Genomic DNA, 44,243 nt, shown 5'->3' with positions numbered 1-44,243 from the left:
GGGCAGGGGGCGGGGCGGGCGTGGGGCGCCGTCGGACGGTGGGGGGGGGGGGGGCGGGGGCCTCCCGGCGGCTCCGGGCGGGGCGCCCGGTCGCCGCTACCCGAGGTCGTCCAGGGTGACGAGTTCGGTGATGCCGCGGGCGGCCAGGTGGGTGCGGTCCGCGGTGCGGGCCGCCAGGACCACGGCCGGGCGGGCGCCGTCCGCGGCCAGGCGCATGAAGGCCTCGAACCAGCGGCCTCCGGGGGCGCACTCCGAGCGCTTGGTTCCGTCCTCCGGGAGGTCGAGGACCAGTGCCGTCGTCCGGTGCGGTGCGGGAGAGTACGTGGCGCGGGCCTCGGCGACCGCCTCGCCCAGCGCCCGTCCGGTCGGCTTGGTCCGGCCGTCGGTGGTCAACAGGCCGAGGCTGTATTCGAGTTCGGGGAAGTCGGCGAGCGCGCGGTCGACGTCGTGGGAGCACCACCACGTGATACCCCACAGATCGGGGCAGTCGAGCGCGGCGGCGACGGTCGTCCGGGTGAATCCGGCCGCGCGCTCGGGCGGCACGTGCGGGGCGGGGGCGCCCACCTCCTGGAGCCAGACGGGGCGGCGGGCGTCCTCGGCCCAGGCCTTGGAGAGCTCGACGAGATAGGCGGCGTGCTGTCCGGCGGCGAAGGAGTCGCCGCCGTAGCGCTGTGCGGTGCCGTTGAAGACCCAGGAGTGGACGGCGGTGGCGCCGCCGACGCGGGCGGCGTGCGCGGGGGTGAAGGGGTGGTCGTCCAGGTACCAGGCGGCGTCGTACGCGGCGTGCAGGTGGAGCCGGCCGGGTGCGCCGTCCTCGCAGGCGGCGAGCATGCGGCGCAGCCAGCTCTCGGCCTGGTCGGGGGTGATGCGGTCGGGGTCGGGGTGGGGGTCCCCGGAGAACTGGTTGATCTCGTTGCCGAGGGTCATGCCGAGGAAGTTGGGCCGGTCGGCGAGGGCGGCGGCGAGGGTGCGCAGATAGGCGGTCTGGCCGTCGAGGACCTCGGGGTCGGTGAAGAGGTTGCGCCGGTGCCAGGTCTGGGTCCAGGACGGCAGGAAGTCGAAGCTGGAGAGGTGGCCCTGGAGGCCGTCCACCGCGACGTCGAGCCCGCGCTCGGCCGCGGCGTCGACGACCGCGCCCAGCTGCTCGACGGCCCGCGGGCGGATCAGGGTGCGGTTGGGCTGGAAGAGGGGCCAGAGCGGGAAGGCGCGGATGTGGTCGAGGCCCAGGGCGGCGACGGAGTCCAGGTCGGCGCGGACCGCGTCGAGGTCGAAGTCGAGCCAGTGGTGGAACCAGCCCTGGCTGGGGGTGTAGTTGACGCCGAAGCGCGGACCGGTGGTGTTCCGGGGGTTCGTCATGCGAGGTGTGGTTCCTTCGCGATGGAGGGTGGGGAGACGGCCGGGTCAGCCCTTGATCGCGCCTTCCTCGACTCCCTTGAAGAAGAAGCGCTGGAGTGCCGCGAACACCGCCACGATCGGCAGGAAGGCGATCATGGTGCCGGCGGCGACCAGGCGGGGATTGGCGGAGAAGGTGCCGTCGAGGTACTGGAGGCCGACCGTGAGGGTGTAGCGGCCGGGGTCGTTGAGGACGATCAGCGGCCACAGGAAGTCGTCCCAGGCGGCGATGAACGTGAAGATCACCACGACGCTCAGCATGCCCCGGACGTTGGGCAGGCCCACGTGCACGAGCCGCTGCCACACGCTCGCGCCGTCGACCAGCGCGGCGGCGTCGAGCTCGGACGGCACGGCGCGGAAGGCGGTGTACATGAGCAGCACGTTGAGCATGCCGATCGCGCCGGGCAGGGCGACGCCGAGGAGGGTGTCGGTGAGGCCGAGGCTGCGGACCGTCACGTACTGGGAGACGATCGTGACCTCGCCGGGCAGCACCAGGGTGGCCGCGAAGAGGCCGAACGCGAGGCGGGCGCCCCTGAACCGCAGCCGGGCGAGCGCGAAGCCGGCGAGGGTGGCGCCGACGACGTTGCCGGCGACGGCGATGCCCGCGACGACCAGCGAGTTGGCGGCGTAGGTCCAGACCGGGATGGTGTCGGCGACCTGCGCGTAGTTGGCGAGCGTGGGATCGTCCGGCAGGAACGAGGGGGTTCGGGACCACACGTCCTCCCCGGGTCCCTTGAGCGAGGTGGACAGCTGCCAGAGGAAGGGGCCGATGGTGAGGAGCAGGACGAGGAGCAGCAGCAGGTAGCGCACCGCCCGCTCGGTGGCGCGCGGGGCGCGGCCCGGGGTGGTCATGCGTCAGGCCGCCTTCCGGTTGAGCCGGGCCAGGACGAGCATCGGGCCGACGGTGAGGACGAAGAGCAGGATGCTGAGGGCGGAGGCGTAGCCGATGTGTCCGGTGAAGCCGCGGCTGTACATCTGGATGAGCATGACCACCGACATGTCGCGCCCGCCGGGTCCGCCGGTGCCGTGGGACAGGACGTACAGCTCGGAGAAGATCCGCAGCGCGGAGACCGAGACGAGGACCGAGATCAGCAGCATCGCGGGGCGGACGCCGGGCAGGGTGACGTGCCAGAACCTGCGGGTGGCGGAGGCGCCGTCGACGGCCGCGGCCTCGTGGAGTTCGCGGCCGACGTTCCCGAGCGCGGACAGGTAGATGACCATGTAGTACCCGAGCCCCTTCCACACCGTGAGGGCGATGGCGCTGAAGAGCAGCAGCCAGCGGTCGGTGAGGAAGGAGACGGGCCGGTCCGCGAGGCCGAGCTGGTGGAGCATGCCGTTGAGCAGTCCCCGGTCGTCGAGCACCCAGCCCCAGACGAGACCGACGACGACCGCGGAGGCGACGACCGGGGTGTAGAACGCGGTGCGGAAGAACGTGATGCCGGGCAGCTTCTTCTCCACGAGGAGCGCGAGCAGCAGTGGCAGCAGGGTGAGCAGGGGCAGGCAGACGAGGAGGTAGATGACGCTGTTGACCAGCGCGTCGGTCAACTGCTCGTCGTCGAGGGCGCGTCGGTAGTTCTCCAGTCCGGTGAAGTGTCCGCCGCCGAGCGGCCGGGCGTTGGTGAAGGACAGGATCACCGTGTTGACCGCGGGCCACAGGTTGAAGACGGCGAGCCAGACCAGTGCGGGACCGGCGAGCAGCCAGGGCGTGAACCAGCGCCGGTGGGTCATGGGAAGCCTTCCGTTCAGTCCTTCAGCAGCTGGTTGGCGCGGGCGACGGCCGTGTCGAGGGCCTCTTTGGAGCCGCTCTGGCCGCTGACGGCGAGGGCGATCTGCTGGTTGATCAGGGTCTTGATCGCCTCGTTGGCCTGGACGGGTTCGAGGACGCGAGCGGAGGCGAGCGAGCGGAAGGCGGTGACCTTGGCGTCGCCGGCGTTGCTGCCGTCGCTCCTGCTGAAGAAGGGGTCGGCCGCGGAGGCGGTGGTGGAGGGGAAGATGCTGGTCTCGCGGGCGAAGGCGGCCTGGTTCTCGGCGTTCGTCACCCAGCGGGCGAGGGCGAGGGCCGCGGCCGGGTTCCTGGTGTTCTTGGGGACGGACAGGCCCTGGACGTACAGCGGCGGGGTGCCCATGGCGGGAGAGGAGACCACCTTGGGGGCCAGGGTCGGGTTGTCGACGGCGAGGCTGGTGATGTAGTTCGCGCCGGCGGTGGTCCAGGCGGCGGTGCCGGAGCTGAACAGCTTGGTGTTGCCCGCGTAGGTCTCGGTGAGCACGTCCTTGGGCAGCAGGCCCTCCTTGAAGGCCTCGCGGTAGGTGTCGAGGACGGCGGCGGCCTCGGGGGTGTTGAAGGTGAAGGTCCTGCCGTCGGCGGACATGATCGGCACACCGGCGTTGGCGAGGTCGATGAGGTTGGGCTTGCGGCTCATCAGATACGTCTGGCCGCCGGACTTCTCCTTGACGGTACGGGCGGCCCTGACCAGCTCGTCGAGCGTGGCCGGCGGCTTCTTCGGGTCGAGGCCGAACCTGGTGAACAGCTCGCCGTTCCAGTAGTTGACGTCGGTGTTCAGGTACCAGGGGTAGCCGTAGGTGCCGTCGTGGCCGGGGAAGCGGTAGGCGTCGAGGCCGCCCTTGACGTAGTCGGCGGCCGCCGCGGAGTCGGCCCCTCCGATGTCGAGCAGCAGGTTCTGCTTCACCAGGGGCAGGGCGAAGTCCGGCGGCAGGTTGACGACGTCGGGGAGGGTGCCGCCGGCGGACTGGCTGAGGACCTTCTCGGAGTAGCCCTCGCCCGGCTGGTCGAGCCACTCGACCTCGACGCCCGGGTACTTCTTCTCGAAGCCGGAGATCACGCCCTCCATGTAGGCGGTGAACTTCGGCTTGAGCGCCCAGGTCTGGAGCGAGACCTTGCCCCTGACCTCGCCGCCCGTGCCGGCCGGACCCGGCGTGCCGGAGTCATCTGCGCCGCCGAGGCCGCAGCCGGCGAGGGTCACGGCGGCTACGGCGGCGGCGGTCCACCGGGCCCACAGGCTCCTTCGAATGTGTCGCACGAGGGTGTCTCCTTGCTCGGGTCGTCGCGGGGGAACTGCGCGGACCTTGCTCGGCTTGCTTGACTAAACCGCTCTAGCGATGCGGGACTATCCTCCCGGCTAAACTCCGGTGTCAAGAGAGCGTGCGGAAACGCGCAGGACGAGGGAGCGCCCGATGGCCCGACCGACCATCGCCGACATCGCCAGGGAGGCGGGCGTCTCCAAGGGCGCCGTCTCCTTCGCGCTCAACGGCCGTCCGGGCGTCAGCGAGGCGACCCGGGAGCGCATCCTGCGGGTGGCCGAGCGGATGAACTGGCGCCCGCACAGCGCCGCTCGCGCCCTCGGCGGGGCGCGGGCCGGCGCCGTCGGCCTGGTGCTCGCCCGGCCGGCCCGCACGATCGGGCTCGAACCCTTCTTCGGCCAGCTCCTTTCGGGGCTGCAGGCCCCGCTCTCCGTCCGCGGCACGGCCCTCCAGCTGCTCGTCGTCGAGGACACGGCCGCGGAGACCGAGGTCTACCGGCGGTGGACCTCCGAGCACCGGGTCGACGGTTTCGTCCTGGTCGACCTCCAGGTGCGCGACCCGCGCATCCCCGTCCTCGAGGAACTCGGCGTGCCGACCGTCGTCCTCGGCGGGCCCGGCAGGCACGGGCGGCTGCCCGCCGTCTGGGCCGACGACCGCGAGGCGATGACCTCGATCGTCGAGTACCTGGCGGCCCTCGGGCACCGCCGGATCGCCCATCTCGCCGGTCTGCCCTCCTTCCAGCACACTCAGCGCCGGATCCGGGCGGTGCGGGACGCGGCGCGCCGGCTCGGGCTCGACGAGGCGGTCTCGGTGCCGACGGACTTCAGCGACGCGGAGGGCGCGGCGGCCACCCGGGCGCTGCTCGCCCGGCCGGGGCCACGGCGGCCGACGGCGATCGTGTACGACAGCGACGTGATGGCCGTGGCGGGCCTCGGGGTCGCCGCGGAGATGGGGGTCGCGGTGCCCGGCGAGGTGTCGGTGGTGTCGTTCGACGACTCGGCGCTCGCCCGGATCGTCCACCCTTCGCTCACCGCGCTCTCCCGGGACACCTTCGCCCTCGGCGAGCAGGTGGCCACGGCCCTGCTCGCCGTGATCGACGACCCGTCGTCGGCGCAGGACGTCAGGAACCCGACGCCGCGGCTCACGGTGCGCGAGAGCACGGCGGCCCCCCGTGAGGGCCGGTCGCACGGGTGACGCCCTCTTGACCGTGCTCGCTAAATCCCTTTAGCCTCCGCACCGGACCCGGGCCCGTCGGGACGCGTTCCGCCTGACGGGCCGTCACCCGCCTGACCGGCGTCCTCCGCCCGGCAGGTCCCGATCCCGCACCATCGCGCCACCGGCACCACCAGCCCCTTCCCCCTCTGCTGGACCGGAGCTCCGATGAGAAGACCCCTGCACCTCCTGCTGGCCGCGGCCCTGTCCGCGGCCGCGCTCGGCCTGGCCCCCACGCCGAGCGCGTCGGCGACGGCGTCACCCGCCGCGCCCGACAACGTTGTCGCGACTGCGGGCAACCAGCCGTACGCCTCCTACTGGTATCCGAACACCATCCTGGACTGGGACCCGGCCACCGACCCCGACGCCCGCTTCAACCGCTCGCGGGTGCCGCTCGGACCGCGCGTCTCCGACCCCGCCCTGAAGGCGAACGCCGGCGCGCGCGCCGGCGAGGGCGAGGTCGTGTCGCTGGTCTCCTTCGCGCCCACCTCGAACAACCCCTCCCAGGGCTCGTCCGATCCGCGCTACTACGCCTTCGGGCACTGGCAGTACGTCGACAAGCTGGTGTTCTGGGGCGGTTCGGCCGGCGAGGGGCTGATCCTCGCGCCGAACCCGACCGTGATCGACGCCGCCCACCGCAACGGCGTGAAGGTGTACGGCACGGTGTTCTTCCCGCCCACCGCGTACGGCGGCCAGATCCAGTGGGTGCGCGACTTCGTCCAGAAGTCCGGCACCCGCTATCCCGTCGCCGAGAAGCTCGCCCAGGTCGCCCGGCACTACGGCTTCGACGGCTGGTTCGTCAACCAGGAGACGGCCGGCGGCGACACCGCCCTCGCCACCGAGATGCGCAACACCCTGCGCTACGCCCGCTCGCTCGGCCCGGTCGAGTTCATGTGGTACGACGCGATGACGGAGTCCGGCTCGGTCAGCTGGCAGGACGCCCTCACCAGCGCCAACGACGCGTTCCTCCAGGAGGGTTCGCTGCGCACCAGCGACTCGATGTTCCTCGACTTCGGCTGGGGCGCCTCCGCGCTGGACTCCTCGCGGACCCTCGCCCGGAGCCTCGGCCGCAGCGAGTACGAGCTGTTCGCCGGCGTGGACACCGAGGCGAACGGCTACAACACGGCCGTCCCGTGGAGCGCGGTCTTCCCGGACGGCCGGCCGCACACCACCTCGCTCGGCCTCTACCGCCCCGAGTGGACCCACAACTCCTCGACGGACCGGGCCGATTCGTACGCCCGTGAGGCGCGGTTCTGGGACGGCGCCAACGGCGACCCGTCCGACACCACGACCACGTCCTCCTGGAAGGGGCTCGCGGCCTACGTCGCGGAGTCGTCGCCCGTCACCGCCAAGCCCTTCGTGACCTCCTTCGACGCGGGCCAGGGCGACTTCTACCACTCGGGCGGCGTGCGCGTCTCGTCGTCCGGCTGGAACAATCTCTCCCTCCAGGACGTGCCGCCGACCTACCGCTGGCTGGTGCGGTCCGGCGGGACGAAGCTGAAGCCGTCGATCGACTTCACCGACGCCTACGAGGGCGGCTCCGCACTGCGCCTGACCGGCGTCCTGGACGCCGTGAACACCGTACGGCTCTACCAGTCGCGGCTTCCGGTCGCCGCCGACACGAAACTCTCGGTCGTGGTGAAGACCCCGGCCGCCGGACCGACGCGGCTGAAGGCCGCGGTGTCGTTCACCGACTCCCCCACCACCTTCACCACGCTCGACCTCGGCTCCACCACGACGACGGGCTGGGAGCGCAGGACGCTCGACCTGTCCGCGTACACCGGGAAGACGGTCGCGCAGATCGGTCTCCAGACCACCGGCACCACCGCCTCCTACGACATCAAGGTGGGGCAGCTCGCCCTGTACGACGGGACGGTGGACGCCCCTTCGGCGCCGACGGCACCGACCGTCCTCGGCACCACGGACACCGGCGCCGCCACGAAGTCGCTGCGGCTCGCCTGGACGGCGTCGTCGGCCGGGGACGTGCACCACTACGAGGTGTACCGCCGCGACCCGGACGGTGGCCGCACCTTCCTCGGCGCGACGCCGAACGACAGCTACTTCGTGCCGAAGCTGGAGCGGGCCGGTACGGAGGCGTCGACGACGCTCGACGTGGAGGCGGTGTCCACGGAGTTCGGCCGCTCGCCCGCCGCGAGCACCACGGTCACGTGGTCGGCCACGGCCGCCACCAATCTGGCCCTGAACCGTCCCGCGACGGCGTCCGGCCAGTGCAACGGCGCCGAGACCCCGGCCAAGGCGGTCAACGGCAGCGTGTCCGGCGGCAACAGCGACAAGTGGTGCACCACCACGACCGCCAAGTGGCTGGAGGTGGACCTGGGTTCACCGCGTGCGCTCGACCGCTTCGTGGTGAAGCACGCGGCGGCCGGCGGCGAGAGCGCTGCCTGGAACACCCGGGACTTCCGGATCGAGGTGCGCGACAGCACCACCGCCGCGTGGACCACGGCCGTGACCGTCACCGGCAACACGGCAGCGGCCACGACCCACCCCGTCTCCCTCACCGCCCGCTATGTCCGTCTGACGGTCACCAGACCCACGCAGACGACGGACCCGGCCGCCCGCGTCTACGAGTTCGAGGCCTGGGGCTCGTAGCGCCCGCCCCCGGCCCCGGGCGACCGCTCCCGGGACCGCAACGGCCGCACTCAGGACCGGGAACGGCCGCACTCAGGCCTGGGAGGCCGTGGCGACCTTCACGCCGAAGCCGATGAGCACGACGCCGGTGATCCGCTCCATGGCCCGGCGCACCGAGGTCCGGGCGAAGAACGCCCGGGCCTTGGTGAGCAGCAGCACGTACGCGCCGAGCCAGCCGACGGTGAGCGCCGCGTGGATCAGCACGAGCAGTGCCATGCCGGTGTGCGGGGCGAGGCCGTGCGGCGCGAGCGTCGGCAGCAGGCCGGTGTAGAAGACGGCGATCTTCGGGTTGAGGACGTTGCTCACGAGCCCGGTGCGCCAGGGGTTCCCGGCCGGCGGCGGCAGCTGCGCGGACGCCGTCGCCGCGTCGTCCGGACGGCCCCGGCCGCGGCGGGCGGTGAGCAGCGCCTGCGCGCCGAGGAACACGAGGTAGGCCGCGCCGGCCAGCTTGACCACGGTGTACGCGGTGGCGGACGCGGCCAGGACGGCCGCGAGACCGGCCACGGACAGCACGCCCCAGACCAGCAGGCCGGTGGTGATCCCGGCCACCGTCCGCAGCCCGTCGCCCCGGCCGGCGGCGACGGCCCGTCGGGTCACGACCGCCATGTCCGGTCCCGGCACCATCGTGAGCAGGGCGAGCACACCCGCCGCGGCGAGGAATTCGTACACCATGCGGCGAGTGTGCCATCCGCGCCGGATCCGCCGCGGCGCGGGTCGGCCGGGGACGGGACCACTGGCCTCCCGCGGCCTGTCGCGCGGGCCGCCGTCCATGGTCGACTGGGGCGCATGAGACTGCTGAGCCGCGACTATGTGGACGAGTGCCTGAACGGGAACGAGGGGCTGCGGGACGCGGTCGCGCGCGCCGGGCTGCCGCCCGCCTTCGACACGGCGTGGCGGCGCCATCTGCTGCCGCGGCCCTGGTTCGTGCGGGCCGAGGAGATACGGGACTTCGCCCGCGACCTGGAGGGCCTGTTCGAACTGCTCGTCTCGCTGCCGGAGCGGCTCTTCGGCGGCGACCACGCGCGGTACGCGGCGGAGCTCGGGATCGCACCGCGTCACGCGGCGCTGTTGCGGCGGTCCGCCGACGGGCGCCCGGCGAAGCTGGGACGCGCGGACGCGTACCACGACGGCGGCGGCTACCGGCTCCTGGAGTTCAACCTCGGCAGCGAGGTCGGCGGCCTGGACATGGCGGTGTGCAACGAGGCACTGCTCGGGGTAGGGGAGTTCGCGGACTTCGCCGCCGCGCACGGCCTGGCGCACGTCGACACGGCGGCGCTGCTCGCCGAGGACCTGCGGGAGCGGGCCCGTCCCGCGCTCCCGGGCGGCGGGCGGGAGCCGGTGATCGGTCTCGTCGAGGGCAACGGGGCCGTCGGCCCGTACGGGAGGCTGATGCGGGCCTTCCAGGAGGCCATGGCGGCGCAGGGCCTCGACCTGCGGATCGGCGAGGTCGGGCAGCTGCGCGCCCGGGCGGACGGCAAGCTGACCCTGGACGGCGCTCCGCTGGACCTGGTGCTGCGGAACTTCGGTGCCAGCCAGCTGCTCGACGACCCGGCGGGGCCGGAGGTCGCCGAGGAGCTGTTCCGGGCCCACGAGGCGGGCCGGACCGTGCTGTTCACCTCGCTGGAGAGCGGTCTGTACGCCCACAAGAACGCCCTCGGTCTGCTCTCCGACCCGCGCTGGACCGGCGCCTTCGACGCCGTCGAGCGGGACCTGGTCGACCGGGTGCTGCCGTGGAGCCGCCCGCTCGGCGGCGCGATCGGCGCGGGCCTCCTCGACGAGTGCCGGGAGCGCAGGGAGCAGCTGATCCTCAAGCCGGGCGGCGGGCACGGCGGCCTGAACACCTTCGTCGGCTGGGAGTGCACCGACGCGGAGTGGCGTGAGGCGCTCGACAGGGCCGCCGGGCGCGGCTATCTGGTCCAGGAGCGGGTGGTGCCCCGTTCCGAGCCGGTGCACGACCCCGCGTCGGGCACGGCGGACGAGTGGATCGCGGCGCTGGGCGTCTTCCTCACCTCGCACGGCTACGCGGGCGCGCACGCCCGGGCCAACCGGGCGGACGGCGGGGCGATCGTCGGCATGAGCAGCAATCCCGACACCCGCATGGCCTGCGTGTTCTCCCACGCCTGAGCGTCCGGGTCCGGAGAATGGACGGCGGTTTCCGGCTCGTTCGTCCGCCGGTCACCGCAGGGCACGGGCAGGGAGCGCGCATGACGAGGGTCGAGGTCAACGGTGTCGGGCTGTTCTGCGAGGCCGGCGGTGACGGGGACCCGCTGGTCCTCGTGCACGGCTCGTGGTACGACCACCACAACTGGGACCTCGTCGTCCACGGCCTCGCCCTGCGCCACCGGGTGCTGGTCTACGACCGGCGCGGGCACGGCGAGAGCGACCGGCCCGAGGGCCAGGGTTCGCTCCGTGAGGACGAGGAGGACCTGGCCGCCCTGATGGAGACGGTCGGCTTCGCCCCCGCGTACGTGGTCGGCCACTCCCTCGGCGCGTCCATCGCGCTGAGGCTTGCCGCCCGGCGGCCGGAGCTGTTCCGGGGGCTCGTGGTCCACGAGCCCCCGCTGCTCGACCTGGTGGCCGACGTGCCGGCCGTCCGCGAGGAGGTCGCGGTGACCCGGCAGCGGCTCGGTCACGCGGCGGACCTGGTGCGGCAGGGTGACGACCTGGCCGGGGCCCGCGCGTTCGTGGAGGACGTGGCCGCCGGGCCGGGGGCGTGGGAGGAGCTCCCGCAGGAGCAGCGGGACATGTTCGTCGCCCACGCGCCCACGTTCCTGGACGAGCAGAACGACCCGGGATGGGCGGCGCTCGACCTGGCCGCCCTGCGGGGCTGCGGCGTGCCCGCGCTGCTGACCAGCGGTTCGGAGAGTCCGGCGCTGTTCGGCGCGGCCCTCGACCGGGTCGCCGGGGCGCTGTCCGGGGCCCGTACCCATGTCTTCGAGGGCGCGGGCCACATGGCGCACGTGACGCATCCCGAGGAGTTCACGGCGGTGGTGACCTCGTTCCTCGCCGGCGACGCCGGGTCGTAGGACGTCAGTCGGCCGGTTCGGCGATCCTCCGCAGCAGCCCGTGCAGGACGGTCCGTTCCTCGTCCGACAGGGGGGCGAGGAGGCCGTCGGTGACGCGGCGGCTGGTCAGGTCGGTGTCCTTGAGGAAGCCACGGCCGGCGTCGGTGAGGACGACGATCCGGCTGCGCCGGTCGCCGGGCGCGGGCCGGCGTTCGACGAATCCGAGCCGCTCCAGGTCGTCGACGAGGCCGACGATGGCGCTGGGGTCGTAACCGAGCCGGGTGCTCAGCTCGCGCTGGAGCGCGCCGTCGACGGTCGCGAGGTAGCGCAGTACGGCGTAGTGGCGCAGCCGTAGTCCCGACTCCTGGAGCGCGGAGTTGAAGAGCTGCCCGGAGCGCAGACCGAGCCGGTAGAGGAGATAGCCGGCGTCGGCGTGCAGTCCGAGCATCCATGGGTGGTCCCTGTCGTCCATGGGACCAGCATGCCCCAAGTCTGGTGTCGATCACAACCATTGACGTCAACAATGATTGGTCCTAGCTTCCTTTCAGCGGACCGACGCCGATCGAGCGCGAGCTCTCCCGTCCGCCGCTCCTGCCGTTCCCTCCCGCCTCCCGAAGGGACCTCCATGCCGCACAACGCCCCCGTCGACCTCACCGGGAAGGTCGCCGTCGTCACCGGCTCCGGCCGGGGCCTCGGCCTGGCCTACGCCTCCGCCCTCGCGGCCGCGGGCGCCGCGGTCGTCGTCAACGACCTCGACGAGGACACCGCGCGGAAGGCCGCCGACACCATCGTCGAGGCCGGCGGCCGGGCCGTGGCCGAAGCCGTCGCCGTCGGCACGGCCGAGGCCGCCGACCGGCTCGTCGCCCGTGCCGTCTCGGCCTTCGGCCGCATCGACGTGCTCGTCACCAACGCGGGCATCCTGCGCGACCGCGTGCTGTGGAAGATGACCGACGAGGACTTCGACGCCGTCGTCACCACCCACCTCAAGGGCACCTTCACCTGCGCCCGTGCCGCCGCCGTCCGCATGCGCGAGCAGGGCGACGGCGGGCGGCTGATCCTCGTCGGCTCCCCCGCCGGCCAGCGCGGCAACTTCGGCCAGACGAACTACGCCGCGGCCAAGGCCGGCGTCGCCGCCATGGCCCGCACCTGGTCGATGGAGCTCGCCAAGGCCGGCATCACCGTCAACGCGATCGTGCCCGTCGCCGCCACCGCCATGACGGAGACGATCCCCGTCTTCGCCCCGTACGTCGAGGCGATGCGGCGCGGCGAGCCGCTGCCCGACGCCCTGCGCAAGGGCGAGGGCTTCGGCACCGCCGAGGACTGCGCGGCCCTCGTGCCCTTCCTCGCCTCCGACGCCGCCCGCGGGATCACCGGGCAGTGTGTCGGCATCGGCGGCGACCGACTCGCCCTGTGGTCGCACCCGCGGGAGGTGGCGACCGCCTACGCCGACGGCGGCTGGACGCCGGACACGATCGCCGCCGCCTGGCACACCTCGGTGGGCCGCGAACCGCAGACCGTCGGCATCCCCGCGCCGAAGCTCCCGGAGACCCGGTGACGGGCCTCGACGTCGCCGCCCTCGAGGCGATCGACGTCCACACCCACTGCGAGGTCTCCTCCAAGGGTCACGCCTCGCTCTCCGACGACCTGCACGCCGCCTCCGGCGCGTACTTCAAGGTCGAGGGCGAACGGAAGCCCACCCTGGAGGAGATGGCCGCCTACTACCGGCAGCGGCGCATGGCCGCGGTGGTGTTCACGGTGGACGCCGAGCACGCCACCGGCACCGAACCGATCCCCAACGAGGAGATCGCCGAGACCGCCGCCGCCCACCCCGACGTCCTCGTCCCCTTCGCCTCCGTCGACCCGTTCCGCGGCAGGGCGGGGGTGCGGCAGGCCCGGCGCCTGGTCGAGGAGTACGGGGTGAAGGGCTTCAAGTTCCACCCCAGCATCCAGGGCTTCTTCCCGAACGACCGCCTCGCGTACGGCCTGTACGAGGTGATCGAGGAGACCGGCGCCATCGCCCTCTTCCACACCGGGCAGACCGGCATCGGCGCGGGCGTGCCGGGCGGGGGCGGGATCCGCCTCAAGTACTCCAACCCGCTGCACGTGGACGACGTCGCCGCCGACTTCCCGCACCTGAAGATCATCCTGGCGCACCCCTCCTTCCCGTGGCAGGACGAGGCGCTGGCCGTCGCCACCCACAAGCCGGGCGTGCACATCGACCTCTCCGGGTGGTCGCCGAAGTACTTCCCGCCGCAGCTCGTCCAGTACGCCAACACCCTGCTCAAGGACAAGGTGCTCTTCGGCTCCGACTACCCGGTGCTCAGCCCGGACCGCTGGCTGGCCGACTTCGCGAAGCTGCCGGTCAAGGACGAGGTGCGTCCGAAGATCCTCAAGGAGAACGCCGCCCGGCTGCTCGGACTGACCGAACCCTCCGCCTGAAAGGGCCCGTGATGCGCAACGAGGGACTGGGGTCGTGGCCCGCACGCCGGGCCCGCAAGACCCCGCACCGCACCGCTCTGATCCACGGCTCCACCACCGTCACCTACGGCGCGCTGCACGAGCGCACCAGCCGGCTCGCGCACGCCCTGCGCGCGGCCGGCGTCCGGCGCGGCGACCGGATCGCCTATCTGGGCCCCAACCATCCGGCCTTCCTGGAGACGCTGTTCGCCGCCGGGCTGCTCGGCGCGGTCTTCGTGCCGCTCAACACCCGGCTCGCGGCGCCCGAGATCGCGTACCAGCTGGAGGACTCGGGCGCGAGCGTCCTGCTCCACTCCCCCGCCCACGCCACGACGGCGGAGACGGTGACCGGGGTGCGGACCGTCGTCGAGGCGGGCGGCGCCACGTACGAGGAGCTGCTCGCCGCGGGCTCCGCTGAGCCGGTCGACGAGGCGGTCTCGCCCGACGACGTGTGCATCATCATGTACACCTCGGGCACGACCGGGCGTCCGAAAGGCGCGATGCTCACCCACGGCAACCTCGTCTGGAACGCGGTCAACGTCCTCGTCGACCACGATCTGCACGCCGACGAGACCGCCCTGGTGTCCGCGCCGCTGTTCCACACCGCGGGGCTCAACATGCTGACGCTGCCGGTGCTCCTCAAGGGCGGCACCTGCGTCCTCGTCGAGTCCTTCGACCCGGGCGGCACCCTCGACCTCGTCGAACGGCACGGCGTCACCTTCATGTTCGGGGTGCCGACGATGTTCGACCAGGTCGCCCGGCATCCGCGCTGGGCCACGGCCGACCTGTCCGGCCTGCGGCTGCTCACCTGCGGCGGCGCGCCCGTGCCGGCCTCGCTCATCGCCGCGTACCAGGAGCGGGGGCTCGCCTTCCTCCAGGGCTACGGGATGACCGAGGCCTCGCCCGGGGCGCTGTTCCTGGACGCGGAACACGCGGTCGCGAAGGCCGGTTCGGCCGGGGTGCCGCACTTCTTCACGGACGTACGGGTGGTGCGGCCGGACCTCACGCCGGTGACGGCCGGCGAGACGGGCGAGGTGCTGATCCGCGGCCCGCACGTCATGGCCGGCTACTGGGGCCGGCCGGAGGAGACCGCGGCGGCCTTCACCGACGGGTGGTTCCGCAGCGGCGACGCGGCGCGGGTCGACGCCGACGGCTACGTCACGATCGTCGACCGCTTCAAGGACATGATCATCTCGGGCGGGGAGAACGTCTACCCGGCCGAGGTCGAGGAGGCACTCCTGGCCCACCCCGACGTCGCCGAGTGCGCGGTGATCGGAGTGCCGGACGAGAAGTGGGGCGAGACGGCCCGCGCGATCGTCGTCGCCCGCGAGGGCACCGCGCTCGACCCGGCGGCCGTGCTCGCGTCCCTGACGGGACGGCTCGCCAGGTACAAGATCCCCCGGTCCCTCGTCCTGGTCGACGCGCTGCCGCGCACGGCCTCCGGAAAGCTCCTCAAACACTCCCTGCGCGCCCGATACGGCAGCGGCTGACCCGCGAGCCTCTCGTGACCCCTGGCTCCCTCGACTCCCCTGCCTCCCCCGACTCCCCTGACTCGTCCGACTCCTCCGACTCCCCTGACTCCCGAAAGGAACGGTTCCCCATGACCCTCACCGTCGACGGCATCGACGCCCTGAAGCAGCTCGCCGGCAGCGAGCTGGGCACCAGCGACTGGATCGACGTCACCCAGGACCGGATCGACGGCTTCGCCGACGCCACCGGCGACCACCAGTGGATCCACGTGGACGTGGAGAAGGCGAAGGAGGGCCCGTTCGGCGCCCCCATCGCCCACGGCCATCTGACGCTGTCGCTCTTCATCCCGCTCTTCACCGGACTGCTCGACGTCCGCGGCGTCACCACCAAGGTCAACTACGGCCTCGACAAGGTCCGCTTCCCGTCCCCGGTCAGGTCCGGCTCCCGGCTGCGCCTGGCGGCCCGCCTCGCCGAGATCCAGGACGTCCCCGGCGGCGTCCAGATAGCGGTCGACGGCACGATCGAGATCGAGGGCGGACCGAAGCCGGCGTGCGTCCTGCGGAGCCTGTCACGGTTCTACGCGTAGGGCGGCACGCCCTGGGCCAGCAGCTCCCCGAGGCCCCGCGCCAGGCGCTCGTACTCCTCCGGGCGGTTGTAGATCTGGGCGCTCACGCGGATGCCGCCGCCGGTGGGCCAGGGCCAGACGAGGACGCGGCAGCCGAGGCGGGCGGCGATGTGCTCGCGGAGGGCGGCGGCCTCGGGGTGGGTGCGGGCGAGCCCGCGCGGCAGCCGGAGGGAACGCATGGCCAGGGACGCTTCGTACGGGAGGGCCGTCAGGCCCGGCAGCTCCGCCAGCAGACCGGCGCCGTACGCGACGAGTTCGGCGTTGTGCGCGCGCACCTTCGAGGCGCCGAGGGCGGCCAGCAGGTCGAGTCCCTCGGGTGCGGCGAGCAGGCCGGTGTAGTCGGTGGTCGCGCGGTACTCCACAGCGCGCGGGAAGCCGTGCTCGTCCTCCCAGGACGGCACGGGAGCCGGCACGCGGTCGCGGTGGCGCGGGGCGACGGCCAGGACGGCGCTGCCGGCGGGCGCGTACGCCCACTTGTGCAGGTTGCCGAACCAGAAGTCCGGCTCTCCGGCGAGCGGTTCGGCCAGCATGCCCGGCGCGTGGGCGCCGTCGACCACGGTGACGACCCCGCGTTCGCGCAGTGCGGCGAGCAGCGCGGGTCCGGCGACGGTGCGTGCGGTGGGCGAGCTGACGGCGTCGAGCAGCGCCACCTTCGTCCGGGGCGTGACCGCGGCGAGCACCGCCGCCGCGACCGCGGCTTCGTCCGGCAGCTCCGGGTCGAGGGCGACGGTGGCGACACGGGCCCGGCGGGCGGCGGCGCCGGTGACGGTGCCGTATCCGTGGTCGGTGACCAGGACCTCGTCCTCGGGGCGCAGGCCGAGGGCGTCGAGGGCGAGGTTGGCCGCCTCGGTGGCGTTGCTGACGAGGGCGATGCCCTCGGGATCGGCACCGAGGTGGGCGGCGATCCGCCGCCGGGCGTCGGCGAGCCGTGCGGGCACGGCCAGGAAGAAGGCGTCCGGGTCGGCGTCGGCCTCTGCCGCGAGGGTCGCGCGGACCCGGGAGACCGGGAGCGGCACGGCTCCGAAGGAACCGTGGTTGAGGTGGGCGACCGCCGGGTCGAGCCGGAACAGTTCCGCGCCGCCGGGGAACGCGGCGGGGCCGGCGGCCCCGGACGCGGTCATCCGCTCTGTCGCCATGACCCGGTCGTCTCCTTCGTCCCGCCCTTCGGCACCCGGCCCGCCCGGACGCCGCTCCCTACGCCGCCGAAGTATGCCGCGCGGCCCGGCCTCCGTCGACGGCGCCGGAAACGGGACGGGCGGCGGACGGTGGCGGAGGCGGGCGGAAAGGGCGGGCGGTCGGCCGGGGAGGGCGGGGCGGGGGCAGTCCGCCCCGCTCGTTCCCCGCCACCCGCCCCCGGTTCAGCTCGTTTCGACCCGGCTGAGTTCCGCCGTGGCGGGCGTGTCGTCGAGGAAGCCGCCCGACTGGTGCTGCCACAGCTTCGCGTACGGGCCGTCGGCGAGGAGCAGTTCCTGGTGGGTGCCCTGTTCGACGACCCGGCCGCGGTCGAGGACGACCAGCCGGTCCATCCCGGCGACCGTGCTCAGGCGGTGCGCCACCACGAGGGCCGTGCGGCCCTCCATCAGCTTCCACAGCGCGTCCTGGACCAGGATCTCGCTCTCCGAGTCGAGTGCGCTGGTGGCCTCGTCGAGCAGCAGGATCGGCGCGTCGCGCAGGATCGCCCGGGCGAGCGCGACCCGCTGGCGCTGGCCGCCGGACAGCTTGACGCCCCGTTCGCCGACCATCGTGTCGAAGCCGTCGGGCAGGGCGTCGGCGAACTCCGTGACGTGCGCGGCCTCCGCCGCGCGCCGGATCTCCGCCTCGGTGGCGTCCGGCCGGGCGAAGGCGATGTTGTCCCGCAGGGTGCGGTGGAACATGGCCGGTTCCTGCGGCACGTACGCGATCAGTCCGCGCAGGTCGGACTGGCTCATCCGGCTGATGTCCTGGCCGCCGATCAGGATCCGGCCGGCGTCGACGTCGGTCATCCGCAGCAGGAGCCGGGTGAGTGTCGTCTTGCCGCCGCCGGACCGGCCGACCAGGCCGATCTTCGTGCCGTCGGGCACGTCGAGGTCGAGGCCTTCGAAGAGCGGCACGGCGCCGCTCCCGGCGCCTCCGTGGGTGAAGGTCACCTTCTCGAACCGCACGTGTCCGGCCCGGGAGCGCAGCGGCTCCGGGCACTCCGGGTCGGTGACGGTCGGCGGGGTGAGCAGCAGCTCGGTGAACTGCGCCGCCTCCGTCATCGAGCTCTCGATCCGGCGGTAGATCTGGTTGAACTCGAACATGATCCGGGTCGCGTTGGAGTAGTACGTGAAGGCCACGATGACCGCCTCCACGCCGTGCTGCCCGGCGCCGAGCAGCAGGGCGACGACCAGGCCGAGGACGTTCGTCAGCACGGACATCGGCGCGACGAGCGTGTCGATGCGCAGGTTGCCGTAGTCCCAGGAGCGGAGCGTGAGCCGCCGCGACTCGGCGACGCGGGACCGGTGTTCGGCCGCCTCGCGCTCCTCGGCGGCGAAGGCACGGACGGTGTCCATGTTCATCAGGCTGTCGGCGACGTGGCCGGACACCCGGGCGATGGCCTCCTCGCGCTGGGCGACGAGCGCCTGCCGGCGCCGGATCAGCGGGACGACGCAGAACGCGGTGAGCGCGATCATCACGAGCAGGCCGACGACGAGCAGCGGCTCGTACTGCCACAGCACCACCGAGGCGAACAGCAGCGGCACGAAGCTGCCCATGACGTTGAAGGTGAGGGTGTCGACGAACTCCTCGAAGCGGGACGCGAAGCTCAGCACCCGTTTGGTCAGCGAGCCGGCGAAGTTGTCGTGGAAGAACGCGGCGTCCTTGGCGAAGAGTTCGTCCATGCCGAGCACGTACAGCTGCTCGATGCCCAGGGCGTCCAGTCGGTTGAGACAGTGCAGTCCGACCCGCCACAGCGCCTCCGAGAAGAGGAGGACGCCGGCGAAGCCGAGGACGTACGGCAGCATCGCGTCGAGACCGGTGCCGTCGCTCCCGCCGGAGTCGCCGCCGGCGATCCGGCCGACGAGCTTGGCCACGATCAGCGGCGCGACGTAGGCGATGCCGATGTTGCCCAGCGCGGGGAGCAGCAGCGCGGGGACGGTCAGCCGGCGGAGTCTGGCCAGCTCTTTTCCGTAGTAGCGAAGTGCGAGGAGGACCGGGCCGCGGCCCGGCGAACGTTTGAGTGATTCAGGCGAATCCATTGCAACCCTGCTTAGTCGGACCCTCAGGGACAAGGTTCGCAGTGTCCCGTGACGCTCCGTCCGCCGTCCAAGCGTTTTTCGGTGGCTCGGTCGCGCGGACGGGCGCCCGGCGTGTGCCCGAAGAACCGCCGGAAGACGTCGATGAAGGCGCTGGTCGACGACCAGCCGCAGCGGTGCGCCACGGCGGTCACGGAGTGACCCTCGCTGAGCGCCACCAGGGCGTGGTAGAGCCGGAGTTGGGTGCGCCACTGCGGGAAGGTCATGCCGAGTTCGGTCCGGAAGAGCCGGCTGAGGGTGCGCTCGGACGCGCCCGCCCGCGCGCCGAGTGCGGACAGCGTGCGGCCGTCGGCCGGGTCGTCGTGCAGCAGGGCGCAGACCGCCGCGAGCCTCGGGTCGGCGGGAGTGGGCAGGTGCATGGGCTGTTGGGGTGACGCGCGGAGCTGGTCGAGCAGGACGGCGCGCATGCGCCGGCGTTCGGGCCGCTCGGGCGCCTCCGCCACGTGGTCGCGGGTGTACGCGAGGATCAGCTCGCGCAGCAGGGGCGACACGGTCAGGGCGGTGGGGGCCGCGAGGCCGAGCGGGTTGACGGTGGCGGGCAGGCCGATGGTGTGGAGGTCGAGGTCGCCGTGGGCGCGGTGCGCGTGGGTGGTGCCGGCCGGCACCCACAGGGCGCGGTTCCCGGGGGCGATCCAGGTGCCGGAGTCGGTGGTGACGGCGAGCACGCCGCGACCGGCGTAGACGATCTGGTGCTCGTCGTGCCGGTGGGCGTCGACGCCCTGTCCCGCGGCCAGTGGCCGGATCCAGGTGACGGCCTTCGGCGTGTGGCGGATTTCCGGCATGAGTCGGCACTTTATCGGAAGCCGACCGGCGGGGGCCGCGGCGACGATCGGCTCATGCCCACACCGACAGCACCGCTTCCCCCTTCCGCACGCCGCCCGTCCGGGCCGTTCCGCAGCCGCGGCCGGAGCCATGACCGGGGCGACGAGCGGGGCGACCGCCGGGGCCGCGGCAGCGGGCCGGTCGCCCTGCTCTCGGTCGGGCACGCGTGCGTGGACGTGTACCAGGGAGCCGTGTCGGCGCTGGTGCCGTTCTTCGTGGCCGAGCGGCACTACTCGTACGCCGCGGCCGCCGGCGTGGTCCTGGCCGCCTCGCTGCTCTCCTCGCTGGTGCAGCCCGCCTTCGGGGCGCTGACCGACCGTCACCGCATGCCGTGGCTGCTGCCGTTGAGCACGGCCGCGGCCGGGACGGGGATCGCGCTCAGCGGCGTGAGCGCCTCCTATCCGCTGACGCTGCTGTGCGTGGCGGTCGCCGGGCTCGGAGTCGCCGCCTACCACCCGGAGTCCGCGCGGGTGGCGCGGGCCGCCGCTCGGGGCAGCCACACCGCGATGGGCTGGTTCTCGCTCGGCGGCAACCTCGGATTCGCGCTCGCCCCGCTGCTCGTCACGCCGGTGGTCGCGGCGGGCGGACTGCGCGCGACACCGGTCCTGGCCGTTCCCGCGGTGGCCGGCACGGCGCTGGCGCTGCTCGCGTTGCGGCGCCGCCGGGCGGCCGACGGGGCGGGCGGGCCGGGCGGCGGGCCGGCGGCGCCGGACGACCGCCGTTCGTTCGTGCGGCTGAGCCTGGCCGTCGTCTGCCGTTCGGTGGTCTTCGTCGTCCTGGCGGCCTTCGTCCCGCTCCATGTCGCGGACCGGACCGGCGGCGGCACGACCGCGGGAGCCGCGGCGCTCTTCGTGCTGTATCTGGGCGGCGCGGTCGGCACCGTGCTCGGCGGCCGGCTGGCGGCGCGCTGGGACCGGGTGCGCGTGGTGCGCCGGTCGTACGCCGCGACGGTGCTCGCCGTCGCGGGCGTGGTCCTGGTGCCGGGTCCGGCGCTGTTCGGGTGCGTGGCGCTGGCGTCGGCCGGTCTGTACGTGCCGTTCTCGCTCCAGGTGACGCTGGGCCAGGACTATCTTCCGTCGCGCGTCGGCACCGCGAGCGGGGTCACGCTCGGCCTGGCGGTGAGCGTCGGCGGGGTGGCGACGCCGCTGGTCGGCGCCGTCGCCGACGCCACCTCCCTGCGGACGGCCCTCCTGCCGCTGATCGTGTTCCCGGCGATCGGCTGGCTCCTCACCCGGCGCCTCCCGGAGCCCGCGGCCCCGTCGTGGAACTGACGGGATTGCTGACACCCGACCCCGGATAGGTTAGGTTAGGCATACCTAAGTAGACGTCGAGCGTCTACGGCATCCGCCGGGAGAACACGCATGCATCCCCACACCGCCCGCTCCACCCAGCCGACCCCTGCCGAGCGTCTGCGGTCGGTCATCACCTCCGCGCACTCCATGACCGTGGTGACCGACGGCCGGTACGAGGAGGTCCACAGCCTCGACGGAACGGGCCCGATGGGCCGCATCCACCTCCACGAACCCGCCGAGTCCTTCGAGTCCTTCGCGTTCCTCGGCTCCTCCGGCTCCGCCGAAGGCGGCCGCACCGGCACCGGCGCGGGCAGCGCCACCACCGGTGCCTGCGGCGCGGCCCGCATCCCCATCCGCCTGGAGCTCACGGACGTCTCGCCCGTCCCCGTACGCGACCGGGTGCGCGCCCGCGTGACACTCTCGGGCCTGGTGGCGGCGCCGTACGACGCGGATTCCGGGGAGAGCACCTGCATGGAGTTCGGCCAGGCGGTGCTGCAGGACGCCCACGGGCGGACGTACGTGACGCTGGAGCAGCTCCAGGCCGCGGAGCCGGACCCGCTGGCCGACTGCGAGGCCGCCATGCTCCACCATCTCGTCGCCGGCCACCCCGAGCTCGTCACCCTGCTGCTCCGGCTCGTGGAACCGGCCGCCCGGCAGGGCCTCGTGCGCGCCCTGCCGCTCGCCATCGACCGCTACGGCCTCACCCTGCGGCTCGAGTACGCCGCCACGCAGCGCGACGTGCGGCTTCCGTTCCCCACGCCGCTCGCCGAGGTCGACCAGGCCGGGCTCCAGATCCACGCACTCCTGGCCGCCGCCCGCCGCTCCTCGCACACCCACCTGCCGGCCTGACCGCCCCGGGAGTGGCACGGACCGGTCCGGAACGGCCACGAACGGCGCCGCGGCCGGCGTGCGTCACGCCGGCCGCGGCAGAGCGCTGAGCCCTCGTCAGCAGCCGTGGTCGATCAGGTCGAACGTGGCGTAGTGGTCGGCCGTGTAGTAGTCCTCCCGGGACTCCTGCCCGGTCACGATCCGGCGGGCGCCACGGGTGGTGCTGCCCGGCGTCCTGACCGTGTACTCGTGGTAGTAGCCGGCCGTGTGCGAGGGGAGGACGCCCTCCCGGTTCTGGAACACGGAGCCGTCCTGCCGGTACGGGAAAGGGCCTCCCGCGTCGATCAGCCGCAGCGTGTCGTGCGCCTGGGACGGCAGGTCGGAGGAGCAGATGTGGCCGACGGACGCGGTCGCCGAGGTGACGGCGACGGGCGCGAAGGCCGGGAGCGCGGCGGGGGCGGCGGTCGCGGCCGCGGGGGCGGCGAGCAGGAGGGAGGAGACGAGTGCGGCGGCGAGGGTGAAACGTGGGGGGATTCTCATACGGCGATGCTGACGCGCGTAGACCCCGGCGGGGAAGCCCAACTCCCTTCAGTTCGACGGATGTTCACCGCACATCCACGGCGGTTCCCGAGCGCCTGCGCATCCCCCGCGCATCGCGCCGCCGGCGCCCTACCCGAGACCGCCGTTGCTGTGCAGCAGCTGGCCGTTGACCCAGCCGCCCTCCGGCGAGCAGAGGAACGTCACCAGGTGCGCGCAGTCCCCCGGCACGCCGAGCCGGCCGAGCGGAGTGGCGCGGACCAGGTCCGCCTTCAGCTCCTCCGTCATCCAGCCGGTGTCGGTCGGCCCGGGGTTGACCGCGTTGCAGCTCACCCCGAGGTGGGCGAGCTCCCGGGCGGCGGCGATGGTGATCCGGTCCATCGCTCCCTTGCTGGCCCCGTACGGCAGGTTGCCCGCGGTGTGGTCGCTCGTCAGGGAGACGACCCGGCCGCTGCCGTGCGGTCCGGCGAAGCGCAGCCCGTACTCCCTGATCAGCAGCCAGGTCGCCCGCGCGTTGACGGCGACGTGCCGGTCGAAGCTCTCCACCGTGGTGTCGAAGAGGCCCGAGTCGACCGACTCGCAGTGGCACAGCACCAGCGCCGTCACGTTCCCCAGCGCGCGCTCGACGCCGTCGAAGAGCCGGGCCGGTGCGGCCGGGTCGGCGAGGTCCGCCGCGACCGCGTACGTCCGCGCGCCGAGGGCGGCCGCGCGTTCCCGCAGTTCCTCCGCCGCCCCGGGCTCCGCGCCCCAGGCCATCCGCTCGTCGTACGGAGTCCAGTAGGTGAAGGCCACGTCCCAGCCCGCGCCCGCCAGGCCGAGGACCACGGACGCCGCGATGCCCGCCGACCGCCCGGCCCCCGTCACCAGCGCGACCGGCCGGCCCTTCGTCCGCTCCCGCCCCTGCTCCGCCACGTCTCCCGACGCCCCTCCGATGCTGCCGCCCGTCATGATCCTCATCCTCCCAGACGAAGGGCGGGGGGCGAACGGGTGCCCCGGCACGCCGTCCCGCGCGCCGTCCCCGTGCGGGGCGGCGCGGGTCCGCGCATGCTCGAAGCATGTCCGAGGTCACGACCACCGACCTGTACGAGGTCACGATGGCGCTCTCGTACCTGCGCGAGGACATGCGGGCACCGGCCACGTTCAGTCTCTTCGTGCGCGAGCTGCCGCCCGGCCGCGGCTTCCTCGTCGCCGCCGGCCTCGAGCCGGTCCTCGACCTCCTCTCCCGGTTCCGCGTGGGCCGCGCCGACCTGCAGGAGTTCGCCGACGCGCTGCGGCGTCCCGTCGAGGACCTCGAACCGCTGCACGGGCTCTCCTTCGACGGACAGGTCCGCGCCGTGCCCGAGGGACGGCTGGTGTTCGCCGGCGAACCGCTCCTGGAGGTCACCGCGCCGCTGCCGCAGGCCCAGCTCGTCGAGACGTATCTGCTGTCGCTGGTCTGTCACCAGACCGCGGTGGCCTCCAAGGCCGCCCGGTGCGTCCTGGCGAGTGCCGGGCGGCCGGTCGTCGACTTCTCGCTGCGCCGGGCGCACGGGCCCGAGGCCGGCACGCAGACCGCGCGCCTCGGCGCGCTCGTCGGCTTCGCCGGCACCAGCAACGTCGCCGCCGCCCGTCGCTACGGCCTCCCGGCCGCCGGCACCATGGCCCACTCGTACGTCGAGGCCTTCGCCTCCGAGGAGGCCGCGTTCCGGGCCTTCGCCCGTACCCACCCGGGCCCGGTGACCTTCCTCGTGGACACGTACGACACCGACCGGGGCGTGGCGACGGCGGCGCGCGTCCTCGCGGACCTCGGGCTCGGGCCCGGCTGCGGGATCCGCCTCGACAGCGGCGACCTGGGCGCGCTCGCCCGGCGGGCCCGCGCCGCCCTCGACGCGGCGGGGCTCGCGGAGGTCCGGATCATCGCGAGCGGCGGCCTGGACGAGTACGCCGTCGACCGGCTGGTGCGGGAAGGGGCGCCGATCGACGCCTACGCCGTCGGGACGAAGGTCGGCACGGCCGCGGACGCCCCGTACCTGGACGCGGCGTACAAGCTGGTGGAGTACGACGGCCGGCCGGTCATGAAGCTGTCCTCGGCGAAGGTGACGGCGCCGGGTCCCAAGCAGGTCTTCCGCGGCCCCGGTCTGCGCGACGTCATCGGCCTCGCCAACGAGGAGCCGCCCGAGGGCACGGAACCGCTGCTGAGGACCGTGATGCGCGGCGGGCTGCGCACGGACCCGCCGGACACCCTGGCGGCGGCCCGCGCCCGGTTCGAGGCCGACGCCGCCGCGCTGCCGGAGGAGGCCCGGCGGGTGACGGACCCCGTGGCGCCCGTGCCGTCGGTGTCGACGCGGCTGACGGTCCTGACGACCGTCGTCCGCCACCGGATCGAGGTGAGGACCGGCGCCGGGCGCAGGGACGGCGGGGCGGGCGGCGTGCGGGCGGTGCCGGGATGACCTGGCTGCTCACGCTCCTGGGAGCAACACTGATCCTCTTCATCCTGCGTGACGTCTTCCACACGCTGTGGCATCCGACCCGCCACGGCGGGCTGAGCCGGCTGGTGATGCGCGGCGTGTGGCGGCTGTCGGCCCACCACGGCGAGCGGCGGCGGCCGGCCGGACTCGCCGGACCGACGGGCATGATGGCGGTCGTCGTCGCCTGGGCGCTCACGGTGGCCGTCGGCTGGGCGCTCCTCTACTGGCCCCGGATGCCGGAGGACTTCTCGTACGCCACGGGGCTCGCGCCCGGCGAGCACGCGGGACCGGTGGACGCGCTGTACGTCTCGCTGGTCACCCTGGCGACGCTGGGCCTCGGCGACATCGCCCCGACCTCCGGCTGGCTGCGGGTGCTCGCCCCCGTCGAGGCCCTGGTGGGCTTCGCCCTGCTGTCCGCGACCGTCGCCTGGATCCTCGGCATCTACCCCGCCCTCGCCCGCCGCAGGGGCCTCGCCCTGCGGCTTTCGCACCTGCGTCGCGCGGACGTGGAGGAAGGGGCCCTGGACTCGGCCGGCGGCGCCGCCCTCCTCGACGGTCTCGCCTCGGCGCTGTCGACGGTGACGGTGGACTTCCTGCAGTACCCCGAGTCGTACTACTTCTACGACATCGACCGGAACACCTCCCTGCCCGCCCAGCTCGACCACGCCCTCGACCTCACGGACCGGGCGGCCCGCGCCCGCCACCCGGACGTCCGGCTCTCCGCCTCGGTGCTGCGCACGGCCCTCCAGGACCTGGCCGAGGTGCTCGACGAACGCTTCACGCGGACGGGAGCCGGTCCCGAGGAGGTCTTCGCGGCGTACGCGCAGGACCACGGGCGCTCCTGAGCGGGGCACGGTCCCGGAGCGGTCCCCGTCCTGCCGCGCGGGGCCCGGGGAGCGTCCCGCCGCGTCAGGCGCGCCCGGCCCGTCCGAGGCCGTACCGGGAGGTGAGCCGGCGGCGCCGCTCGCGGCGCTCGCGGGTGTGCCGGTCGAGTTCCTCCATCAGGCGCAGACCGCGGTGCTCGGGGTCGAGCTCGTCGAGGACGCGGTCGAGCTCGGCGAGCATGGCCCCGTACAGCTGCCACCGGTCCGGTTCGCGCAGCGCGACGGCGAGGAGCAGGCCGGCGGCGCGGTCGCGGCAGGTGCGGGCGGCGCGGAGCTCGCCCGCGAGCCGGGCCTCGGCCGACTCGGCGGCCTCGCTGCCGGACGCGGTGACGAGGACGGCGTAGCTGACGAAGGCGTCGGCGGTGTGCTGTGCCGCCTCCCGCAGCGCGAGGGCGGTCGGGCCGGGCAGCAGCTCCCGGCCGGCCCGCTCCTTGGCCAGGTCGGTGAAGGTACGGGCGAGGACCCGCAGCACCACGGCGCAGATCTCCAGTGTGTCGAGCCCGGTGCGCAGCACGATGCGGTGCAGCAGTCCTTCCTTGACGCGCGGGTTGAACCGCAGGCTGTCCTCGGCGGTGCGCAGCGCGGCGTCCACCTCGGCCACGTCGTTGTCGAGCCGCCGCGCCTCGTGCAGCCGGGCCGCTGCCCGCTCGACCGGCGGCGCCTCGCCGAACTCCTCGGCCACCTCCAGGAGCAGCCTGCGCATCCTTCTGGCCAGGTCCTCGATCGAGTCGCCCGCGGTGTCCACCCACACGGGCGGGGCGAGGACCAGGTTGAACAGCATGCCCACGACGGCGCCGATCAGCGTCTCCAGGACGCGGTCCCAGGCGGTGTCGGCGACCTGGGTGACGCCGAGCACCAGCATCGCGCTGATGGCGACCTCCGGGATGAACTCCTCGACCCGCACGAGCCGCCCCACGACGAGGGACGCCAGGATGATCAGGGCGAGGCTCCACCAGGAGAGTCCGACGAGCACGCTGAAGGCGATGGCGATGAGCACGCCGACGACGACGGAGTTCACCCGGCGCAGGCTCGTGGTGAGCGTGGAGTACAGCGTGACCTGGACGACGAGCAGCGCCGTCAGCGGCGCGGTGAGCGGCGCCGGCTCGCTGCTGAGCTGGAGCGCGACGACGTACGAAAGCGTCGCCGCCGCCGTGGACCGCACGGTCTGCACCGTGAAGGGGTCGCGCCGCAGCCGCTCCAGCCACCTGCCGGCCGCATCGCGCCGGGCACCCCACCTGTTGCGTCGCGTCACGTCTTCCCGCCTCGCTCCCGGTCACCGTCACCGCGCCCGAACCTGCCGTTGCGCTCGACCGTGCCACCCGAGCCGCGTCCGGGCACGCCCGGCACGCCGTGCGCGCGGCTCCGGACCGGCTCCGGGGCTGGCCTTCGGCGGCGATCGCCGTACCGTGGAGGTGTCGGTTGTCCGGAAGACCCTCGGGTGGTGGTCCTGGCCCATGTCCCGATCCGGTCGGGCCCACAAGGGCGTCTCCGTCGCCGCGGCCGTCGCGGCGACGGTTCTCGGCGCGCTGGCGGGCTGCACGCCGACGGACCTCGCGGGCCCGTCCCTCGCGCCGTCCACGGCGCCGGCGCCGCCGCCCGCTTCCGTGGTGCCCGCGCCGCCGCCGGCTCCCGCGGGGCCTCCGGCCCCTTCCGCTCCCCCGTCCTCGGCGGTCCGCCCGGCGCCTTCGGAGTCCGCCGTCCGGCCGCCGGTGGCCGCGCTGGACATCCCGTCGATCGGGGTGGACGACCTGCGCGTCGTCCCGTACGAGGGAACGACCGACGACCGCCCCGGCACCCGCATACAGGACCGCGGCATCGCGGCCAGCCCGTACGGGAAACGGGGCGGCGTGGGTCCGGGGGACGTCGGGAACTATCTGGTGACGGCGCACCGCCTGTCCGCCGGGGGGCCGCTGCGCGCGCTGCCGGACGTCGCCGTGGGCGACCGCGTGTTCGTGACGGCCGAGGGCCGGGTCTACGAGTACCGGATCACCGACACCCGCTGGACCTCCTTCCGCTCCGCCCGCTCGCTGGCCGAGCAGCGTGCCGCCGTTCCGGGCTCTCCGGGCGAGCGCCCCACCCGGGCGATGATCACGCTGTCCACCTGCGCGACACCGGAGGACGACGCCGCGGGCAACAGGTGGCGCGACGCCCAGGGCAACCCAGAGCACCGCATCGACAAGATCGGCGTCCTCGTCGCCGTCCGCTAGCGGTAGGTCGCGAGTTCGCCCTTGCGGCGCACGTCGAGCGTCACGCAGTGGAAGCCGCCGCCGAGGGTCCTGGAGTGGGTCAGCTGCGCCGGGATCACCTCCACGCCGTGGCGTTCGAGCTCCCGGATCAGACCCACCTGGCGCTTGTCCACGACGGCCTTCCCGGGCGCGACCACCAGGAAGTTCATCCCGATCCACACGGACGACTTCGGGTGCTCGCCGACGAAGCCGGTGTCCACGAGCTCCGGGCAGACGATCCGGTCCCAGCCGCGGAGGAAGTCCGGCATGTTGGCGTCGTTGACCCGCGCCGGGTTCACCAGGACCAGGCCGGGGCGCAGCGGCACGATCGTCGAGTCGATGTGCGTGGACGTGTACAGGCCTTCGCAGGCGTGCACCGTGTAGCGGTCGCCGAGCGCCGCCTGCAGCCAGCGCGCGCCCATCCTGTTGCCGCTGTCCGAGACCTGGTAGAGCAGGTCGGTGCCGAACCTCAGGACGTTCGCCGCGTCGAAGACCGGCTCCAGGTCCCGCAGCCGCTCTCCGGGCGGTGCGGACGGCTCGTACAGGTCGTCGGTCAGCCGGGGCTTGGGCGCCGAGAGCCAGCGGGCACCGCTCTCCAGGTACTCGACGAAGAGGTCCTTGTAGGCGAAGCCCTCGAGGAAGCGGGACCGCAGCACCATCGGTGACTCGATGAGCGAGGTGCCGACCGTGAGGAAGCCGTCCCGGGGGCAGTAGTCGTAGAAGCCGTCGGTGCTCCAGTCGGGCGTGGAGACCATGGACTTGTGGTCCCGGCCGCCGGGCCGGCGCACCTTCACCCCGAGGCCGGTGAGGATGTCCACCAGCTCCTCGAGCTCGGCCTCGGTCCGCTCGACGACATGGCCCGGGTAGGGGCCGGACGGAATCCGCTGCGGGTCGTCCGCCTTCTCCGGATACTCCACGGCGACCAGGCTTCTGTCCGGGACCGGCACCCGTGCGCCTGCCATGGTCCCCACCACGATCTCTTCGAGCGGATCCCATTCGGTGTGCACGTCGACGAGGCTCATCGGGGGTCTTTCCTCTCTGCGGAGGCCAGGGCCAGCCGACTCAAACACGCTGCGGTCGAAGCGGTCAACATGCCACGGTCATATTGGTCAAGTGTGCTCCTGTGCAGGGCAGTTGCCGCCTCCGCGGACCGTGTGACACGCCGGGCAGATACTGCTTGACACTCGATCAAGGCGTGGTTTAGAACCTCATGGGCCCGCTCCACAGCTCCACGGAACCGCAGTTGCCCATGGCTCCATGGGCACGATTCGCCGCAGGAACAGAGCCGTCCTTCCCGACTCAGCATTGGCGCGTTCGCGATCAACTTCTCGTGTCGCCTCGTCCGCAGTGTGGACACTGAAGCGGCTGCCCGCGCAGGCTGGAGAGGAACCAGCCTCGCGGTCCGCACCGGAGGCGGCGAGGTGCACGACAAGGCTGCCGAACCGCCTGAGACCCAGGCCCGTGGCAGCAACCGGACTTCCACCTACACCCCCATAAAGGCGGAAACAGTGACCATTCGTGTACTCATCTGCGACGAACTGCCGGTCATCGGGGACGGCTTACGGACACTGCTCGACGCCGTGCCCGACATCGACGTGATCGGCACGACCGACAACGGCATGGAGGCCATCGTCCTGGTGCGCACCAAACGCCCGGACGTGATAGTCACCGATCTCAGCCTGCGGACCATCGACGGACTGGAGATGATCCGCAGGCTCGGCAAGGAGGAGACGCGGCCGAACATCGTCGTGTTCACCCGGTCCGACACCGACAAGACGGTCAGCGACGTGCTGCACGCGGGCGCGAGCTGCCTGCTCGGCAAGGACGCCAGCCCGCAGGAACTGGTCACGGCGATCCGGGCGGCGGCGGCCGGCCGGACCATGCTCGCACCGGACATCGCGCACCGCCTGGTCACGTGGTTCCGCGAGCAGCCGGACACGCCGGAGTCGGCGCCGTATCCGGAGGTCACCGAACTGACGCCGCGGGAGCGGGAGGTGACCCAGATGGTGGCACGGGGCATGTCGACCGAGGAGGTGGCCCGCGAGCTCACCATCGGCGTGGCCACCGTGCGCACCCATCTCTACCGGGTGCGCACCAAGCTCGGCGTCCGTGATCGCGCCCAACTCGTCTCGCTGGCCTACCAGTCCGGGCTGATCTAGCTCATCGCGACCGAGCGCCCCGCGCCGTTCTCCCCGACGGCGCGCCGGGCCCGGTCGAGGCGGGCGGCGCCGGCCAGCCGCCACAGCGCGGCGGGCTCGCCGTACCGGCTCGCCTCGGCGGCGGCCAGCCGGAAGTACCGGTGCAGACCGAGCTCCGCCGTCATCGCCCGCACGCCGCAGCTCTGCATGCACAGCCGTACGACGTCGCGCGCGGTCTCGGCGGCCGTCGCGAGCGCCACGACGGGCGCCGTGGCGGCGGCGTCCGCGCTGCCGAGGGCCTCGGTGCCGTCGGCGACGCCCGCGCCCTCGCCGGTGGCCGCCCGGTCGTGCACGGCGTCGACCAGCCAGGCGCCCCGGTACACCGCCGCCCTCGTCGCGCGCAGGGCCACCATGGCACGCGCCAGCGGGAAGGCCACCGCCGGCAGATCGCGCAGCCTGGTGTCGAACTGCCGCCGCGTACCGGCGTAGCGCACCGCGGTCTCGTGCGCGCCGTCGGCGATGCCGAGCAGATAGGCGGCCTGCCGGAGCCGTGCCCGCGCGAGCGGGCCGGCCGGGGCGTCGTCCAGGGAGGCGACCACGTCGGCCGCGGTGACCGGCGTGGCCTCGAAGCGGACGGCCGGCGGCCAGCACCCGCCCTCGACGCGGACGCCGGGCGCACCGGCCGGCACCGCGACGAGCACCGCACCGGTGCCCGTCCTGGTGGCCACGAGGAGCGGCCGTCCGGCTCCCGGGTCGTCGACCGTGACCGTGCCGGTCAGCTCCCAGCCGCCGTCGCGCGGGCGGGCGGTGATCCCGGTGCCGGCCGGCAGCGCTTCGAGGCCGGCCAGGGCCGCGCCCGGCGGGCCGCCCACGTCGGCGGCGAGCGCGTCGGCCCGGTACGGGTTCCCGCGTGCCGCGCGGCCGAGTTCCTCGCTGACCAGCACGCCGGCCGTCAGACCGAGGTCGAGGCCGCCGGCCGCGGCGGGCCGTTCGAAGCCGTCCGCGCCGAGGCGGTCGAGCACCGTCCGCGCGGGGCCGGAGGCTCCGTCGGTCACCGGCGCGCCGTGCACCTCCGGCCGTACGGGGAGGGCGGCGAGCGAGCCGCGCACGGCCTTGCGCAGCTGGACGAGCAGCGGATCGGGGGTGAGGTCCATGTCAGCGCTTCTCCTGTCCGATGGAGTCGAACGCGGCGGCCATGATCTGCAGCATGACCTCGGAGGTCCCCGCCGACAGGGTGAGGCCGGGCGCCTCCCGGCCGGCGGAGTCGAGGATCACGGCGGCTCTGGTGCGGTCGGCCCGCTGCCGGGGGCTCGGGATGTCGGCGGCCCACGCGGCGATGTCCTGGGCGAGTTCGCTGCTGTGGAACTTGGCGACGGCGGCCGCGACCTCGTCGACGCGGTCGTGGGCGAGTCCGGTGATCACCTCCCAGGCGAGGGCGTGGTCGGCGAGGAGCGCGCCGTCCCAGCGGCCGATCCGTTCGAGATGGGCGTCGTGCGGCGCGTCGGGCGCCCGGTCGACCAGCGCCTCGAGGGCGGCGTCCAGCCAGTGCTCCGCCTTGAGGTGGTAGTCGAGTCCGGTGCGTTCGATGGCCAGGGCCTGGTTGAGCAGGGGCCACCCTTGGTCGCGTGCGCCGATGAGGTCGTCGCCGGACACCGCGACGCCGTCGAGCTCGACGTGGTGGAACTGCTCGTCGTTGACGCTGGGGATGACGGTCACGGTGACGCCGGGGGCGTTCATGTCGACCAGGAACAGGCTGATGCCCTGGTACTTGCCGGTTCCCGGTGTCGTACGGGCGGCACAGAGGCCGAGGTCGACGAAGCGGGTCTTGAGGCTGAAGACCTTGGTGCCGGTGATCCGGTAGCCGTCGCCGTCGGGCTCGGCGACGGTCCGCAGGGCGCCGAGGTCGGATCCGGCGTCGGGTTCGGTGTACAGCACCGAACCGAAGCGCTCGCCGCTCGCCAGGGCGGGCAGGTGCCGTCGCTTCTGCTCGGTGCTGCCGGCCATGAGGAGGAACTGGCCGATGATCTGGACGGTGTTGACGTGGAGGGTGTCCGGCACGTCCGCGCGCACCAGTTCCTCGGCGACGATGGCGGCGTCGGTGAGCGGCCGGCCCGATCCCCCGTACTCGGCGGGCCAGTGCACGGCGAGCAGGCCGAGCTTGCCGAGCAGGCGGTACAGCGGCCGCTGGTCCGGCTCGACGCCGTCCGCGGGGGTGGCGTCCGCGACCGCGGCGCGCACCTCGGCGGAGCGCAGCGCCCTGCGCACGTCCGCCCGGAACCGTTGTTGTTCCTCGGTGAATCCGAACCGCATGGGCGTCTCCTCAGGTGGCGAGTGTGCTTTCGATCGCGGCGGCGATCCGGCTCAGCGCCGGTTCCGTGAACAGCGTGTAGTGATCGCCGGGCAGTTCGCCGGACCGGAACGGGCCCGTGCAGGCGGTGCGCCACTCCGCCGCGACGGCGGCGTGGTTCGAGGCGGTGAGCAGGGTGACGGGTCCGCCGTACGGGCTCGGCGGGCGGTACTCCTGCTGTGCCAGGGCGCAGGCGCGGAAGGTCGCGTAGCGGGCGGCCAGTTCCTCGTCGCCGAGCTCGAGTTCGACGCCGAGCGAGGTCAGCGTCCGCCGGATGCCCGCCTCGCCGACCGCCGGGTCGTCGAGGACCGCGCGCACCGCCGGGCCGTCCCGGCCGGCCAGCCGGGCGACGTCGTGCACGAACCGCTGCCGTACCGTCCGTTCGTCGAGCGGCACGAGGTCCTCGTCGTAGGAGGCGTCGAGGAGGACGACCGGCGGCCGTGCTCCGGTGTCGCGTTCCAGCTGCCGGGCGACCTCGAAGGCGAGCACGCCGCCGTAGGACCAGCCGGCCAGGCAGTACGCCTCCGGCGGTCCGGCGGCGACGAGTGCCCGCGCGATCCGGGCGGCGGTCGCCGTCACCCCGTCCTCGGGGGGCAGGGCGGCGTCCCGTGGGTCGGCGGCGAAGCCGGCCACGCCGATGCCCTCGCGCAGCGCCCTGACCAGCGGTACGTAGCAGAACAGTTCGCCGCCGGACGGGTGCAGCAGGACGACCTGTGCAGGGCCGGGCGGGCGCATCAGCACCGGCGCCCGGTCGCCGGCCGCGGCCCCGGCGGTGTGCCGGTCCGGCTCCTCGGACGGGTGCTCCAGGTGGCCGAGCGGATCGTCGTCCGTGCCGCGCCGCGCGGCGCGGCCGGCGTCGACGGTGGCGGCCAGGTGGGCGACGGTGGGCGAGGTGAAGAAGTCGCCGAGCGCGATCTCCACGCCGAACCGGCGGTTGATCGCCGACATCAGCTGGGCGGCCTGGAGGCTGTTGCCGCCGGCGAGGAAGAAGTCGTCGTGCACGCCGAGCCGGGCGTTGCGCAGCAGCGGGCCGAGCACGTCGTGCAGCAGGACCCGTTCGGTCGCGGTGCGCGGTTCGTCACCCGCGCCGTCGCCCGCCGACTCCGGGTCGGGCGCGGGCAGCCTGCGCCAGTCGACCTTGCCGCTGCTGGTGAGCGGGAGTTCGTCGAGGACGACGAAGTACGACGGGATCATGTACGAGGGCAGGACGGTGCCGAGCTGTTCGCGCACCGAGGGCAGCTGCTCCTCGGCGACGCCCGTCAGGTAGCCCACGAGGTGCTTGTCGCCGGCGTCGTCGGTCCACGGCCGCACGGTGACCTGTCCGACGCCGGTCACTCCGGCCAGTGCCGACTCGACCTCGCCGAGTTCGATCCGCAGGCCACGGATCTTGACCTGCTGGTCGATCCGGCCGAGGAAGACGAGGCGGCCGTCCGGCAGCCGCTTCACCAGGTCTCCGGTGCGGTAGAGGCGGCCGCCCGGGGCGGTGCCGAACGGGTCGGCGACGAACTTCTCCGCGGTCAGCTCGTCCCGGTCGAGGTAGCCGCGGGCCAGTCCGGCGCCGCCGATGACCAGTTCGCCGGGGACGCCGACGGGCACCTGGCGCAGGTCGCGGTCCAGGACGTGCGCGACGTGGTTGGTCATGGGCAGGCCGATCGGCGGCGAGGTGTCCCAGGTGCCGGGGCACTCCTCGACGATCATCGTCACGGTGCACTCGGTCGGGCCGTAGCCGTTGAACAGCCGCCTGCCCGGGTTCCACCGGTTCACCAGCTCGCCGCTGAAGGCCTCGCCGCCGACGAACGCGATCCGCAGGTCGGTCAACCGCTCCGGGGCGAGCAGCGGCATCACGGTCGGCGGCAGGTCGATGACGGTGATGCCGGCGCGTTCCATCAGCGACTGGAGCCGGTCGATGGAGAGCCGTTCGTCGTCGGTCGCCAGGCAGAGCCGGGCGCCGGTGAGCAGCGCGGAGAAGGTCTCGAACACGGAGACGTCGAAGGTGATCGACGCGAAGCCGAGCACGCGGTCGGCCGGTGTCAGGTCGAACAGTTCGCGCGCGGAGTCGATGAAGTTGACCACGCCGCGGTGTTCGAGCAGGACGCCCTTCGGCCGTCCGGTGCTGCCCGAGGTGTAGATGACGTACGCGAGGTCGCCGGGCTGCGCCGCGAGCGGCGGGTCGGTGTCGGGCATCGCCGCGAGGTCGGCGCGGACCTCGTCCAGGGTCACGACGGGCGCGGTGACCGCGCTGACGGCGGCGGTGACGGCGGCGTGCGCGACCACGGTGTGCAGACCGGAGTCGGCGGCGATCTCCGCGACGCGCGCGGGCGGGTGCGTCGGGTCGAGCGGCACGTAGGCCGCGCCGGTCTTGAGGACGGCGAGCATCGCCGTCGTCAGGTCCGCGTTCCTGCGCAGGCACAGGCCGATCCGCGTGCCCGGCCCGGCGCCGCGCCCGCGCAGCAGGGCGGCGAGCCGGTTCGCGCGGGCGTTGAGTTCGGCGTAGCTGGTGGGGACGTCCTCGACGACGAGCGCCACGCTGTCCGGGGCCTCCCGGACGCGGGCCTCGAACTGCTCGACGACGGTGGTCTCGCGCACGGGGCGCACCGGCCCGCTGCCGACCCGGTCGAGGAACTCCTTGTCGGCCGGGCTCAGCACCTCGGCCGCGGACAGCGGTGCGTCGGGGTCGGCGGTCAGGGTGTGCAGGAGTCCGTCGTAGTGCCGGGCGAACCGGGCGATGCTCTCGCCGTCGAAGAGATGGGTGTTGAACGCGATGTGCAGGACGGCGTCGGTGCCGGGCACCGCCGGCTCCACCAGGGTCCAGCTCATGTCGTGCCGGGAGGTGTCGGTGGCGACGTCCTCGCGGGTCGTCGTGAGGCCGGGCAGTTCCGTGGGAGCGTCCGCGTCCCTCGCCGCGAACACGATCTGGAAGAGCGGTGGGCGCGAGGGGTCGTGGGCCGGGTCCACGGCCCGGACCAGCTCGGCGAACGGCAGTCCGCCGTGCTCGTGCGCCTCGGAGACCACACGGCCGACCCGTCGGACCAGTTCGCGGAAGGCCGGGTCGCCGGAGACGTCCCCGCGCAGCACCGTGGTGTCGGCGAAGGGGCCGATCACCGGGGCCACGGAGGCGTGCCGCCGGTTCGCGTCGGGCGAGCCGATCACCAGGTCGTCCAGGCCGGAGTAGCGGTGCAGCAGGGTGAAGAACGCGGCGAGGAGGACGTCGTACGGCGTCGTCCCCTCCTCCCGGGCCAGGGTCCTCGCCCGCTCCAGGGCCTCGTGTCCGACCGTGAAGCCGCGGGCGTCGCCGGCGTACGTGGGCGTGTCGCCGCGCGGCCGGTCGGTGGGGAACTCCAGGACCTCGGCGCCCGCGAGCCTGTCGCGCCAGTAGCCGGCCAGGCGGTCGAGCTCGGCGCCGTCGAGGCGGTCGCGCTGCCAGGCCGCGTGGTCCGGGTACTGCACGGGAAGGGCGGGCAGCCGCGGTGCGTCGCCGTCCTTCGACGCGCGGTACACCTCGGCGAGTTCGCCGGTCAGGAGGGCGAGCGACCGCTCGTCGCACACCACGCGGTGCGCGACGAACAGGAACAGGTGGTCGTCGGGCGCGACCCGGACGAGCAGCGCGCGCCACAGCGGCGCCCGGCCCATGTCGAAGGGTGCCGCGATCCGTTCCTCGACGAGGGCCCGGGCGGCGGCGAGCCGCCGCTCGTGGTCGTCGCCCGGCGCCTCGGCCGGCGTCAGGTCGACCCGGACCTCGGGGGCGACCACCTGCACGGGGCCGCCCTCGCGCGTGACGACCGCGGTGCGCAGCGCCTCGTGCCGGGCCACGACCGCGGCGAGCGCCGTACGCAGGGCGCCCGCGTCCAGGTCGCCGCGCAGCCGCAGGCACAGCGGCAGCCGGTCGGCGGGGCCGTCGGCCGCCGGGCGGCCGGACTCCCGCAGGGTCTCCTGTGTGGCGGAGAGCGGTGCGGGGCCGGTGTTCCCGCGGGGCGTCGGGTGCGCCGCGGCTTCCTCCACGGTCGCCTTCAGCAGGGCGAGGAACCGCGTGCGGCGCTCCGCGGGCAGCGCGGCGAGGCGCTGGGTCGTTCCGGTCAACGGAGACTCCCTTCGGGCAGCGCGTCGGTGGCCTGGGCGGCGGGGCGGACGGGCAGGTCCGCCAGTTCCGCGATGGCGGTGGACAGGACGTCGATGCCGCGCAGGAAGTCGGACAGCACGATGTGCTCGGTGTCGGCGTGGTCGAGTCTGCTGTCGCCCGGGCCGTAGGTCGCCATGGGGATGTCCCAGACCTCGGCGAGGGTGTTCATGTCCGAGGTGGCCGTCTTCACCACGAGCCGGGGCTGGGCGTGCACGCGGCGGATGCCGGAGACCAGCGCGCGGACCGCCGGGTTGGAGCGGTCGGCCCGGCAGGCCTCCACCGAGTTGAGCACTTCGAGCCGGCCGGCGGGCAGCCGCTCGCGCAGTCCGGTGACGAGCCCTTCGGCGTCGAAGCCCGGCGGGGTGCGGACGCTGAGGTCGACGGTCGCCGAGGTGAGGTCGGCGTTGAGCTGGACGAGCGTGGCGCCGGGCTTGGCGAAGGCGTCGTGGCCCGCGTCCGGCCCGAGCAGGTCGACCAGCGCGTTCCAGGATTCCACGGCAAGTTCGGACGCCTTGGGCTCCGGGTTGCTCGGGTGGGTGGCGGGACAGGTGACGGTGTAGCGCAGGTCGAGCTTGCCCTTGTAGCCGATCACCACGCTCGACCAGCCGCTGGGTTCGCCGACGATCAGCGCGTCCGGCCGGTCGTGGGTGGCGCGGATCGCCATCGCGCCGCGCGACTTCGGGGTCTCCTCCTCGACGACGCCGATGACGACGATCCGGCCGGGGAAGCCGGCCGCGCCGGCGGCGGCGCAGATCATCGCGGCGAGCGGTCCCTTGGCGTCGACGGCGCCCCGGCCGTACAGCCGGCCGTCCTCGGAGCGGACCGGGATCTGGCCGGGGACGGTGTCGAGGTGGCCGAGCAGCATCAGGGTCGGGCCGTCGCCGCGTTCGATCACGCCGATGACGTTGCCCACGGTGTCGATGTGGGCCTGGAAGCCCAGGTCGGTCATGGCCTCGGCCAGGTAGTCGGCCAGCGCACGCTCCTGGTAGGACGAGGAGGGGATCTCCAGCATTCCGCGCAGCAGCCCGACGGCGCACGTCTCTGTGACGTTGCCGGACGAAGTGAATGCCCAGTTCATCGTTGCGCTCGCTCCCGTAGGTGTTCGACGATGCGGTCCGCGACGTCGACCCGGTCGCCGAGGGCGGACTGGAAGCCGGAGAACTCGACGCGGTGGTTGACCTCGAGGACGAGCAGCCGGCCGTCGCGGTCCTCGATCAGGTCGACGCCGGCGATGTCCGCGCCGACGGCGGCGGCGGCCTCGACCGCCAGCTTGGTGAGCTCCGGTGTCGCCTCGCACGGCAGGGTCCGGCCGCCGAGCGCCACGTTGGTGCGGGTCGACTCGCCGGTCCGGTAGACGGCGCCGAGGAGTTCGCCGCCGACGACGACGGCCCTGATGTCCCGGCCGGGCTTGTCGACGAGCTCCTGCACGTACGCGAGGTGCGACTGCGGGCTCGGCAGCGCGCCGACGTATTCCAGCACGCCCTCCGCGGCGGCCCGGTCGTGCAGGGGGACGATCAGCCGGCCCCAGGAGCCGACCAGCGGTTTGATCAGCGCCGGGTAGCCGATGGAGTCGAGGGCGGTCAGCGCGGCCTGCGGGGTGAGGCCGAGCGCGGTGCGCGGGATCGGCAGTCCGGCCGCCTGGAGGACCAGCGTGGTGCGCCACTTGTCGCCGCAGACCTCGGTCGCCTCCGCGCTGTTGACCACCTCGACCCCGGCCGCGGCGAGGCAGCGGGCCGCGTACGCCGCGCGGGCCTGGCCGATCTCCCGGTTCAGGGCGAGGCTCCAGGGCAGGTCGCGCTGTCCGGCCGGGAACCACTGTGTGCGCGTGTCGACGTGGTCGAAGGCGACACCGCGCCGGTCGAACGCGTCGAACAGCCGTTTCTCGTCCGCGCCGACCCTGCTGGCGAGTACGGCGATGCCGCCGTCGCCCGGGTGCTCTGCTGTCGCTGACACGTGACCTCCGTAGTAGGACCACTGGTTGACCGGACGGCACGACCGGTCTGCCGCGTCGGAGGGACGTTACGGGCGAGTCGCCGCGGCGCGCGTCCGCGACAAGTTCAACGGCGGGGACGCATTGTGTTTACTTTGCTCTCCTCCGGCTGCTCATTTCGCTTACCCGGGCCGGCCGCCACCCGTGTCACGCTGGACTGGATTCCGGCCGGGGACCGCGGAGTTCACCGCGCGCTTTCCGTCCGGATTCACGACGGGCGGGCCAGAGCGAAGGGGAAATCGTGGACCACACATCAGAGCGGATACCGGTGCTCGCGCTGTGGAGCGCGCCCCGATCCCGCTCCACCGCGTTCGCGCGGATGATGGCGGAGCGGGGCGACCGCGTCGTCGTGCACGAGCCGTTCTCCCAGGTGGTCGACTTCGGCGAGGTGAAGGTCGGCGAGCGGGTCGCGCGCAGTGAGCAGGACGTGCTCGCGGAGCTGCGCGGCATGGCGGCCCGGCAGCCGGTGTTCTTCAAGGACACGACCGACTTCGCCTATCCGGCGCTGCTCGCCGACGAGGCCTTCCTCGCGGCCGCGACGCACACCTTCATCATCCGCCACCCGGCCGAGGCCATCGCCTCCCACCACAAGCTCAACCCCGACCTGGGCCGTGACGAGATCGGTTTCGCCCGGCTGCACGAGATCTTCCTGGCCGTACGGGCCGCCACCGGCGTCACGCCGGTCGTGATCGACTCGGACGACCTGCTCGACCGGCCGGCCGAGACCGTGCGGGCGTACTGCGAGGCGGTGGGCATCCCCTTCGTGCCGGACGCGCTGAACTGGCAGCCGGGGATGCGCTCGGAGTGGGAGGCGACCAGCCGCTGGCACGAGTCGACCAGCCGGACCGCCGGCTTCACGCGCGGCTCCGGCCGCGGCGCCGAGGCGGTCGAGGCGGACCCGGTGCTGCGGGCCTACCGCGATTACCACCTGCCGTTCTACGAGGAGCTGCGCGCCGCCGCGCTTCGCCCGTGACCGCCCTGCCGGAATGGGCGGCGAATTCGCCCCTTGCGTAAGGCGGGGTGCCGATTCAGGCATTCGCGGTCATCACGGTGTGGACGAACAGCGCGAATCAGCGGCCTCGTTCGGGAACTCCGAACGGCATTCCATTGAGGGGGATCACGTGACGGACATGCCGGTTTCTTCCGCCGTCACCCGGCTGTGCGATCCGGTCGACATTTCCGGCCACCGCAACAACACCGCCGTATCCGCGGCGACGGACACCAAGGCGGGGCGGTTCAACGTCTGGGGGAACTCGTTCGCCGCCGAATACCTGCCCGCGGGCGGGAGCCTCGTGCACGTGGCGGGTGTTCCCTTCCGGTTCCCTCCGGTCCTGGACGGTCCCGACAACGTGCGGTGCGAGGGCCAGTTCCTCGAGGTGCCGGAGGGCCGTTACGACTGGGTGCACGTGCTCGCGGCCTCGGAGCGGCGCTGCGAGGACACCGTCGGGATGCACTTCGCCGACGGCGCGGTCGACCCGGAGCCGCTGCGGGTCTCCGACTTCTGGGCGGCGCCCGCGTGGTTCGGCGAGGTGAAGGCCTTCGAGAGCCTCGTCATGCACTACCCGCACCATGTGCAGCGCAACGTTTCCGCGCTGATGTGGGCGCAGCGGGTGCCGGTGACCCGGCGGGCCGGCCTGACCGGCGTCCGGCTGCCCCGCAACATCGCGGTGCACGTCTTCGCGGTCACCTTGCAGCGGACGGAGGCGGGGGCATGACGAGCGACGTGACGGCGAGGACGTACATGATCACCGGGCCGGAGCCCCAGCTGTGGTATCGCGACCCCATCAGCTGCCTGCAGTCCACCTTCGGCGCGATCGTGGCCCGTGCGGGCGCCGATCCGCTGGCCGTGCTCGGCGCGGGCTGGCGGTTCCTGCACCTGCCGGGGGACGTCAGGTCCGAGGAGTTCTACTACCCGTGCCTGCCCGGCGAGTCCGGTGAGACCGACCTCGGCGCCGCCCTCGCGCCGCACCACGACCTGCACGCGCGCTGGTGGCAGCCGGCCGACGAGGACGACGTCTGGCGGGAGGTGCGCGAGAGCCTGGCCGACGACCGGCCGGTCATCGCCGCGGTGGACAACTACCACCTGCCGTTCCGGCCCGCGTACAGCGACGTGCACGCCGCCCATCTCGTGGTGGTCTACGGCCTGGACGAGGTCCGCGGGGTCGTCTACGTCTCCGACGCGATGCCGCCGGCCTTCCGCGGCGCCGTCCCCGTCGAGGCCTTCCTGCGCAGCTGGGGCTCGGCCAACCCGACCGACCACCAGGACGCGTTCTTCAGCGACTCGCGGATCGGCAGGCGCTGCCTCGACGTCCGGCTCGACGTCGTGCCGCCGCCGCTGACTCCGGAGGTGCTCGGCGGCTTCCTGCGCACCGACGTCGAGGACTTCACCACCGCGGGCCCGGCCCGTACCGGTCTCGCCGGACTCGACGCGTTCGCCGCGGAACTCACCGGCCGCTGCCGCGCCGGCGACGCGGACGCGCTGCGCGAGCTGTACCCGTTCGGCTGGGGCATGCAGGCGCAGGCCGCCCTCCACGGCGAGCTGCTCCGCCGCTGCGGCCGGGAATGGGGCGACCCCGAGCTGGCCGGCGCCGGACGCGCGGTCGAGGCCGTCGCCCACGCGTGGACCGGCCTGCGGATCACCGGCGCGCACGGCCTCGACGACCCCCGTGGGGTCGCGGCCGACATCGCGCACCACGCCACCGTGCTGCGCGCCCGGTACGCGACCGCGGTCGACGCCGTGGGCGCGGCGGCGACGCGCCTGTGACCGTGCCCCGTCCGACCACCGTGACCATGTCGAGAGGACAGTGATGAGCAAGCTGGCAGCGTTCGGCGGTACCGCGGCCGTGCCGAGGGACCGGCGCCACGTGGACTGGCCGCTGGTCGAGGACGAGGACCGCAAGGCCGTCCTCGACGCGCTCGACGGCGCGAGGCTGGTGTCGAACTCGGACGGCGCGAACCCGGTCTCCACGCTCGAGGAGCGCTGGGCACGGCACTTCGGCCACGAGCACTGCGTCGCGGTGTCCACCGGCACCGCCGCGCTCTCCCTCGCGCTGGCCGCGCTGGGCGTGGGGCCGGGCGACGAGGTGATCGTGCCCGCGATGAGCTTCATCGCCACCGGGCTCGCGCCGGTGCACCAGATGGCCGTTCCGGTGTTCGCCGACATCGACCCGGTCACGTTCACCATCGACCCGGACGACATCGAGCGCCGGATCACCGACCGGACCAGGGCGATCATCCCGGTGCACCTGCACGGCGCGCCCGCGGACATGGACCGGATCACCGACATCGCGCGCCGGCACGGCCTCGCCGTGGTCGAGGACGCCGCGCAGGCGCCCGGTGCGACCCACCGCGGGCGGCCGGTCGGCTCGATCGGCGACGCGGGCGCGTTCAGCCTCCAGGCCACCAAGAACATCCCCACCTGCGGCGAGGGCGGACTGCTCGTGACCGGCGACGCCGGTCTCGCCGAAGCCGTACGCAAGGGCCGGCAGTTCGGCGAGGTGATCGAGGCCGGCCGCGACCGCGACTACATCTCGTACGGCCTCGGCTGGAACCACAAGATGAACGCCCTCCAGGCCGCGTTCACCGACGCCCAGCTCGCCCGGTTCGACGACTACGAGAGCATGCGGCAGCGCAACGTCACCGAGTTCCTCGGCCGGCTCGCGCAGCTGCCCGGCCTGCGTGTGCCGACCGCGCTCCAGGACACCACCCACGCCTGGCACATCCTGCGGTTCCGCTTCGACCCGGCCGCGTTCGGCCTCGACGGGGTACGGCCCGAGGCCCTGCGCTCGGCGCTGCGCCGGCTGCTGCGCGCCGAGGGCGTGCCGATGTCGCAGTACCAGCTCATGCCCCTGCCCGACCAGAAGGTGTTCGTCGACCGGGTCGGCTTCGGCTCCGGCTACCCGTGGACGGTGACCGGCGCGCCGGCACCGGTGAAGGGCGAGGGCTACCCGGTGACCCGCGCGGTCATCGCCGACTCGCTGACCCTGCAGAAGCGTCACCTCCACCCCGGCTCCGGCGAACTGCTCCGCCTCTACGCGGACGCCTTCGAGAAGGTGTGGACCAACCGCGACATGGTGGCGACCCTCGCGGCGGCCCGGTCATGACCACCACCCAGGCTCCGACGCGGGAGTCGCTGGAGACGGTCGCCGCACGCATCCGCGCGCACGTCGTCGACATGTGCGCAGGGCCGGAGGGCGGTCATCTGGGCGGTGCGTTCTCCGCCACCGAGGTGCTCACCGCCCTGTACTTCTCGGTGATGAACGTGGACCCGGAGCGGCCGGACGACCCGGACCGCGACCGCTTCCTGCTCAGCAAGGGCCACGCCGCCGTCGCCCTGTACGCGACGCTGGCCGAGCGGGGCTTCCTGCCGGTCGGGGAACTCGCCACGTACGGGCGGCCGGGCAGCCGGCTGATGGGCCATCCGGTGCGCGCGGTGCCCGGCGTCGAGCTGCCGACCGGCTCGCTCGGCCACGGTCTCGCGCTGGCCTGCGGCTTCGCGCTCGCCCACCGGTACGCGGGCCGTGACGCGCGCAGCTTCGTGCTGCTCGGCGACGGCGAACTCCAGGAGGGCTCGGTGTGGGAGGCGGCGATCGGGGCCGCGTCGCTGCGCCTGGACCGGCTGGTCGCCGTGGTGGACCGCAACGGGCTGCAGCTGACCGGCTCCACCGAGCGGATCGCCCCGATGGAACCGCTGGCCGACCGCTGGCGCGCCTTCGGCTGGTCGGTGCGCGAGGTGGACGGCCACGACGCGGACCGGCTGGCGGAGCACCTGTCCGCCGGGCCGTGGGAGCCGGGCAAGCCGAGCGTGCTCATCGCCCGCACGGTGAAGGGCCAGGGGCTGCCGTTCCTCGCCGGACGGGCGGCCAGTCATTACGTGACGCTGTCGCCGCGCAACCACGCGCGGGCGACGGCCGCGCTACGGAAGACCACGGAGACCGAAGGATGAGCCGCGCGACCCGAGAGGCCTACCGGGACTCTCTCCTCTCCCTGCTCGGCCCGAACCCCGGACTGATCTGCCTGGACAGCGACACCGGTCTGTTCAGCGCGGACCACGCGGCGGCGGCCGGCGAGCAGTACCTCAACCTCGGCATCGCCGAGCACAACCTCATGGGCATCGCCGCAGGCATGGCGGCGTGCGGGCGGATGCCGTTCGTCAACACGATGGCCGCCTTCGCGACGTCCCGCGCCCTGGAAGCGATCAAGATCGACATCGCGTACAACCGGCTGCCGGTGCGCGTCATGGCCACCCACGGCGGTCTCGCCGCGGGTCACCTCGGCCCGACCCACCAGGCACTCGAGGACCTGGCCGTGATGCGGACGCTGCCGGGCATGACCGTGGTCGTGCCCGCCGACGCCGCCGCCACGGAGGCGTTCGTCGAGCAGAGCCTGGACCTGGCGGGACCGCTCTACGTCCGGCTCGGCCGCAAGCCGTCACCCGCGCTGCCGGAGACGGCCCCTCCCCCGGTCATCGGCAGGGCGCAGACACTGCGCCGGGG

The 44,243-nt window shown here is 73.4% G+C and carries 38 protein-coding genes (1 of these 38 only partly in view); 20 read left to right on the top strand and 18 right to left on the bottom strand.

Features of this window, described 5'->3' with window-relative positions; all coding sequences use genetic code 11:
* Positions 1-96: 96 nt before the first annotated feature.
* The 4 genes from ACFVGS_RS25315 to ACFVGS_RS25300 are packed head-to-tail and all read right to left on the bottom strand — an operon-like array spanning position 97 to position 4,430.
* The gene (locus tag ACFVGS_RS25315; protein WP_385693762.1) at positions 97-1,356 is read right to left on the bottom strand and encodes a glycosyl hydrolase; all 1,260 of its coding nucleotides are present in this window, start codon (positions 1,354-1,356) and stop codon (positions 97-99) included.
* Between the two features lie 45 nt (positions 1,357-1,401).
* Positions 1,402-2,244, bottom strand: a complete 843-nt coding sequence (locus ACFVGS_RS25310; protein WP_385693761.1) for a carbohydrate ABC transporter permease — start codon at positions 2,242-2,244, stop codon at positions 1,402-1,404.
* Between the two features lie 3 nt (positions 2,245-2,247).
* Complete coding sequence (locus tag ACFVGS_RS25305) at positions 2,248-3,120, bottom strand: carbohydrate ABC transporter permease (protein ID WP_384411310.1); 873 nt, start codon at positions 3,118-3,120, stop codon at positions 2,248-2,250.
* A gap of 14 nt (positions 3,121-3,134) precedes the next feature.
* Entirely contained in the window at positions 3,135-4,430 is a 1,296-nt protein-coding gene (locus ACFVGS_RS25300; RefSeq protein WP_385693760.1) for an ABC transporter substrate-binding protein, read from the bottom strand.
* 154 nt (positions 4,431-4,584) lie between these two features.
* Between ACFVGS_RS25300 and ACFVGS_RS25295 the strand changes: the two genes are divergently transcribed.
* The gene (locus tag ACFVGS_RS25295; RefSeq protein WP_385693759.1) at positions 4,585-5,625 is read left to right on the top strand and encodes a LacI family DNA-binding transcriptional regulator; all 1,041 of its coding nucleotides are present in this window, start codon (positions 4,585-4,587) and stop codon (positions 5,623-5,625) included.
* Between the two features lie 186 nt (positions 5,626-5,811).
* Positions 5,812-8,253 carry a discoidin domain-containing protein gene (locus ACFVGS_RS25290; RefSeq protein ID WP_385693758.1) on the top strand — a complete coding sequence of 814 codons (2,442 nt, stop codon included), beginning with the start codon at positions 5,812-5,814 and terminating at the stop codon, positions 8,251-8,253.
* A gap of 72 nt (positions 8,254-8,325) precedes the next feature.
* Here ACFVGS_RS25290 and ACFVGS_RS25285 read toward each other — a convergent pair whose 3' ends face one another.
* Positions 8,326-8,964, bottom strand: a complete 639-nt coding sequence (locus tag ACFVGS_RS25285; protein WP_385693757.1) for a LysE family translocator — start codon at positions 8,962-8,964, stop codon at positions 8,326-8,328.
* 114 nt (positions 8,965-9,078) lie between these two features.
* On the opposite strand from ACFVGS_RS25285, the gene ACFVGS_RS25280 reads away from it, so the two are divergent.
* Complete coding sequence (locus tag ACFVGS_RS25280; protein WP_385693756.1) at positions 9,079-10,416, top strand: hypothetical protein; 1,338 nt, start codon at positions 9,079-9,081, stop codon at positions 10,414-10,416.
* Between the two features lie 80 nt (positions 10,417-10,496).
* Entirely contained in the window at positions 10,497-11,318 is an 822-nt protein-coding gene (locus ACFVGS_RS25275) for an alpha/beta fold hydrolase (protein ID WP_385693755.1), read from the top strand.
* Positions 11,319-11,322: 4 nt separating this feature from the next.
* Here the strand turns inward: ACFVGS_RS25275 and ACFVGS_RS25270 are convergent, their stop codons facing one another.
* Entirely contained in the window at positions 11,323-11,769 is a 447-nt protein-coding gene (locus tag ACFVGS_RS25270) for a MarR family winged helix-turn-helix transcriptional regulator (RefSeq protein WP_385693754.1), read from the bottom strand.
* Between the two features lie 153 nt (positions 11,770-11,922).
* Here ACFVGS_RS25270 and ACFVGS_RS25265 point away from each other — a divergent pair, with 153 nt between their 5' ends.
* The 4 genes from ACFVGS_RS25265 (at position 11,923) to ACFVGS_RS25250 (ending at position 15,810) form a co-directional block, all read left to right on the top strand.
* Positions 11,923-12,852, top strand: a complete 930-nt coding sequence (locus ACFVGS_RS25265) for an SDR family NAD(P)-dependent oxidoreductase (protein ID WP_384411295.1) — start codon at positions 11,923-11,925, stop codon at positions 12,850-12,852.
* Positions 12,849-13,736 carry an amidohydrolase family protein gene (locus ACFVGS_RS25260; protein ID WP_384411293.1) on the top strand — a complete coding sequence of 296 codons (888 nt, stop codon included), beginning with the start codon at positions 12,849-12,851 and terminating at the stop codon, positions 13,734-13,736. Before ACFVGS_RS25265 ends, ACFVGS_RS25260 begins: the two co-directional genes overlap by 4 nt.
* Before the next feature lie 11 nt (positions 13,737-13,747).
* Positions 13,748-15,244: a long-chain fatty acid--CoA ligase gene (locus ACFVGS_RS25255; RefSeq protein WP_385693753.1), complete on the top strand. Its 1,497-nt coding sequence runs from the start codon at positions 13,748-13,750 to the stop codon at positions 15,242-15,244.
* A gap of 110 nt (positions 15,245-15,354) precedes the next feature.
* Positions 15,355-15,810, top strand: a complete 456-nt coding sequence (locus ACFVGS_RS25250) for a MaoC family dehydratase (protein ID WP_385693752.1) — start codon at positions 15,355-15,357, stop codon at positions 15,808-15,810.
* Here ACFVGS_RS25250 and ACFVGS_RS25245 read toward each other — a convergent pair.
* From ACFVGS_RS25245 to ACFVGS_RS25235, 3 genes are all read right to left on the bottom strand, one after another.
* Positions 15,801-16,985: an aminotransferase class V-fold PLP-dependent enzyme gene (locus tag ACFVGS_RS25245; protein WP_385693751.1), complete on the bottom strand. Its 1,185-nt coding sequence runs from the start codon at positions 16,983-16,985 to the stop codon at positions 15,801-15,803. The genes ACFVGS_RS25250 and ACFVGS_RS25245 overlap by 10 nt on opposite strands.
* 222 nt (positions 16,986-17,207) lie before the next feature.
* Positions 17,208-19,064: an ABC transporter ATP-binding protein gene (locus tag ACFVGS_RS25240; RefSeq protein ID WP_385693750.1), complete on the bottom strand. Its 1,857-nt coding sequence runs from the start codon at positions 19,062-19,064 to the stop codon at positions 17,208-17,210.
* Positions 19,065-19,087: 23 nt separating this feature from the next.
* Positions 19,088-19,903 (bottom strand): AraC family transcriptional regulator, encoded by an 816-nt coding sequence (locus ACFVGS_RS25235; RefSeq protein ID WP_384411283.1) that lies wholly within the window; start codon positions 19,901-19,903, stop codon positions 19,088-19,090.
* Between the two features lie 54 nt (positions 19,904-19,957).
* Here ACFVGS_RS25235 and ACFVGS_RS25230 point away from each other — a divergent pair, with 54 nt between their 5' ends.
* Positions 19,958-21,214, top strand: coding sequence for an MFS transporter (locus ACFVGS_RS25230; RefSeq protein ID WP_385693749.1), 1,257 nt, complete (start codon positions 19,958-19,960; stop codon positions 21,212-21,214).
* A 90-nt stretch (positions 21,215-21,304) separates the two neighbouring features.
* Positions 21,305-22,084, top strand: coding sequence for a DUF2470 domain-containing protein (locus tag ACFVGS_RS25225; RefSeq protein ID WP_385693748.1), 780 nt, complete (start codon positions 21,305-21,307; stop codon positions 22,082-22,084).
* Positions 22,085-22,180: 96 nt separating this feature from the next.
* Here the strand turns inward: ACFVGS_RS25225 and ACFVGS_RS25220 are convergent, their stop codons facing one another.
* On the bottom strand, positions 22,181-22,603 hold the full coding sequence (locus tag ACFVGS_RS25220; protein ID WP_384411277.1) for a ribonuclease domain-containing protein: 423 nt from the start codon (positions 22,601-22,603) through the stop codon (positions 22,181-22,183).
* Between the two features lie 129 nt (positions 22,604-22,732).
* Complete coding sequence (locus tag ACFVGS_RS25215) at positions 22,733-23,548, bottom strand: SDR family oxidoreductase (protein WP_384411275.1); 816 nt, start codon at positions 23,546-23,548, stop codon at positions 22,733-22,735.
* 107 nt (positions 23,549-23,655) lie between these two features.
* Here ACFVGS_RS25215 and ACFVGS_RS25210 point away from each other — a divergent pair, with 107 nt between their 5' ends.
* Positions 23,656-25,029 (top strand): nicotinate phosphoribosyltransferase, encoded by a 1,374-nt coding sequence (locus ACFVGS_RS25210; protein WP_384411415.1) that lies wholly within the window; start codon positions 23,656-23,658, stop codon positions 25,027-25,029.
* A complete protein-coding gene (locus tag ACFVGS_RS25205; protein ID WP_384411273.1) occupies positions 25,026-25,892 on the top strand; it encodes a potassium channel family protein in 867 nt (288 codons plus the stop codon). Before ACFVGS_RS25210 ends, ACFVGS_RS25205 begins: the two co-directional genes overlap by 4 nt.
* A 64-nt stretch (positions 25,893-25,956) precedes the next feature.
* Here the strand turns inward: ACFVGS_RS25205 and ACFVGS_RS25200 are convergent, their stop codons facing one another.
* A complete protein-coding gene (locus ACFVGS_RS25200; RefSeq protein ID WP_384411271.1) occupies positions 25,957-27,183 on the bottom strand; it encodes an aromatic acid exporter family protein in 1,227 nt (408 codons plus the stop codon).
* Between the two features lie 202 nt (positions 27,184-27,385).
* Between ACFVGS_RS25200 and ACFVGS_RS25195 the strand changes: the two genes are divergently transcribed.
* The gene (locus ACFVGS_RS25195; RefSeq protein WP_385693747.1) at positions 27,386-28,138 is read left to right on the top strand and encodes a class E sortase; all 753 of its coding nucleotides are present in this window, start codon (positions 27,386-27,388) and stop codon (positions 28,136-28,138) included.
* Here the strand turns inward: ACFVGS_RS25195 and ACFVGS_RS25190 are convergent.
* The gene (locus tag ACFVGS_RS25190; protein ID WP_385693746.1) at positions 28,135-29,178 is read right to left on the bottom strand and encodes an inosamine-phosphate amidinotransferase 1; all 1,044 of its coding nucleotides are present in this window, start codon (positions 29,176-29,178) and stop codon (positions 28,135-28,137) included. The genes ACFVGS_RS25195 and ACFVGS_RS25190 overlap by 4 nt on opposite strands.
* A gap of 486 nt (positions 29,179-29,664) precedes the next feature.
* Here ACFVGS_RS25190 and ACFVGS_RS25185 point away from each other — a divergent pair, with 486 nt between their 5' ends.
* Positions 29,665-30,315 (top strand): response regulator, encoded by a 651-nt coding sequence (locus ACFVGS_RS25185; protein WP_384411266.1) that lies wholly within the window; start codon positions 29,665-29,667, stop codon positions 30,313-30,315.
* On the opposite strand, the gene ACFVGS_RS25180 is transcribed toward ACFVGS_RS25185, so the two are convergent.
* The 5 genes from ACFVGS_RS25180 to ACFVGS_RS25160 are packed head-to-tail and all read right to left on the bottom strand — an operon-like array spanning position 30,312 to position 38,711.
* Positions 30,312-31,448, bottom strand: coding sequence for an acyl-CoA dehydrogenase family protein (locus tag ACFVGS_RS25180; protein ID WP_385693745.1), 1,137 nt, complete (start codon positions 31,446-31,448; stop codon positions 30,312-30,314). The two genes, ACFVGS_RS25185 and ACFVGS_RS25180, sit on opposite strands and share 4 nt — an antisense overlap.
* 1 nt (position 31,449) lies before the next feature.
* Positions 31,450-32,604: an acyl-CoA dehydrogenase family protein gene (locus ACFVGS_RS25175; protein WP_385693744.1), complete on the bottom strand. Its 1,155-nt coding sequence runs from the start codon at positions 32,602-32,604 to the stop codon at positions 31,450-31,452.
* Between the two features lie 10 nt (positions 32,605-32,614).
* The gene (locus ACFVGS_RS25170; protein ID WP_385693743.1) at positions 32,615-36,718 is read right to left on the bottom strand and encodes an amino acid adenylation domain-containing protein; all 4,104 of its coding nucleotides are present in this window, start codon (positions 36,716-36,718) and stop codon (positions 32,615-32,617) included.
* The gene (locus ACFVGS_RS25165; protein ID WP_384411259.1) at positions 36,715-37,836 is read right to left on the bottom strand and encodes a M20/M25/M40 family metallo-hydrolase; all 1,122 of its coding nucleotides are present in this window, start codon (positions 37,834-37,836) and stop codon (positions 36,715-36,717) included. The genes ACFVGS_RS25170 and ACFVGS_RS25165 overlap by 4 nt, the downstream gene beginning before the upstream one ends.
* A complete protein-coding gene (locus tag ACFVGS_RS25160; RefSeq protein ID WP_384411257.1) occupies positions 37,833-38,711 on the bottom strand; it encodes a RimK family alpha-L-glutamate ligase in 879 nt (292 codons plus the stop codon). Before ACFVGS_RS25160 ends, ACFVGS_RS25165 begins: the two co-directional genes overlap by 4 nt.
* Before the next feature lie 278 nt (positions 38,712-38,989).
* Between ACFVGS_RS25160 and ACFVGS_RS25155 the strand changes: the two genes are divergently transcribed.
* The 6 genes from ACFVGS_RS25155 to ACFVGS_RS25130 all read left to right on the top strand — a co-directional run.
* Positions 38,990-39,721: a sulfotransferase family protein gene (locus tag ACFVGS_RS25155; RefSeq protein WP_385693742.1), complete on the top strand. Its 732-nt coding sequence runs from the start codon at positions 38,990-38,992 to the stop codon at positions 39,719-39,721.
* A gap of 157 nt (positions 39,722-39,878) precedes the next feature.
* A complete protein-coding gene (locus ACFVGS_RS25150; RefSeq protein ID WP_384411253.1) occupies positions 39,879-40,463 on the top strand; it encodes a hypothetical protein in 585 nt (194 codons plus the stop codon).
* On the top strand, positions 40,460-41,512 hold the full coding sequence (locus tag ACFVGS_RS25145) for a BtrH N-terminal domain-containing protein (RefSeq protein ID WP_384411252.1): 1,053 nt from the start codon (positions 40,460-40,462) through the stop codon (positions 41,510-41,512). Before ACFVGS_RS25150 ends, ACFVGS_RS25145 begins: the two co-directional genes overlap by 4 nt.
* A 43-nt stretch (positions 41,513-41,555) precedes the next feature.
* Positions 41,556-42,851 (top strand): DegT/DnrJ/EryC1/StrS family aminotransferase, encoded by a 1,296-nt coding sequence (locus ACFVGS_RS25140; RefSeq protein WP_385693741.1) that lies wholly within the window; start codon positions 41,556-41,558, stop codon positions 42,849-42,851.
* Entirely contained in the window at positions 42,848-43,693 is an 846-nt protein-coding gene (locus tag ACFVGS_RS25135) for a transketolase (protein ID WP_385693740.1), read from the top strand. The genes ACFVGS_RS25140 and ACFVGS_RS25135 overlap by 4 nt, the downstream gene beginning before the upstream one ends.
* Positions 43,690-44,243: the 5' portion of a transketolase family protein gene (locus ACFVGS_RS25130; protein WP_384411246.1), read on the top strand. Its footprint extends 415 nt past the window's final position; 554 of the gene's 969 nt are visible here — the first part of the coding sequence; its start codon is at positions 43,690-43,692; its stop codon lies beyond the right edge, outside the window. Before ACFVGS_RS25135 ends, ACFVGS_RS25130 begins: the two co-directional genes overlap by 4 nt.

The sequence above is a fragment of the Streptomyces sp. NPDC127114 genome (genome assembly GCF_042677525.1).
Lineage (GTDB): Bacteria > Actinomycetota > Actinomycetes > Streptomycetales > Streptomycetaceae > Streptomyces.
The sequence above is the reverse complement of the archived record's forward strand: the minus strand, read 5'-3'. Positions and strand labels throughout refer to the sequence as shown.

Bases quoted from the DNA above. Each gene is read 5' to 3' on its own strand.
- ACFVGS_RS25210 (WP_384411415.1), top strand. From the start codon at position 23,656: ATGTCCGAGGTCACGACCACCGACCTGTACGAGGTCACGATGGCGCTC.
- ACFVGS_RS25165 (WP_384411259.1), bottom strand. From the start codon at position 37,836: ATGAACTGGGCATTCACTTCGTCCGGCAACGTCACAGAGACGTGCGCC.
- ACFVGS_RS25190 (WP_385693746.1), bottom strand. From the start codon at position 29,178: ATGAGCCTCGTCGACGTGCACACCGAATGGGATCCGCTCGAAGAGATC.
- ACFVGS_RS25140 (WP_385693741.1), top strand. From the start codon at position 41,556: ATGAGCAAGCTGGCAGCGTTCGGCGGTACCGCGGCCGTGCCGAGGGAC.
- ACFVGS_RS25285 (WP_385693757.1), bottom strand. From the start codon at position 8,964: ATGGTGTACGAATTCCTCGCCGCGGCGGGTGTGCTCGCCCTGCTCACG.
- ACFVGS_RS25240 (WP_385693750.1), bottom strand. From the start codon at position 19,064: ATGGATTCGCCTGAATCACTCAAACGTTCGCCGGGCCGCGGCCCGGTC.
- ACFVGS_RS25180 (WP_385693745.1), bottom strand. From the start codon at position 31,448: ATGGACCTCACCCCCGATCCGCTGCTCGTCCAGCTGCGCAAGGCCGTG.
- ACFVGS_RS25275 (WP_385693755.1), top strand. From the start codon at position 10,497: ATGACGAGGGTCGAGGTCAACGGTGTCGGGCTGTTCTGCGAGGCCGGC.
- ACFVGS_RS25250 (WP_385693752.1), top strand. From the start codon at position 15,355: ATGACCCTCACCGTCGACGGCATCGACGCCCTGAAGCAGCTCGCCGGC.
- ACFVGS_RS25310 (WP_385693761.1), bottom strand. From the start codon at position 2,244: ATGACCACCCCGGGCCGCGCCCCGCGCGCCACCGAGCGGGCGGTGCGC.
- ACFVGS_RS25305 (WP_384411310.1), bottom strand. From the start codon at position 3,120: ATGACCCACCGGCGCTGGTTCACGCCCTGGCTGCTCGCCGGTCCCGCA.
- ACFVGS_RS25245 (WP_385693751.1), bottom strand. From the start codon at position 16,985: ATGGCGACAGAGCGGATGACCGCGTCCGGGGCCGCCGGCCCCGCCGCG.
- ACFVGS_RS25150 (WP_384411253.1), top strand. From the start codon at position 39,879: ATGCCGGTTTCTTCCGCCGTCACCCGGCTGTGCGATCCGGTCGACATT.
- ACFVGS_RS25225 (WP_385693748.1), top strand. From the start codon at position 21,305: ATGCATCCCCACACCGCCCGCTCCACCCAGCCGACCCCTGCCGAGCGT.
- ACFVGS_RS25265 (WP_384411295.1), top strand. From the start codon at position 11,923: ATGCCGCACAACGCCCCCGTCGACCTCACCGGGAAGGTCGCCGTCGTC.
- ACFVGS_RS25175 (WP_385693744.1), bottom strand. From the start codon at position 32,604: ATGCGGTTCGGATTCACCGAGGAACAACAACGGTTCCGGGCGGACGTG.
- ACFVGS_RS25255 (WP_385693753.1), top strand. From the start codon at position 13,748: ATGCGCAACGAGGGACTGGGGTCGTGGCCCGCACGCCGGGCCCGCAAG.
- ACFVGS_RS25230 (WP_385693749.1), top strand. From the start codon at position 19,958: ATGCCCACACCGACAGCACCGCTTCCCCCTTCCGCACGCCGCCCGTCC.
- ACFVGS_RS25270 (WP_385693754.1), bottom strand. From the start codon at position 11,769: ATGGACGACAGGGACCACCCATGGATGCTCGGACTGCACGCCGACGCC.
- ACFVGS_RS25295 (WP_385693759.1), top strand. From the start codon at position 4,585: ATGGCCCGACCGACCATCGCCGACATCGCCAGGGAGGCGGGCGTCTCC.
- ACFVGS_RS25315 (WP_385693762.1), bottom strand. From the start codon at position 1,356: ATGACGAACCCCCGGAACACCACCGGTCCGCGCTTCGGCGTCAACTAC.
- ACFVGS_RS25145 (WP_384411252.1), top strand. From the start codon at position 40,460: ATGACGAGCGACGTGACGGCGAGGACGTACATGATCACCGGGCCGGAG.
- ACFVGS_RS25235 (WP_384411283.1), bottom strand. From the start codon at position 19,903: ATGCCGGAAATCCGCCACACGCCGAAGGCCGTCACCTGGATCCGGCCA.
- ACFVGS_RS25205 (WP_384411273.1), top strand. From the start codon at position 25,026: ATGACCTGGCTGCTCACGCTCCTGGGAGCAACACTGATCCTCTTCATC.
- ACFVGS_RS25280 (WP_385693756.1), top strand. From the start codon at position 9,079: ATGAGACTGCTGAGCCGCGACTATGTGGACGAGTGCCTGAACGGGAAC.
- ACFVGS_RS25220 (WP_384411277.1), bottom strand. From the start codon at position 22,603: ATGAGAATCCCCCCACGTTTCACCCTCGCCGCCGCACTCGTCTCCTCC.
- ACFVGS_RS25290 (WP_385693758.1), top strand. From the start codon at position 5,812: ATGAGAAGACCCCTGCACCTCCTGCTGGCCGCGGCCCTGTCCGCGGCC.
- ACFVGS_RS25195 (WP_385693747.1), top strand. From the start codon at position 27,386: ATGTCCCGATCCGGTCGGGCCCACAAGGGCGTCTCCGTCGCCGCGGCC.
- ACFVGS_RS25135 (WP_385693740.1), top strand. From the start codon at position 42,848: ATGACCACCACCCAGGCTCCGACGCGGGAGTCGCTGGAGACGGTCGCC.
- ACFVGS_RS25215 (WP_384411275.1), bottom strand. From the start codon at position 23,548: ATGACGGGCGGCAGCATCGGAGGGGCGTCGGGAGACGTGGCGGAGCAG.